This is a genomic window from Burkholderia sp. AU31652 (assembly GCF_002223155.1).
Lineage (GTDB): Bacteria > Pseudomonadota > Gammaproteobacteria > Burkholderiales > Burkholderiaceae > Burkholderia.
Genome location: NZ_NKFG01000003.1, coordinates 227,019 through 284,689 on the forward strand (window position 1 = coordinate 227,019; position 57,671 = coordinate 284,689).

47 protein-coding genes and 3 pseudogenes (2 of these 50 cut by a window edge) are annotated in these 57,671 nt (G+C 63.3%); 17 read left to right on the forward strand and 33 right to left on the reverse strand.

The window, feature by feature from the left end:
* Nucleotides 1-274 carry the 5' portion of an NAD kinase gene (locus tag CFB40_RS03655; protein ID WP_089424551.1) on the reverse strand. Its footprint begins 629 nt before the window's first position, so only the first 274 of its 903 coding nucleotides appear in the window; its start codon is at nucleotides 272-274; the stop codon falls past the left edge of the window.
* A gap of 131 nt (nucleotides 275-405) precedes the next feature.
* Between CFB40_RS03655 and hrcA the strand changes: the two genes are divergently transcribed.
* The 3 genes from hrcA to CFB40_RS03670 all read left to right on the forward strand — a co-directional run bounded on the left by hrcA (nucleotide 406) and on the right by CFB40_RS03670 (nucleotide 3,053).
* The gene (hrcA, locus tag CFB40_RS03660; protein ID WP_031399637.1) at nucleotides 406-1,428 is read left to right on the forward strand and encodes a heat-inducible transcriptional repressor HrcA; all 1,023 of its coding nucleotides are present in this window, start codon (nucleotides 406-408) and stop codon (nucleotides 1,426-1,428) included.
* Nucleotides 1,429-1,575: 147 nt separating this feature from the next.
* Nucleotides 1,576-2,640: a ferrochelatase gene (gene hemH / locus CFB40_RS03665; protein ID WP_089430627.1), complete on the forward strand. Its 1,065-nt coding sequence runs from the start codon at nucleotides 1,576-1,578 to the stop codon at nucleotides 2,638-2,640.
* 5 nt (nucleotides 2,641-2,645) lie between these two features.
* On the forward strand, nucleotides 2,646-3,053 hold the full coding sequence (locus CFB40_RS03670) for an RNA-binding S4 domain-containing protein (RefSeq protein ID WP_011351021.1): 408 nt from the start codon (nucleotides 2,646-2,648) through the stop codon (nucleotides 3,051-3,053).
* Here the strand turns inward: CFB40_RS03670 and CFB40_RS38535 are convergent.
* Nucleotides 3,025-3,186 carry a hypothetical protein gene (locus tag CFB40_RS38535; protein ID WP_006476841.1) on the reverse strand — a complete coding sequence of 54 codons (162 nt, stop codon included), beginning with the start codon at nucleotides 3,184-3,186 and terminating at the stop codon, nucleotides 3,025-3,027. The genes CFB40_RS03670 and CFB40_RS38535 overlap by 29 nt on opposite strands.
* Before the next feature lie 355 nt (nucleotides 3,187-3,541).
* Between CFB40_RS38535 and grpE the strand changes: the two genes are divergently transcribed.
* From grpE to CFB40_RS03700, 5 genes are all read left to right on the forward strand, one after another.
* The gene (gene grpE, locus CFB40_RS03680) at nucleotides 3,542-4,087 is read left to right on the forward strand and encodes a nucleotide exchange factor GrpE (protein WP_089424554.1); all 546 of its coding nucleotides are present in this window, start codon (nucleotides 3,542-3,544) and stop codon (nucleotides 4,085-4,087) included.
* Between the two features lie 10 nt (nucleotides 4,088-4,097).
* Complete coding sequence (locus CFB40_RS03685) at nucleotides 4,098-4,523, forward strand: thioredoxin family protein (protein WP_089424555.1); 426 nt, start codon at nucleotides 4,098-4,100, stop codon at nucleotides 4,521-4,523.
* Between the two features lie 162 nt (nucleotides 4,524-4,685).
* Complete coding sequence (gene dnaK, locus CFB40_RS03690; protein ID WP_089424556.1) at nucleotides 4,686-6,638, forward strand: molecular chaperone DnaK; 1,953 nt, start codon at nucleotides 4,686-4,688, stop codon at nucleotides 6,636-6,638.
* A gap of 267 nt (nucleotides 6,639-6,905) precedes the next feature.
* A complete protein-coding gene (gene dnaJ / locus CFB40_RS03695; protein ID WP_089430628.1) occupies nucleotides 6,906-8,042 on the forward strand; it encodes a molecular chaperone DnaJ in 1,137 nt (378 codons plus the stop codon).
* Nucleotides 8,043-8,055: 13 nt separating this feature from the next.
* Nucleotides 8,056-9,975, forward strand: a complete 1,920-nt coding sequence (locus CFB40_RS03700; protein WP_089430629.1) for a chorismate-binding protein — start codon at nucleotides 8,056-8,058, stop codon at nucleotides 9,973-9,975.
* A 7-nt stretch (nucleotides 9,976-9,982) separates the two neighbouring features.
* Here CFB40_RS03700 and CFB40_RS37745 read toward each other — a convergent pair whose 3' ends face one another.
* From CFB40_RS37745 to hda, 8 genes and pseudogenes are all read right to left on the reverse strand, one after another.
* Nucleotides 9,983-10,429: an STY0301 family protein gene (locus tag CFB40_RS37745; protein ID WP_143329807.1), complete on the reverse strand. Its 447-nt coding sequence runs from the start codon at nucleotides 10,427-10,429 to the stop codon at nucleotides 9,983-9,985.
* Nucleotides 10,429-10,808 (reverse strand): annotated as a pseudogene (locus CFB40_RS39470) (BPSL0067 family protein). Before CFB40_RS39470 ends, CFB40_RS37745 begins: the two are co-directional and overlap by 1 nt.
* A gap of 185 nt (nucleotides 10,809-10,993) precedes the next feature.
* Entirely contained in the window at nucleotides 10,994-11,809 is an 816-nt protein-coding gene (panB, locus tag CFB40_RS03710) for a 3-methyl-2-oxobutanoate hydroxymethyltransferase (RefSeq protein WP_089424560.1), read from the reverse strand.
* Nucleotides 11,810-11,854: 45 nt separating this feature from the next.
* The gene (locus CFB40_RS03715; RefSeq protein WP_089430630.1) at nucleotides 11,855-12,541 is read right to left on the reverse strand and encodes a deoxynucleoside kinase; all 687 of its coding nucleotides are present in this window, start codon (nucleotides 12,539-12,541) and stop codon (nucleotides 11,855-11,857) included.
* Complete coding sequence (gene folK / locus CFB40_RS03720) at nucleotides 12,538-13,080, reverse strand: 2-amino-4-hydroxy-6-hydroxymethyldihydropteridine diphosphokinase (protein ID WP_089424562.1); 543 nt, start codon at nucleotides 13,078-13,080, stop codon at nucleotides 12,538-12,540. Before folK ends, CFB40_RS03715 begins: the two co-directional genes overlap by 4 nt.
* A 35-nt stretch (nucleotides 13,081-13,115) precedes the next feature.
* Nucleotides 13,116-14,654: a polynucleotide adenylyltransferase PcnB gene (gene pcnB / locus CFB40_RS03725; RefSeq protein WP_089424563.1), complete on the reverse strand. Its 1,539-nt coding sequence runs from the start codon at nucleotides 14,652-14,654 to the stop codon at nucleotides 13,116-13,118.
* Nucleotides 14,655-14,659: 5 nt separating this feature from the next.
* On the reverse strand, nucleotides 14,660-15,337 hold the full coding sequence (locus tag CFB40_RS03730; protein ID WP_089424564.1) for an HAD family hydrolase: 678 nt from the start codon (nucleotides 15,335-15,337) through the stop codon (nucleotides 14,660-14,662).
* Nucleotides 15,338-15,348: 11 nt separating this feature from the next.
* Nucleotides 15,349-16,083, reverse strand: coding sequence for a DnaA regulatory inactivator Hda (gene hda / locus CFB40_RS03735; protein WP_006484992.1), 735 nt, complete (start codon nucleotides 16,081-16,083; stop codon nucleotides 15,349-15,351).
* A gap of 250 nt (nucleotides 16,084-16,333) precedes the next feature.
* On the opposite strand from hda, the gene purM reads away from it, so the two are divergent.
* Together purM and CFB40_RS03745 are read left to right on the forward strand one after the other, a co-directional pair.
* A complete protein-coding gene (gene purM, locus CFB40_RS03740; protein ID WP_006484927.1) occupies nucleotides 16,334-17,389 on the forward strand; it encodes a phosphoribosylformylglycinamidine cyclo-ligase in 1,056 nt (351 codons plus the stop codon).
* Nucleotides 17,390-17,500: 111 nt separating this feature from the next.
* Nucleotides 17,501-17,896: a YybH family protein gene (locus tag CFB40_RS03745; protein ID WP_089430631.1), complete on the forward strand. Its 396-nt coding sequence runs from the start codon at nucleotides 17,501-17,503 to the stop codon at nucleotides 17,894-17,896.
* Nucleotides 17,897-17,918: 22 nt separating this feature from the next.
* On the opposite strand, the gene tet is transcribed toward CFB40_RS03745, so the two are convergent.
* On the reverse strand, nucleotides 17,919-19,112 hold the full coding sequence (gene tet / locus CFB40_RS03750; protein ID WP_089430632.1) for a Tet(A)/Tet(B)/Tet(C) family tetracycline efflux MFS transporter: 1,194 nt from the start codon (nucleotides 19,110-19,112) through the stop codon (nucleotides 17,919-17,921).
* Nucleotides 19,113-19,175: 63 nt separating this feature from the next.
* Between tet and tetR the strand changes: the two are divergent.
* Nucleotides 19,176-19,806: pseudogene (gene tetR / locus CFB40_RS03755) on the forward strand (tetracycline resistance transcriptional repressor TetR).
* 5 nt (nucleotides 19,807-19,811) lie between these two features.
* Here tetR and miaA read toward each other — a convergent pair.
* Together miaA and mutL are read right to left on the reverse strand one after the other, a co-directional pair.
* A complete protein-coding gene (gene miaA, locus CFB40_RS03760) occupies nucleotides 19,812-20,792 on the reverse strand; it encodes a tRNA (adenosine(37)-N6)-dimethylallyltransferase MiaA (protein ID WP_089430633.1) in 981 nt (326 codons plus the stop codon).
* Nucleotides 20,789-22,780: a DNA mismatch repair endonuclease MutL gene (gene mutL, locus CFB40_RS03765; RefSeq protein WP_089430634.1), complete on the reverse strand. Its 1,992-nt coding sequence runs from the start codon at nucleotides 22,778-22,780 to the stop codon at nucleotides 20,789-20,791. The genes miaA and mutL overlap by 4 nt, the downstream gene beginning before the upstream one ends.
* 173 nt (nucleotides 22,781-22,953) lie before the next feature.
* Here mutL and CFB40_RS03770 point away from each other — a divergent pair, with 173 nt between their 5' ends.
* The gene (locus tag CFB40_RS03770) at nucleotides 22,954-23,637 is read left to right on the forward strand and encodes a DedA family protein (protein WP_175240430.1); all 684 of its coding nucleotides are present in this window, start codon (nucleotides 22,954-22,956) and stop codon (nucleotides 23,635-23,637) included.
* Nucleotides 23,638-23,717: 80 nt separating this feature from the next.
* On the opposite strand, the gene CFB40_RS03775 is transcribed toward CFB40_RS03770, so the two are convergent.
* The 3 genes from CFB40_RS03775 to CFB40_RS03785 form a co-directional block, all read right to left on the reverse strand.
* Entirely contained in the window at nucleotides 23,718-24,530 is an 813-nt protein-coding gene (locus CFB40_RS03775; RefSeq protein WP_089430636.1) for a mechanosensitive ion channel family protein, read from the reverse strand.
* 269 nt (nucleotides 24,531-24,799) lie between these two features.
* Nucleotides 24,800-26,830 (reverse strand): capsular polysaccharide export protein, LipB/KpsS family, encoded by a 2,031-nt coding sequence (locus CFB40_RS03780; protein ID WP_089430637.1) that lies wholly within the window; start codon nucleotides 26,828-26,830, stop codon nucleotides 24,800-24,802.
* 14 nt (nucleotides 26,831-26,844) lie between these two features.
* Nucleotides 26,845-28,002: a glycosyltransferase family 4 protein gene (locus tag CFB40_RS03785; protein WP_089430638.1), complete on the reverse strand. Its 1,158-nt coding sequence runs from the start codon at nucleotides 28,000-28,002 to the stop codon at nucleotides 26,845-26,847.
* A 375-nt stretch (nucleotides 28,003-28,377) separates the two neighbouring features.
* Here CFB40_RS03785 and rfbC point away from each other — a divergent pair, with 375 nt between their 5' ends.
* Entirely contained in the window at nucleotides 28,378-28,920 is a 543-nt protein-coding gene (rfbC, locus tag CFB40_RS03790; RefSeq protein WP_089430639.1) for a dTDP-4-dehydrorhamnose 3,5-epimerase, read from the forward strand.
* 81 nt (nucleotides 28,921-29,001) lie between these two features.
* Here the strand turns inward: rfbC and CFB40_RS03795 are convergent, their stop codons facing one another.
* From CFB40_RS03795 to CFB40_RS03875, 17 genes are all read right to left on the reverse strand, one after another.
* On the reverse strand, nucleotides 29,002-30,180 hold the full coding sequence (locus tag CFB40_RS03795; RefSeq protein WP_143329808.1) for an SGNH/GDSL hydrolase family protein: 1,179 nt from the start codon (nucleotides 30,178-30,180) through the stop codon (nucleotides 29,002-29,004).
* Between the two features lie 137 nt (nucleotides 30,181-30,317).
* On the reverse strand, nucleotides 30,318-31,199 hold the full coding sequence (rfbA, locus tag CFB40_RS03800; RefSeq protein WP_089430641.1) for a glucose-1-phosphate thymidylyltransferase RfbA: 882 nt from the start codon (nucleotides 31,197-31,199) through the stop codon (nucleotides 30,318-30,320).
* A gap of 21 nt (nucleotides 31,200-31,220) precedes the next feature.
* The gene (rfbD, locus tag CFB40_RS03805) at nucleotides 31,221-32,108 is read right to left on the reverse strand and encodes a dTDP-4-dehydrorhamnose reductase (protein ID WP_089430642.1); all 888 of its coding nucleotides are present in this window, start codon (nucleotides 32,106-32,108) and stop codon (nucleotides 31,221-31,223) included.
* The gene (rfbB, locus tag CFB40_RS03810) at nucleotides 32,093-33,169 is read right to left on the reverse strand and encodes a dTDP-glucose 4,6-dehydratase (protein WP_089430643.1); all 1,077 of its coding nucleotides are present in this window, start codon (nucleotides 33,167-33,169) and stop codon (nucleotides 32,093-32,095) included. Before rfbB ends, rfbD begins: the two co-directional genes overlap by 16 nt.
* Nucleotides 33,170-33,361: 192 nt before the next feature.
* Entirely contained in the window at nucleotides 33,362-34,528 is a 1,167-nt protein-coding gene (locus CFB40_RS03815) for a polysaccharide biosynthesis/export family protein (RefSeq protein ID WP_089430644.1), read from the reverse strand.
* 371 nt (nucleotides 34,529-34,899) lie between these two features.
* Nucleotides 34,900-36,453, reverse strand: a complete 1,554-nt coding sequence (locus CFB40_RS03820) for a glycosyltransferase family 4 protein (protein WP_089430645.1) — start codon at nucleotides 36,451-36,453, stop codon at nucleotides 34,900-34,902.
* 7 nt (nucleotides 36,454-36,460) lie between these two features.
* Entirely contained in the window at nucleotides 36,461-38,779 is a 2,319-nt protein-coding gene (locus CFB40_RS03825; protein ID WP_089430646.1) for a glycosyltransferase family 2 protein, read from the reverse strand.
* Between the two features lie 197 nt (nucleotides 38,780-38,976).
* Nucleotides 38,977-40,083, reverse strand: a complete 1,107-nt coding sequence (locus tag CFB40_RS03830; protein ID WP_179255250.1) for a DegT/DnrJ/EryC1/StrS family aminotransferase — start codon at nucleotides 40,081-40,083, stop codon at nucleotides 38,977-38,979.
* Complete coding sequence (locus tag CFB40_RS03835; RefSeq protein WP_226188527.1) at nucleotides 40,080-40,502, reverse strand: sugar 3,4-ketoisomerase; 423 nt, start codon at nucleotides 40,500-40,502, stop codon at nucleotides 40,080-40,082. Before CFB40_RS03835 ends, CFB40_RS03830 begins: the two co-directional genes overlap by 4 nt.
* A 1-nt stretch (nucleotide 40,503) precedes the next feature.
* Entirely contained in the window at nucleotides 40,504-41,172 is a 669-nt protein-coding gene (locus tag CFB40_RS03840) for an HAD family hydrolase (RefSeq protein WP_089430648.1), read from the reverse strand.
* Complete coding sequence (locus CFB40_RS03845) at nucleotides 41,169-42,188, reverse strand: ATP-grasp domain-containing protein (protein ID WP_143329809.1); 1,020 nt, start codon at nucleotides 42,186-42,188, stop codon at nucleotides 41,169-41,171. Before CFB40_RS03845 ends, CFB40_RS03840 begins: the two co-directional genes overlap by 4 nt.
* A 6-nt stretch (nucleotides 42,189-42,194) precedes the next feature.
* Nucleotides 42,195-43,562, reverse strand: a complete 1,368-nt coding sequence (locus CFB40_RS03850; RefSeq protein ID WP_089430650.1) for a glycosyltransferase family 2 protein — start codon at nucleotides 43,560-43,562, stop codon at nucleotides 42,195-42,197.
* Nucleotides 43,563-43,578: 16 nt separating this feature from the next.
* Nucleotides 43,579-45,183 carry a glycosyltransferase gene (locus tag CFB40_RS03855; RefSeq protein WP_179255251.1) on the reverse strand — a complete coding sequence of 535 codons (1,605 nt, stop codon included), beginning with the start codon at nucleotides 45,181-45,183 and terminating at the stop codon, nucleotides 43,579-43,581.
* Between the two features lie 156 nt (nucleotides 45,184-45,339).
* Nucleotides 45,340-47,058 carry a hypothetical protein gene (locus tag CFB40_RS03860; protein WP_143329810.1) on the reverse strand — a complete coding sequence of 573 codons (1,719 nt, stop codon included), beginning with the start codon at nucleotides 47,056-47,058 and terminating at the stop codon, nucleotides 45,340-45,342.
* Between the two features lie 148 nt (nucleotides 47,059-47,206).
* Nucleotides 47,207-47,860, reverse strand: a complete 654-nt coding sequence (locus CFB40_RS03865) for an ABC transporter ATP-binding protein (RefSeq protein ID WP_059590821.1) — start codon at nucleotides 47,858-47,860, stop codon at nucleotides 47,207-47,209.
* Nucleotides 47,857-48,666: an ABC transporter permease gene (locus tag CFB40_RS03870; protein ID WP_089430653.1), complete on the reverse strand. Its 810-nt coding sequence runs from the start codon at nucleotides 48,664-48,666 to the stop codon at nucleotides 47,857-47,859. The genes CFB40_RS03865 and CFB40_RS03870 overlap by 4 nt, the downstream gene beginning before the upstream one ends.
* Complete coding sequence (locus CFB40_RS03875; RefSeq protein ID WP_226274929.1) at nucleotides 48,659-49,753, reverse strand: hypothetical protein; 1,095 nt, start codon at nucleotides 49,751-49,753, stop codon at nucleotides 48,659-48,661. The genes CFB40_RS03870 and CFB40_RS03875 overlap by 8 nt, the downstream gene beginning before the upstream one ends.
* 486 nt (nucleotides 49,754-50,239) lie before the next feature.
* On the opposite strand from CFB40_RS03875, the gene CFB40_RS03880 reads away from it, so the two are divergent.
* The 4 genes and pseudogenes from CFB40_RS03880 to CFB40_RS03895 all read left to right on the forward strand — a co-directional run.
* Nucleotides 50,240-51,445 carry a capsule biosynthesis protein gene (locus CFB40_RS03880; RefSeq protein ID WP_089430654.1) on the forward strand — a complete coding sequence of 402 codons (1,206 nt, stop codon included), beginning with the start codon at nucleotides 50,240-50,242 and terminating at the stop codon, nucleotides 51,443-51,445.
* A complete protein-coding gene (locus CFB40_RS03885; RefSeq protein ID WP_089430655.1) occupies nucleotides 51,438-52,229 on the forward strand; it encodes an SDR family NAD(P)-dependent oxidoreductase in 792 nt (263 codons plus the stop codon). Before CFB40_RS03880 ends, CFB40_RS03885 begins: the two co-directional genes overlap by 8 nt.
* 17 nt (nucleotides 52,230-52,246) lie before the next feature.
* A complete protein-coding gene (locus CFB40_RS03890) occupies nucleotides 52,247-53,758 on the forward strand; it encodes an LTA synthase family protein (RefSeq protein ID WP_089430656.1) in 1,512 nt (503 codons plus the stop codon).
* Between the two features lie 3 nt (nucleotides 53,759-53,761).
* Nucleotides 53,762-57,671 (forward strand): annotated as a pseudogene (locus CFB40_RS03895) (SDR family NAD(P)-dependent oxidoreductase); it runs 3,726 nt beyond the window's last position.

Sequence of the window (57,671 nt, forward strand, 5' to 3'; positions counted from 1 at the left end):
GCGGTGTCTTGTACGGCGCGAGCTGACGGCCGATGCCGAGCATCGTCCCGTCGCCGCCCAGCACGACCGCCACATCGGCACGCGCCCCGATTTCGGCCGGGGTCAGCGCCGGGTAGCCGGTGATGCCGATCTCGCGCGCGGTCTCGGCTTCGAAGACGACCTCGAAGCCCCGCTTGGCGACGCAGGCGGCCAGCGTGGCGAGCGGCTCGGCGATGTTCGGCGTGTTGCTCCGGCCGACGAGCGCGACAGTGTTGAACTGATTACCGGTTTTCATGCCGGCATTACACCATAGCTCGTTGACGAAAAGAACCGGCTGTGCGCGGTCGGGGCCGGATCGGGCCGGCCCGCGCAACGGTAGCCGACGCCACTCGCCGCGGTCGCGCGGTTGCGCTAAAATTTTCCACCATGCTAGATCCTCGCGCACGAACCCTCCTGAAAACCCTGATCGAACGGTATATCGCCGACGGTCAGCCAGTCGGATCGCGCACGTTGTCCCGTTACTCCGGGCTCGAGCTGAGCCCGGCAACGATCCGCAACGTGATGTCCGACCTGGAGGAGCTCGGCCTCGTGTCGAGCCCGCACACGTCGGCCGGCCGCGTGCCGACGCCGCGCGGCTACCGGCTGTTCGTCGACACGATGCTGACGGTCGAGGCGCCGATCGACGCCGAAGCCGTCGCGCGGCAGGTGCAGAACACGCTGCAGGCGGGCGAGCCGCAGCAGCGGGTCGTGGCGGCCGCCGCGAGCGTGCTGTCGAACCTGTCGCAGTTCGCGGGCGTAGTGCTGACGCCGCGCCGCAGCCACGTGTTCAAGCAGATCGAGTTCATGCGCCTGTCGGACAAGCGCATCCTGCTGATCATCGTCACGCCCGAAGGCGACGTGCAGAACCGGATGCTCGCGACGCCGCGCGATTACTCGCCGTCGCAACTGACGGAGGCGTCCAACTACATCAACGCGCATTTCGCCGGCCTGTCGTTCGACGAGGTGCGCCGCCGCCTGCGCGACGAGATCGACCAGTTGCGCGGCGACATGACCGCGCTGATGCACGCCGCCGTGACGGCCAGCACCGAGGTGCCTGACACCGAGGACACCGTGCTGATTTCCGGCGAGCGCAACCTGCTCGAAGTGGCGGATCTCTCGTCCGACATGGCGCGACTGCGCAAGCTGTTCGACGTATTCGACCAAAAGACGGGCCTCCTGCAACTGCTCGACGTGTCGAGCCACGCCCAGGGCGTGCAGATCTTCATTGGCGGCGAATCGACGCTCGTGCCGATCGAGGAAATGAGCGTCGTTACCGCGCCTTACGAGGTGAACGGGCAGATCGTCGGCACGCTCGGCGTGATCGGCCCGACCCGCATGGCGTACAACCGCGTGATACCGATCGTCGACATCACCGCGCGCCTGCTGTCGCTCACGCTGAGCCAGCAGTAGCCTGCCGTCGCCGGCCCGATCCTGCCCCGTCATCGTGCCGCGGCACCGCGTGTGCCGGCAGTCGGCCGAACGGCCAGCCGACCGGCGCGGAGCGGCCCGCTATAATTGAGAGCCGTCCGGTCCCGTGCCCCGAGCACGTAATTGCCCATGCGTTTCGATCTTGAGCCGCCTTCGAGCACCGCGGCTGCCCATCGCATCGGTGTGCTGCTGATCAATCTCGGCACGCCCGACGCCCCGACACCGCGCGCGGTGCGGCGCTACCTGGCCGAATTCCTGTCGGATCCGCGGGTCGTCGAGATTCCGCAGGCCGTCTGGCAGGTGCTGCTGCGCACGTTGATCCTGCCGCTGCGCGGCCGTGCGTCCGCGAAGAAATACGCGGCGGTCTGGATGCCCGAGGGCTCGCCGCTGCGCGTGTACACCGAGCGCCAGACCGACAGCGTGCGGCACCTGCTCACGTCGAACGGCTATCACGTGATGGTCGACTACGCGATGCGCTACGGCAGCCCGAGCATTTCGCACGCGCTCGCGCAGTTCAAGCGGGCGGGCGTCGAGCGCGTGCTGCTGATGCCGATGTATCCGCAGTACTCGGCGTCGACCACGGCCACGGCGTTCGACGCCGCCTTCGACGCGCTCGCGCGCATGCGCAACCAGCCCGAGGTGCGCACGGTACGGCACTACGCCGACCATCCGGCCTATATCCATGCGCTGGCCGAGCAGGTGCGCCAGTATTGGGCGCAGCACGGCCGGCCCGATTTCGCGGCCGGCGACAAGCTCGTGCTGAGCTTTCACGGCGTGCCGAAGCGCACGCTCGACCTCGGCGATCCCTATCACGACCAGTGCCAGCAGACGGGTGCGCTGCTGATGGCCGCGCTCGGGCTGTCGACGACCGAATGCCGCGTCACGTTCCAGTCGCGTTTCGGCAAGGCCGAATGGCTGCAGCCTTACACCGCGCCGACGCTGCGCGAGTTCGGCGAGGCCGGCGTGCGGCGGGCCGACGTGTTCTGTCCCGGTTTCACGGCCGACTGCCTGGAGACCATCGAGGAGATCGGCATGGAAGTGCGCGACGAGTTCCTCGCCGGCGGCGGCAAGGCGTTCCATCGGATTCCGTGCCTGAATGGCGCGTCCGCGTGGATCGGCGCGCTCGGCGAGATCGTCGCCGAGAATCTGCAGGGCTGGCCGGTCAAGGCCGCGCAGCCCGAAACGGTGAGTTGAGCGCGATGAATTACAAGATTTCGACCGAACCGGGCGCGAAGCTGCGCATCGACAAATGGCTGTGGGCGGCCCGGTTCTTCAAGACGCGCTCGCTCGCGACCGATGCGGTGGACAAGGGGCACGTGAAGATTGGCGGCGCGGCGGTCAAGCCGGCGAAGGAAGTGCGGGTGGGCGACGAGGTCGAGATTGCGATCGACGGCATCGTCTGGCACATTGCCGTGCTCGGCGTGTGCGACGTGCGCGGGCCGGCGAGCGTCGCGCAGACGCTTTACGCGGAGACGGAAGCGGGGCGGGCCGCGCGGCTCGCCGAACTGGAGCGGCGCCGCACGTATCGCGAGCCGGCAGCCGAATTGCACGGCCGGCCGACGAAGCGCGACCGGCGCATCATCGACAGATTTTCTGGTGGGAGCTGAACATCTGGTCGAACGTCGCCCGCGCGCTTCCGTATTCGGTCGTGCGGTCGGTGACGGCTCCCGACAGGCAGATGGTGGTGGTGCCGGCAATGAGTACCAGCGCGACCACCGAGATCGCAAACGTCAGTTTCATGGTACTCCCCTCGAGAAGAAGGGTGAAAACGGCGCCAGGTGGATGTCAGGCGTCAGTCAGCTAGGGGTAAACACGCTTTTCCGACGCTTGAGTGGAGTGTAGTGCAGCGGGCCTGTGCCAAGCTAGTACTTGCCAGGTAAGCGTTGTTACCGGCCGTTTCGCCCGATCTGGCGGACTATGCGGCCGATGCCCCGGCGTGACGCGCGGTTGTTTCGCGGTATTGGAGAATGCCGGCGAATAACCCTCTTGAAATCGTCGTTTTCACCCTTATTTGCACCAGCAATGTGCGGTGCCACCGGATATACGGTCCGGCGGTTGCCGATTTGGCTTCAACCTCTAATCGACTTTCAGCGACATGGAAAACACGCAAGAGAACCCGGCATCCCAATCGGCCGAAGAGATCGGCAGCGAGAAGCAGGCGGCGCAAGGCGCTGCTCCCGCCGCCGAAGCAGCCGACGCGGCGCTCGCGGAGGCTCAAGCCAAGGTCGCCGAGCTGCAGGAGAGCTTCCTGCGGGCGAAGGCCGAAACCGAGAACGTCCGCCGCCGCGCGCAGGACGACGTCTCGAAGGCGCACAAGTTCGCGATCGAGAGCTTTGCGGAGCACCTGCTGCCCGTGCTGGACAGCCTGGAAGCGGCCGTCAACGATACGTCCGGCGACATCGCGAAGGTGCGCGAAGGCGTCGAGCTGACGCTGCGCCAGCTGACGAGCGCGCTCGAGAAGGGCCGCGTCGTCGCGCTGAACCCGGTTGGCGAGAAGTTCGATCCGCACCAGCACCAGGCCATTTCGATGGTGCCGGCCGACCAGGAGCCGAACACCGTCGTCACCGTGCTGCAAAAGGGCTACATGATCGCCGACCGCGTGCTGCGTCCGGCGCTCGTCACCGTCGCGCAGCCGAAGTAAGGCCGTCGCGATGCTGCCAGCCGGCGTCGATCCGGCCGCGTTCGACGCGTTCGACATGCAGGCGCTGGACGCCGGCACGTTCGACGCGGCGATCGACGGCGCGGGCGATGCGCTCGCGGTGGTGTTCTTCTGGGGCGTCGACTGCTTCAACTGCGAGATCGCGAAGAAGGCGATGCTCGCCCAGCCCGACGCGATCCGCGCGCTGGACCTGAAGTGGTTCCATTGCAACGTGTACGAACACCACCAGCTGGGGCGCCGCTTCGGGCTGCACGGCGTGCCGACGTGGTTCTTCTTCCACCGCGGCAAGCGGCTCGGCCGCGCGACGGGCTGGCATGGCCTCGCGCAGTTCCAGGCAGCGGTGTCGGCGGCACGCGCGAAAATCGCCGCGGCGGGCGGCAATCCGCTGGGCGGCAATCCGTCGGGGGCGATCCGCTAGCCGGCAGCGATTGAAAAAATTTAATATCCGCATCGCACGTCGGGTCTTGAAAACGAACCGGACGGACGCATTTCGGGAACAGAGTTGAATTCTGGCGCGCGAAACCGCCCCAAAGCGCGGGATTTTGCGCAGCAAACAAGCATTTCTGGAGATTAGGAAAAAATGGGAAAGATCATCGGTATTGACCTCGGCACCACGAACTCGTGCGTCGCCATCATGGAAGGCAACCAGGTCAAGGTCATCGAGAACTCGGAAGGCACGCGCACCACGCCGTCGATCATCGCCTACATGGACGACAACGAAGTGCTGGTCGGCGCGCCGGCCAAGCGCCAGTCGGTGACCAACCCGAAGAACACGCTGTTCGCCGTGAAGCGCCTGATCGGCCGCCGCTTCGAAGAGAAGGAAGTCCAGAAGGACATCGGCCTGATGCCGTACGCCATCATCAAGGCCGACAACGGCGATGCATGGGTCGAGGCACACGGCGAGAAGCTCGCGCCGCCGCAAGTGTCGGCGGAAGTGCTGCGCAAGATGAAGAAGACGGCCGAAGACTACCTCGGCGAGCCGGTCACGGAAGCCGTGATCACGGTGCCGGCGTACTTCAACGACAGCCAGCGCCAGGCAACCAAGGACGCCGGCCGCATCGCGGGCCTCGAAGTCAAGCGGATCATCAACGAGCCGACCGCGGCTGCGCTCGCGTTCGGCCTCGACAAGGCCGAGAAGGGCGACCGCAAGATCGCCGTGTATGACCTCGGCGGCGGTACGTTCGACGTGTCGATCATCGAAATCGCGGACGTCGACGGCGAAATGCAGTTCGAAGTGCTGTCGACCAACGGCGACACGTTCCTCGGCGGTGAAGACTTCGACCAGCGCATCATCGATTACATCATCGGCGAGTTCAAGAAGGAGCAGGGCGTCGACCTGTCGAAGGACGTGCTCGCGCTGCAGCGCCTGAAGGAAGCCGCTGAAAAGGCGAAGATCGAGCTGTCGTCGAGCCAGCAGACCGAAATCAACCTGCCGTACATCACGGCTGACGCGTCGGGCCCGAAGCACTTGAACCTGAAGATCACCCGCGCGAAGCTGGAAGCGCTGGTGGAAGACCTCGTCGAGCGCACGATCGAACCGTGCCGCATCGCGATCAAGGACGCAGGCGTCAAGGTGTCGGACATCGACGACGTGATCCTGGTCGGCGGCCAGACGCGCATGCCGAAGGTGCTGGAGAAGGTGAAGGAATTCTTCGGCAAGGATCCGCGCCGTGACGTGAACCCGGACGAAGCCGTCGCAGTCGGCGCGGCGATCCAGGGCCAGGTCCTGTCGGGCGACCGCAAGGACGTGCTGCTGCTCGACGTGACCCCGCTGTCGCTCGGCATCGAGACGCTCGGCGGCGTGATGACGAAGATGATCAGCAAGAACACGACGATCCCGACGAAGCACGCCCAGGTGTACTCGACGGCGGACGACAACCAGGGCGCCGTGACGATCAAGGTGTTCCAGGGCGAACGCGAAATGGCAGCCGGCAACAAGCTGCTCGGCGAGTTCAACCTCGAAGGCATCCCGCCGGCACCGCGCGGCGTGCCGCAGATCGAGGTGACCTTCGACATCGACGCGAACGGCATCCTGCACGTCGGCGCGAAGGACAAGGCGACCGGCAAGGAAAACAAGATCACGATCAAGGCGAATTCGGGTCTGTCCGAGGCTGAAATCGACCAGATGATCAAGGACGCGGAAGCGAACGCAGCGGAAGATCACAAGCTGCGCGAGCTGGCTGATTCGCGCAACCAGGGCGACGCGCTGGTCCACAGCACGAAGAAGGCGCTGACCGAGTACGGCGACAAGCTGGACGCGGGCGAGAAGGAAGCCATCGAAGCGTCGCTGAAGTCGCTCGAGGAAGTGCTGAAGGACTCGTCGGCCGACAAGGCTGCGATCGACGCGAAGGTCGAGGAGCTCGGCAAGGTGTCGCAGAAGCTCGGCGAAAAGATGTACGCCGACATGCAGGCCCAGCAAGCAGGTGCGGCCGGTGCAGCGGGCGCAGCGGAAGGCGCGGCCCACGCGGGCGGTGCGCAACAGGCTGCCGACGATGTCGTCGACGCCGAGTTCAAGGAAGTGAAGAAGGACTAAGCCGGGTTGCCCCGGTGCCGCACGCCGCGCGCCACCCGCGCGCGGCGTGCGGCTGACGGGTTGGCTGACAAGCGGTCTGTCTTTCCTTCCGGATGGCCGGATCGACTCCACGCCTGGCGGGCTTCGCGGCCCTCCGGGCACATTTGTTTTTTGGCGGGTGCTGCACGCGCCGTCCGCGGCGGGCGCAGCGCCAGACGAGTCGAGAGACTTTACTGCAGGCGAAAGGAGCCACCGCGTGCGCGATGCGTGGCGGCACAGTGAATCGATATGGCGAAACGGGATTACTACGAGGTTCTGGGCGTCGCGAAGAATGCGAGCGACGACGAAATCAAGAAGGCGTATCGCAAGCTTGCGATGAAGTATCACCCTGACCGCAATCCGGACAGCAAGGATGCGGAAGAGCATTTCAAGGAGGTGAAGGAAGCCTATGAAATGCTGTCGGACGGCCAGAAGCGGGCAGCGTACGACCAGTACGGCCACGCGGGCGTCGATCCGAACATGGGCGGTGCGGGCGCACAGGGCTTCGGCGGCTTCGCGGACGCGTTCGGCGACATCTTCGGCGACATCTTTGGCCAGGCGGCGGGCGGCGCCGCGCGCGGCGGCCGTGGCGGCCCGCAGGTGTATCGCGGCGCCGACCTGCGCTACAGCATGGAAATCACGCTCGAGCAGGCCGCACACGGCTACGACACGCAGATCCGCGTGCCGAGCTGGGTGTCGTGCGAGGTCTGCCACGGGTCGGGTGCGAAGCCCGGCACGAAGCCGGAAACCTGCCCGACCTGTCACGGCCAGGGCACGGTGCGCATGTCGCAGGGCTTCTTCAGCATCCAGCAGACCTGCCCGAAGTGCCACGGCACGGGCACCTACATCCCCGAGCCGTGCGTGCATTGCCACGGGTCGGGCAAGGTGAAGGAAACCAAGACGCTCGAAGTGAAGATCCCGGCCGGGATCGACGACGGGATGCGGATCCGCTCGGCCGGCAACGGCGAGCCGGGCATCAACGGCGGGCCGCCGGGCGACCTGTACGTCGAGATCCACATCAAGCCGCATTCGGTGTTCGAGCGCGACGGCGACGATCTCCACTGCCAGATGCCGATCCCGTTCACGACCGCCGCGCTCGGCGGCGAGATCGAGGTGCCGACGCTGGCCGGCCGTGCGTCGTTCCCGGTGCCGGAAGGCACGCAGTCGGGCAAGACGTTCCGCCTGCGCGGCAAGGGCATCAAGGGGCTGCGTTCGAGCATCGCGGGCGATCTGTACGTCCACGTGCAGGTCGAGACGCCGGTGAAGCTGACCGACAACCAGCGCGACCTGCTCAAGCAGTTCGAGAAATCGCTGGCCGAGGGCGGCGCGCGTCACAGCCCGCAGAGCAAGAGCTGGTTCGACCGTGTGAAGAGCTTCTTCGAGTAACTCGAGTAACAGCATGACTGAAGGCAACGAGAGCGCGTCGTTCGCGCTCTTGGACGATTGCGACTCGACCGCGTTCGCGCGGTCGAGTCGTTTGTATTCGGGGTTCGTGCGCGAACGCGTGTGCACGGATCCGGCTCGGCTCGACGAGGTCGACGCGGCGGTGGCGCAGGATCTGCGCGACGGGCTGCATGCGGTCGTCGTCGGCGATTACGAATTCGGACGAGATTTGCAACGAGCGCAGCCGGGCCATGCCCCGCTGCGCTTTTTGCTGTTTGCGCGCTGCGAGCGCCTGTCGCGCGACGAAGTCGACGCGTGGCTCGCGCAGCAGGATGGCGGCGGCGCGCCGTCGATCGCGGGCGTCGCGCATGTCGAAAAGAGCGTGTCGCGCGATGCGTTCGATGCAGCGATCGCCGCGGTGCACGACGCGCTGCGCGCGGGCGATTCGTATCAGGTCAACTACACGTACCGGCTGAACTTCGACGTGTTCGGCACGCCGCTCGCGCTGTACCGGCGGCTGCGCGCGCGCCAGCCCGTGCGCTACGGCGCGCTGATCGCGTTGCCCGACGGACCGTGGGTCGTGTCGTGCTCGCCCGAGCTGTTCGTCGAGAAGCACGGCGACGTGCTGCGCGCGCGGCCGATGAAGGGCACGGCACCGCGTTCGGCCGACCCTCGCGACGATGCGGCGGCGGCCACGTTCCTCGCGAACGATCCGAAGAACCGCGCGGAAAACGTGATGATCGTCGACCTGCTGCGCAACGACGTGTCGCGGATCGCGCGCACCGGCACGGTCCGCGTGCCGGCGCTGTTCTCCGTCGAGCCGTATGCGTCGGTGTGGCAGATGACGTCGACGGTCGAGGCCGGCTGGCGCGACGGGACGACGTTCGCGCAGATGCTGCGTGCGCTGTTTCCGTGCGGATCGATCACGGGCGCGCCGAAGCACAAGACGATGGAACTGATCGACGCGATCGAGTCGACGCCGCGCGGGCTCTATACGGGCGCGATCGGCTGGCTCGATGCGCCGAATGAAGTCGCGGGCGATGCGTCGCACGGCGGCACGGCCGGCTGCGGCGATTTCTGCCTGTCGGTGGCGATCCGGACGCTGACGCTCGATGCGGCCGGCGTTGGCAACGACGCGGACGGCACGGTCACTGCCGCAGCCGGCCGGCGCTGCGGCACGATGGGCGTCGGCGCGGGCATCGTGCTCGACAGCGTCGCGGCCGACGAATATGCGGAGTGCGAATTGAAAGCGCGATTCATGACGGACGCCGATCCCGGCTTCCAGCTGTTCGAAACGACGGCCGCCACGCGTGCGGACGGCATCCGGCATCTCGATCGCCATCTCGCGCGGCTGCAGCGTAGCGCGGATGCATTCGGCTTCCGCTTCGACGCCGACGCATTGTGTCGCGAGATCGATGCGCGCTGCGCGGCGTTCGACGGCGACGGCGCTTACCGGATGAAGCTCGCGCTCGCGAAGGACGGCACGATCGAGATCATCACGGCGCCGCTCAAGCCGCAGCCGGTGGGGCCGGTCGGCGTGCTGCTGGCGCCCGCGCACGGCTTCGCGCCGACCCGTGCGGGCGATGCGCTGCTGCTGCACAAGACCACACGCCGCGCCGAATACGATCGCGCGTGGCAGGCGGCGGAGGCGCTCGGCGGCTTCGACATGCTGTTCGTCAACGAGCGCGGCGAGGTGACGGAAGGCGGGCGCTCGAACCTGTTCGTGAAGCTCGATGGCCAGTGGGTGACGCCGCCGCTCGAGTCCGGCGTGCTGCCGGGCGTGATGCGCGGCGTGCTGCTCGACGATCCGGTACTCGGCGCAAAAGAGCGTGCGCTGACGCTCGACGATGTGCTGAACGCGGATGAGTTGATGATTTGCAATGCGCTGCGCGGGCCGGTGGCGGCGCGGCTGATTCACGGCTGCACATCGGCCTGAACGCAGATTACTTCTGCGGTGTACATTGCCAGCTTTGTACGATGGCGTGCCCACGTCTGTAGCGCGCGACGCAAGTCTGTGCCTGCTTGCCCAGTGGCCGTGCGATTACAACGCTCGTATTGCCGTAGTCGCACGAAATCCAGTAGTCTTCACGGCTTTCGGCGAGCGACCAGATATAAATGTCGCCTTTGGACTCGGAGCGCGAGCGGTTCGGCAACAACGACGCCATCCGATCCGGCGGCCCTGACCAGAAGGTGACGCTGGCAAGCGGATAGGAGCTTTGCGTGTCGAAGCTTTTCCAACCATCGGGCGGTTGACCGTCGAGCTGCTGGGTAACGGCGAGTCGCGTAGGACAATCCGTTGTCGCGGCGGACGCGGGTGATGCGACGAGCGAAACGTATGCGAGCGCAGCGACGGCGAGCAATCGATACGGATTTTGGCGGATGAGCATCATCATTTCACGACAGAAAATGCATCGGCGTTATTGCTCGGGTCGATGTAACGGCCATTTTTGTCTTTGCCTTTGAACGGAATGCATCTCCTCTGAATTGCCTTGAGTGAGCGCCATTGTTCAACGACGTGGATACCGCGCACATCCTGGCCCAGATAGAACGCCGCATGATTGCCATGCGATCGGCTTGGGTAGCGATCATTCTCGAAAGTTGCAATCACGGTTCCGGCGCGAATACTCCAGTCGCCGCTTGCTTTTTTTCCGGGCGCCAGATGGCGGTGGGGCCGACGGAAGTATAAATTTTGACCAGCGCGACGCATTCGCCGTCGCCCGCCAGCTTTTGCCCGACGAGTTCGGCCGCCTTCTCATACACATGAGCCATCTTTTACCACTCCTTCGGTTGACGAAGGTTTGATGGTCGCAGCGGCGAAGATGAGCGGAAATAGGACGAGTTAGAAAGTACGCGTTGTCCGGCGATGCTGTACGAGAAACGGCATACCGTATTGCTGGCCGCGTCAGCGAGTGTGTTATGCGGTCGTCGGCAGCGCCCCGGCGCTGCCGGCCCGATCAGAACGAGTGTTCCGGGCCCGGGAACGAACCATCCTTCACCGCGCGCACGTACGCTTCGACGGCCGCCTGGATGTTCGGCTCGCCCTGCATGAAATCCTTCACGAAGCGCGGCCGCTTGCCGGGGAACACGCCGAGCATGTCGTGCAGCACGAGCACCTGGCCCGAGCAGTCGGCGCCTGCACCGATGCCGATCGTCGGCACGCGCAGCATCTGCGTGACCTCGGACCCGATCAGCGTCGGCACGGCTTCGAGCAGGACGACCTGCGCCCCGGCCGCTTCGACCGCACGCGCGTCGCGCAGCAGTTGCGCGGCGCCGGCTTCGGTCTTGCCTTGCACCTTGAAGCCGCCGAACGCGTGCACCGACTGCGGCGTGAGGCCCACGTGCGCACACACGGGCACCGCGCGCTCGACGAGGAAGCGGACCGTCTCGGCGAGCCATTCGCCGCCTTCGAGCTTGACCATCTGCGCACCAGCGCGCATCAGCTTGACGCTGCTTGCGAATGCCTCGGCCGGCGTGCCGTACGTGCCGAACGGCAGGTCGGCCATGATCAGCGCGCGCGGCTGCGCGCGGGCGACGCAGGCGGTGTGATACGCGATGTCGTCGAGCGACACGGGCAGCGTGGTCGTGTGGCCCTGCAGCACGTTGCCGAGCGAATCGCCGATCAGCAGCACGTCGACGCCCGAACGGTCGAGCAGTGCGGCAAAGCTCGCGTCGTAGCAGGTGAGCATCGCGATCTTCTCGCCGGCGTCGCGCATTGCCTGCAGCTTGGGCACCGTGACGGCAGGCCGGCTCGATTCCTGGAGATAGGTCATGGGAAATCCGGTTCGAATAGGTGAGGAACGACAGGCGAGGACGCGTCAGCGCGTCGTCTCGCCCTTGACGAAGAATTCCTTGCGGCCGCGCATCGTCTCGATGCGCTCGACCAGCAGGGCGAGATCTTCGGGGGAATCCAGCGGATTCAGGTGTTCCGCGGCGACCGTCAGCACTGGCGTGCGGTCGTAGTGGTAGAAGAATTCGTTGTACGCGTCGACGAGCGAGCGCAGGTACGCATCGCTGATCTGCAGCTCCATCGGCAGCCCGCGCTTCTGGATGCGCGAGAACAGCACTTCGGGGCTCGCCTGCAGGTAGACGACGAGATCGGGCGACGGCGCCTGCGGCACGTCCACGTGCGTCGCGACCGAGCGGTAGAGCTGCCACTCGTCTTCCGGCAGGTTCAGCCGCGCGAAGATGTCGTTCTTCTGCGGCATGAAATCGGCGATGACCGGGCGGCCCGTTTCGAGCGCACTGATCAGCTCGCGCGCCTGCTGCGCGCGCTGCAGCGCGAACGACAGCTGCACGGGCAGCGCGTAGCGCGCGGTATCGCGATAGAAGCGTTCGAGGAACGGGTTGTCCTGCGGGCGCTCGAGCAGCGTCTGCATCGACCAGCGTTCGCCGAGCAGGCGCGCGAGCGTCGTCTTGCCGACGCCGATCGGGCCTTCGATCACGAGATAGCGGTGCGGGGCGCGCAGGTCGGGCGCGGTGACGGTGAGGGGAGTCGGGGTCATCGGCAGCGGTTCTTGTCGGCGTCTTCGCTGGCAGCGAGCGCCTTCTGCATCAGGCACTGGCAGGTCTGCACCTTCTCGACGCGCTGGTCCGCGACGGCGGCGAGGAAGGTGTCGGCCCGGCCGCGCGCGGGGATGTCGAGTGCCGGCTCGATCTCGACGAGCGGCACGAGCGCGAACGCACGGTCGGTGAGGCGCGGATGCGGGACGATCAGGTCGGGCTCGTCGATCGAATCGTCGCCGAACAGCAGGATATCGAGATCGAGCGTGCGCGGCGCATTGCGATACGGGCGCTCGCGGCCGAAGTGATGTTCGATCTTCTGGCACAGCGCGAGCAGCTCGCGGGCCGACAGCGTCGTGTCGAGCTTGACGACGCAGTTGTAGTAGTCGTCGCCGCCCGCTTCGAAGGGCGCCGTGCGATACAGGCTCGATTTGCCGAGGATCGAGATGGTGCGCTGCTGCGCAAGGCACACCACCGCGTCCTTCAGGGTCTGGCGCGCATCGCCGAGATTCGCCCCCAGTCCGATATATGCAACCGTCATGGCATCACTTCCTACGTCGTTCGCCGGCGAGCGCGTCAGTCGTCGGAACCGCCCGAGGCGTCCGGTGCCGGCTCGGCGGCACCTTCACCCGGCTTGCGGTTTCGCACGCCGCCGCGGCGGCGCCGCTTGCGGGGCGATTTTTCCTTCGTGCCGCCCTGCGTGAGCAATGCCTCGCGAGCGGCCGCGTCGCCTTCGATGAAATCCGTCCACCACTGTCCGACTTCCATATCGAGCTCGCCGGATTCGCAGCGTAACAGGAGGAAATCATACCCCGCTCTAAACCTTTGGTGTTCCAGCAGCCGCATCGCGCTGCGGCCCGAGCGTTTCTCGAGACGCAGCTGCAGGCCCCAGATCTCGCGCATGTCGGCCGAGTAACGCTTGTGGATCGCGAGTTTCTCGGTCTGCATGTCGAGCACGTCGTCCATCGCGCGATGGAGCGCCGGCACCGGGATTTCGCCTTCGGCCGTGTATTGCTCGAAGCGCTGGCGCATGTCGTGCCACAGCAGCGTCGCGAACAGGAAGCCCGGCGAGACCGGCTTGCCGGCGCGCACGCGTGCATCGGTGTTGTTCAGCGCGAGCGTGATGAACTTCTCGCCCTGCGGCTGTTCGAGCACGACGTCGAGCAGCGGCAGCAGCCCGTGGTGCAGGCCCTCCTTGCGCAGCCGCTGCAGGCACGCGAGCGCGTGGCCCGACAGCAGCAGCTTCAGCATTTCGTCGAACAGGCGCGCGGCCGGCACGTTGTTGATCAGGTCGGCGAGCGCGTTGATCGGTTCGCGCGTATGCGGCTCGATCTCGAAACCGAGCTTGGCTGCAAAGCGCACGACGCGCAGCATCCGCACCGGATCCTCGCGGAAGCGCGTGGCCGGATCGCCGATCATCCGCAACAGGCGGGCGCGCACGTCGGCCATCCCGTCGTGGTAGTCGAGCACCGTCTGCGTCGACGGGTCGTAGTACATCGCGTTGATCGTGAAGTCGCGGCGCGCGGCGTCTTCGTGCTGCTCGCCCCACACGTTGTCGCGCAGCACGCGGCCGCTCGCGTCCACCGCGTGCGTGCGGCGATCGAGTTCGTCGCGCTTCAGGCGCTTCGGCGGCTCGGCAGCGGCCGCCTCGGGCGGCGCATCGACCAGCGCGCGGAACGTCGAGACCTCGATCAGCTCCTGGCCGAACTGCACGTGCACGATCTGGAAGCGGCGGCCGATCAGGCGTGCGCGGCGGAACAGGCGCTGCACCTCGGTCGGCGTGGCGTCGGTCGCGACGTCGAAGTCCTTCGGCGCGATGCCGAGCAGCAGGTCGCGTACCGCACCGCCGACGATGAAGGCACGGAAGCCCGCCTGCTGCAGCGTGTCGGTCACGCGCACGGCATTCTTCGAGATCAGCGCCGGGTTGATGCCGTGCACGCTGGCCGGCACGACGGTCGGTTCATGGTTGCTGCGCGGTTTCTTCGCGCCGCCACCGCGGGCGCCCTTCGGGGCGCGCGGGGTAGCCGGGGCCGCTTCGTCGGCCGGGGCCGTTGCGGGAGACGTTTGCTCGGTTTCGTCCTGGCCGAGCAGCTTGCGGATGAATTTTTTGATCACGACGTTCAGAAGAGATCGAGGATGCGCCAGCCGCGGTTGCTTGCATGCGCACGCAGCGTGTCGTCAGGGTTGGTCGCGATCGGGTCGGTGACTTTCTCGAGCAACGGGATGTCGTTGTGCGAGTCGCTGTAGAAATAGGTGTGCGGGAAGTCGCTCCATTGCTTGCCGAGCGACGCGAGCCACGCTTCGGTCCGCACGATCTTGCCTTCGCGATAGCTCGGCGTGCCGGTCGGCCGGCCCGTGTACGGCGAATCGGGATGCCCGTCGGTCGTTTCGACCTCGCAGGCGATCAGCGTGTCGACGCCGAACGCGGACGCGATCGGGCGCGTGATGAATTCGTTGGTCGCCGTCACGACGCAGCACAGGTCGCCCGCATCGAGGTGCTTGCGCACGAGCTCGAGCGCGGCGGGTGTCATGGCGGGCCGGATCACCTCGTGCATGTACTGATCGTGCCATTCGGCCAGCTGCGCGCGCGAATATTTCGCGAGCGGCGTGATCATCGCCGTGAGGTACGCGTGGATGTCGAGCTTGCCGGCCTTGTAGTCGGCGAAGAACTGATCGTTCTGACGCGAGAAGCTTTCCGCGTCGACGATGCCGAGCTTCACCATGAAGCGGCCCCATTCGTGGTCGCTATCGGTCGGGATCAGCGTGTGATCGAGGTCAAAGAGTGCCAGATTAGTCATGGAAGCGCATTTTACTCGAAGCGGTTCGGGCCCGTGCCCGGTGGTGTGATGTCGTCGCCGGGACGCGCCAGCATGCGGCGCAGCAACGGCAGCGTGACGGCGCGTTTCTGCTCGAGCGAGAAGCGGTCGAGCGCGTCGAGCAGCGCCATCAGGCTCGGCATGTCGCGGCGGAAATGGGTCAGCAGGTAGGCGGCGATGTCGTCGGTGAGCGCGATTCCGCGCTCCTTCGCCGCGAGCTTGAGCACGGCGATCTTGCCGGCGTCGGACGGCGGCGACAGGTGGAACACGAGCCCCCAGCCGAGGCGCGTGCGGAGATCCTCGCGCACGTCGAGCGCGAGCGGTGCCGCGGGGCCCGCCGCGACGAACGCGCTCGACGGGTGCGCGCGCACTTCGTTGAACAGGTTGAACAGCGCGACCTGCTGCGTGTCGCTCATCCGGTCGCAGTCGTCGATCGCGTAGATGCCGATGCGCGGGTCGAACGTGAACGCGCCGAGCGGGCTCTGCGGCGTCAGGTAGCGCGCATAGCCGTACGACGCGTCGCTCACGAGCGCCTGCAGCAGATGGGTGCGGCCGCAGCCGGGCTCGCCCCAGATGTAGAACGACCGGTCCGGCACGGGGCCCGCCGCGAGCGCGAGGTCGAGCTTCTGCAGGCGCGAGATGAGCTCGTCGTTCTCCTCGTTCATGATGAAGTTGTCGAACGTGGCGGGCGGCGGCGTGCCGAGATCGAGCGTCAGTTGACGAGACACAACAGTCACAATGCGGGTCGGTTGAAAATACGCGCGCCGTACGCCGGGCACGCGCCGGGGCTTGCGTCTTCACGGGCTTCACGCGCGGCCGCACGCACGGCGCCACGCCGGTTTCGGCGCGGTTCGCTCGGCGATGAAAACGGGGACGTGTTGACCAAGATGCAATCCCTGACGATTCGGTGCTGGGAATTCCGGCCAACGGGCCGGCTTCGGGTAAAATCGCATTTTACCGACCTTCTCGCATTCCCCCATGAATCCTCCGAAATCCGCTCCCGACGCTCAGGGTCTGTCCTATCGCGACGCAGGTGTCGACATCGACGCGGGCGACGCACTCATCGACAAGATCAAGCCTTTTGCGAAGAAAACCCTGCGCGACGGCGTGCTCGGCGGCATCGGCGGGTTCGGCGCGCTGTTCGAGGTGCCGAAGAAGTACAAGGAGCCCGTGCTCGTATCGGGCACCGACGGCGTGGGCACCAAGCTCAAGCTGGCGTTTCATCTGAACAAACACGACACCGTCGGCCAGGATCTCGTCGCGATGAGCGTGAACGACATCCTCGTGCAGGGCGCCGAGCCGCTGTTCTTCCTCGACTACTTCGCGTGCGGCAAGCTCGACGTCGACACCGCCGCAACGGTCGTCAAGGGCATCGCGCAGGGTTGCGAACTGTCGGGCTGCGCGCTGATCGGCGGTGAGACGGCCGAAATGCCGGGCATGTACCCGGACGGCGAATACGACCTGGCCGGCTTCGCGGTCGGCGCGGTCGAGAAGAGCAAGATCATCGACGGCAGCACGATCGCCGAAGGCGACGTGGTGCTGGGCCTCGCATCGAGCGGCATCCACTCGAACGGCTTCTCGCTCGTGCGCAAGATCATCGAGCGCGCGAACCCCGACCTGTCGGCCGATTTCCACGGCCGCTCGCTGGCCGACGCGCTGATGGCCCCCACGCGCATCTACGTGAAGCCGCTGCTCGCACTGATGCAGAAGCTGTCGGTGAAGGGCATGGCGCACATCACGGGCGGCGGTCTCGTCGAGAACATTCCGCGCGTGCTGCGCGAAGGCCTCACCGCCGAGCTCGACCAGAACGCATGGCCGCTGCCGCCGCTGTTCAAGTGGCTGCAGGAGCACGGCGGTGTCGCCGATGCCGAAATGCACCGCGTGTTCAACTGCGGCATCGGCATGGCCGTGATCGTGTCGGCGGCCGATGCCGACGCAGCGATCGCCGACCTGACCGCCGCCGGCGAACAGGTGTGGAAGATCGGTACCGTGCGTGCGACCCGCGAAGGCGAGGCGCAGACGGTCGTGGTCTGACGCACTGCCCGCAGCAGATGCAGCAAGGAAAGCCGCCCGGAGTCGATCCGGGCGGTTTTTTTTCGGGCGTTGCGTGGCGTACGGGCGCGCGCCGATGAAGGAGGGACGACGATGACCGAAGACGAACGCGCGATCCGCGAGCTCGTGGACAACTGGTTCGTGTCGAGCCGGCGTGGCGACCTGGCGACGGTGCTCGACCTGATCGCCGACGACGCGATCTTCATGGTGGCCGGCAAGCCGCCGTTCGACAAGGCGGCGTTTGCGGCCGCGTCGCGCGACGCGAACGCCGGGGGCGGCAACGCGCCGACGATCGACGGCCGTTACCGGATCGACGAACTGCGCGTGCTGGGCGACTGGGCGTACATGCGCAATTTCATCGAGATCGAGGCGACCCCGCCGGGCGGTGAGACGATCCGCCGGTCGGGCCATACGCTGACGATCTTCCGCAAGGCCGATGGCCGCTGGCAGCTCGTGCGCGACGCGAATCTGGTGACGCTCGCGCAGTGAGCGCGGCGGTGCGCGCCGACGCTCATGCGGACGGCCGTGCCGCGCCCGCCGGCCGCGCACCGGCCAGCAACGGCGGGACCAGCAGATAAAGCAGCGCGGCCGCGGCCCAGACGAGCCCCGGCCACGTCGCACGTGTCGCCGCATAGGTCGCGGTGACGACCAGCGGCCCCGCGACGCCGATCAGGCTCGCCACGCTCGCGAGCGCGCCCTGCAGTTCGCCCTGGCGCGCATCGTCGACCTGCCGCGCGAGCATCGCCTGCAGGGCCGGCAGCGTCATTCCGCCTGCCGCGAACAGCGGCAGCAGCGCGAACGGCACCCACGCGGCGGTCGCGAACGCGATCGCCGCGAGCCCGAGCGCGTCGCCCGCGAGGCCCAGAGCCAGCGCGCGGCGCTCGCCGAGCCGCGCGATCAGCGGCCCGATCGCGAAGGCCTGCGCGAGTGCGTGACACGCGCCGTACCCCGCCAGCGACAGCCCCGCGATCGGCGTCGACCAGCCGAAATGCTCCTGGCCGTACAGGATCCACAGTGTTGCGGGCGCCTGCGACACCAGCGCCACGATCACGTAAATGCCGATCAGCGGTGCGAGCGCGGGCGTGCCGGTCAGCCGGCGCAGGCTGGCGAACGGATTGAGCGCGCCAACCGCATGGCCTTCGCGGACTGAACGCGGCCGCGATTCCGGCAGCGCACGCCAGACGAGCGCGAGATTGAGCGCGTTGAGCACGGCGGCTGCGACGAACGGTGCGCGCAGGTGCAGCGCGCCGAGCAGGCCGCCGATCAGCGGGCCGGCGATGAAGCCGATGCCCATCATCGCGCCGAGCTGGCCGAAGCGTCGTGCGCGGTCGGGTTCGGCGGTGACGTCGGTGACATAGGCAGTCGCGACCGCGACGTTCGCGCCGGTGATGCCCGCGATCAGCCGCCCGACGTAAAGCCAGGCGAGCGTCGGCGCGAGCGCCATCAGCAGGTAGTCGAGCGCGGCGCCCGCGAGCGACGCGAGCAGGACGGGCCGGCGGCCGAAGCGGTCGCTCAGCGCGCCGAGCAGCGGGGCGCACAGGAACTGCGCGAACGCGTACAGCGCGAGCAGGATCCCGTAATGGGTGTCGGTGGTGCCTGCGTCGGCGAGCGAGCGCAGCAGCCCGGGCAGGATCGGCATCACGATCCCGACGCCGATCGCGTCGAGCAGGACCGTGGCCAGGATGGCAATCAGGGATGGATTCAAGAGCGTGACTCTATCGGTGATAGAGTGGCGATTATTCCACAGCTTTCCCTATCGGTGATAGAGATGAAGGACACAGGGGCGCGGCTGACGCGCGACACGGTATTGCGCGCGGCGCTTGACCTGCTCGACGAAGTCGGTATCGACGGGCTGTCGACGCGGAAACTCGCCGAGCGGCTCGGCGTGCAGTCGCCGACGCTTTACTGGCATTTCAAGAACAAGGGCGAACTGCTCGACGCGATGGCCGAGGCGATCATGCTCGAGCGTCACGATGCGTCGCTGCCGCGGCCGGGCGAAGCGTGGGATGCGTGGCTTTTGGACAACGCGCGCAGTTTCCGTCGCGCGCTGCTGGCTTATCGCGACGGCGCGCGCCTGCATGCCGGGACGCGGCCGCGCGCGCTGCATTTCGGCTCGATCGAACGCAAGGTCGCGCTGCTCGGCGACGCGGGTTTCGCGCCGGACGAGGCGGTCGACGTGATGTATGCGCTGGGCCGCTTCGTGGTCGGATGGGTGCTGGAAGAGCAGGCGGAACCGGACGGCGACGCCGATGCGCCGCTGCCGGACGCGGCCGAGTATCCGCTGCTCGCGAAGGGCTGGGCCGCGCTGCGCGCGCAGCGGCGACGAGGCGTTCGAGCGTGGCGTTGCGTTGATCGTCGACGGCGCCCGTGCGCGCCTGGCAGCGCGCAAGCGCGGCTGACGCGGTCAGCCCGGCGTGCGGCCGTCGAGCACGCGTTCGAGCGCGTCGAGTGCGCGGGCCGTCGAGTCCGGCGCGATGCAGTCGACGACGATCCGCTCCGGCATCGCGCGCAGCCAGGTGATCTGGCGCTTGCAGAGTTGGCGCGTTGCGAAGATGCCCTTGTCGCGCATCGTCCGGTAGTCGGTATCGCCGTCGAGGAATTCCCACGCTTGCCGGTAGCCGACGCAGCGCATCGACGGCAGATCGGGATGGAGGTCCTCGCGACGACGCAGCCGTTCGACTTCGTCGATGAAGCCCGCGTCGAGCATCGCATCGAAGCGCTGTTCGATCCGTTTGTGCAGTACTGCGCGATCCGACGGTTCGAGCGCGACCGGCACGAAGCGGTAAGCGGCGGCCGCATCGTCGGTGCGCCGCGGCGCGGCAAGCAGCACCGACATCGGCTGCCCGCTCAGCATGAACACTTCGAGCGCACGCTGGATCCGCTGCGAATCGTTCGGTGCGAGCCGCGCGGCCGTGTCGGGATCGACCTGCGCGAGCCGCGCATGCAGCGCGGGCCAGCCATCGCGCTCGGCTTCGGCATCGAGTGTCGCGCGTACGTCCGGATCGGCGCCCGGCAGGTCGTTGAGCCCCTGCGTCAGCGCCTTGTAGTACAGCATCGTGCCGCCCGCGAGCAGCGGCGTGCGGCCGCGCGCGGCGATCTCGCCGATCAGGCGCAACGTGTCCGCGCGGAAACTCGCGGCCGAATACGCGTCGGCCGGATCGATGATGTCGATCAGGTGATGCGGCACGCTCGCGCGCTCGTCGCGCGAAGGCTTCGCGGTACCGATATCCATGTCGCGGTAGACGAGCGCCGAATCGACGCTGACGATCTCGATCGGGCGGCGCGCGGCGAGCGCCAGCGCCGCGGCCGTCTTGCCCGATGCGGTGGGGCCGAGCAGGCAGGCGATCGTCGTCGGGCTGGGGTTGGCGTGCTGTGCTGCGCTCATTGTCCGCGCATGAAGAGGCGGTCGAGATCGTTCAGCGTGAGCTGATACCACGTCGGCCGGCCGTGATTGCACTGGTCCGCGCGTTCGGTCGCTTCCATCTGCCGCAGCAGCCCGTTCATCTCGTCGAGCGTCAGGCGCCGGTTCGCGCGCACCGCGTGGTGACACGCGAGCGTGCCGAGCAGTTCGTGCTGACGCTCGGTGAGCACGCGCGAGCCGCCGAACGCGTGCAGGTCGGCGAGCACCGCGCGCGCGAGCGATTGCAGGTCGGCATCCTTCAGCAGCGCCGGGACCGCGCGGATCGCGAGCGTCGTCGGCGACAGCACCGCCAGGTCGAAGCCGAGCGATTCGAGCGTGTCGCGCTCTTCCTCGACCGTACCGATCTCGACCGGCGTGGCCGTCATCGAGATCGGCAGCAGCAGCGCCTGCACGGCGACCGAGCGGTCGGCAAGCGCGTTCTTGAACTGTTCGTACAGGATCCGCTCGTGCGCCGCGTGCATGTCGACGATCACGAGGCCGTGCGCATTTTGCGCGAGCACGTAAATGCCGTGGATCTGGCCCAGCGCGAAGCCGAGCGGCTGCTCGTCGTGCGTGGTCGCGGCGATCGGCGACGCGGTGAAGCCCGACAGCGGTGCGATCGGCGCGTCGGCCGAATCGCGTGCGAGGGTCGTCGTGCCGTCCGGCGTGCCCGCGCCCGTGTCCTTGCGGCCGAACAGCGCGTCATAGAGCGCGAGCGGCTGCGCAACGGGCAGCGTGCCCTGGGTCATCCGCGCCTGGCGCATCCACGTGTTGCCCGACGACGAGGACGACGACGGCGACGAGAAGCCGCTACCGCCGCTGCCGGTTGCGTGGCCCTGGCTCTGCCCGAGCGGTGTGTCCAGGAACGAAGCGGGCCCGCGCGGTGCCGGTGAGAGTTGCGCGGCATGGCCGCCCGCCGTGGTTTCCGGCGACGCGCCCGCGTGGCGCGCCAGCGCGCGCTGGACCGCATGGAAAACATATTGGTGGATCGAGCGCGAATCGCGGAAGCGCACCTCGATCTTCGACGGGTGCACGTTCACGTCGACGGCTTCAGGAGGAAGGTCAAGAAACAGCACATACGACGGGTAGCGGTCGCCGTGCAGCACGTCCTCGTAGGCCGCGCGCACTGCGTGCGTCAGCAGCTTGTCGCGCACGAAGCGGCCGTTGACGAAGAAGTATTGCTGGTCGGCGCGACCGCGGCTTGCGGTCGGCAGGCCGGCGCAGCCGTAGACCGCGAGCGGGCCGGCCTGCTCGTCGAGCGGCAGGTGCGCGGTCGCGAAGCTGTCGCCGAGGATCTTCGCGACGCGCTGCGCCGGCTCGGTCGCATTCCAGTGCTCGACCGCCTTGCCATTGTGCAGCACCGAGATCGCGACGTCCGGCCGCGCGAGCGCCGCGCGGCGAATCATTTCCAGGCAGTGGCCGAACTCCGTCTGCTCGCTCTTCAGGAACTTGCGCCGCGCGGGCGTGTTGAAGTACAGCTCGCGGACCTCGATCGTCGTGCCGGTCGCGCCGGCGGCGGGCGACAGCACGCCCGTCTGCGCGTCGATCTTCATCGCGTGCGCGGCCTCGGCCGTCCGGCTCGTGATCGACATCTCGGCGACCGACGCGATCGACGCGAGCGCTTCGCCGCGGAACCCGAGCGTCGCGACCGCCTCGAGCTCCTCGAGCGAGCGGATCTTGCTGGTCGCATGGCGCATCAGCGCGAGCGCCAGCTCGTCCGGCGGAATCCCGCAACCATCGTCGGTGATCGAGATGCGCTTGACGCCGCCTTCTTCCAGCACGATGCGCAGCGTGCTGGCGCCGGCGTCCATCGCGTTTTCGAGCAGTTCCTTGACGACCGACGCCGGGCGTTCGACGACCTCGCCGGCGGCGATCTGGCTGATCAGCTGGTCGGGCAGGGGCTGGATCGCGCGCAGCGGGCGCGGAGCAGGGGCGGGCGCGGCGCCCGCGGCCGTTTCGGTGATATCGGACATGGCCGAATTATAGCGAGGCGGCGAATGCGTGCCGGGGCGACCGGCGGTTACGTTTTTTCACGGAGCCTTAAGGTAGTTTCGGTATCATGGGTCCGTAACACGCCCGGCCTTGACCGGTGGGCGCTTCAGCCTTTTTCGGCCGTTCCGGCCCTATCGCCTTCGAGGAATCGCATTTGGATACGCTGCTTCATTTCGTCAACCTTGTCCTGCATATCGACGCTTTCCTCGGCGATTTCATCCGGCAGTACGGCGCGTGGGTCTATCTCGTGCTGTTCCTGATCGTGTTCTGCGAGACGGGGCTCGTCGTGTTCCCGTTCCTGCCCGGCGATTCGCTGCTGTTCATCGGCGGTGCGTTCGCGGCGACCGGCGAGATGAATGTCGGCCTGCTGATCGTGCTGCTGCTCGTCGCGGCGATTTCCGGCAACACGGTGAACTACATGATCGGCCGCTGGATCGGCCCGAAGGTGTTCAATACGCATATCCCGGTGCTCGAGCGCTTCCTCGATCGCGCCGCGCTGCAGAAGACCCACTCGTTCTACGACAAGCACGGCGGCAAGACGATCGTGCTCGCACGCTTCATTCCGGTCGTGCGGACGTTCGCGCCGTTCGTCGCGGGTGCGTCGTCGATGAGCGCCGCGCGCTTCCAGCTCTTCAACGTGATCGGTGCGCTGGTGTGGGTGCTGCTGCTCGTGCTGCTCGGCTATTTCTTCGGCAACATCCCGTTCATCCGCCAGTACCTGAACGTGATCGTGCTGGTCGGGATCGGGGCGGCGGTCGTGCCGGTCGCGCTTGGCGCGGTGTGGAAGCTGGTGCGGGGGAAGCAGTCGGATAATGCGCCGAAGGCGGGTGGGCGCTGAGCAGGAGCGTTTCGTTCTCGTCTCGGTGCAGTAAAAAAAGCGTGGCGGCTGCCACGCTTTTTTTTCGTCCGGTGCTTCCGTTACGCGTTGCGATGCGAGATCGGGGTTTCGGGCGTCGGGTATTGCGCGTCGCGGAACGTCTCGATGATCACGCGGTTGGTGTCGCAATACACCTGCCAGTAGTTCTCGGGTGCCGTGGACGGGCGCACGAACAGCAGCGGGCCTTCCGGCGTGAACTGCAGCACGCCGACGTCCGGCGCCGGGGTGGTCAGCACGTTCGGGATCTGCTGGATCGACGTCTTCAGGCGGTTGATCGCGTCGACCGCATCGACGCTGTTCGCGATCTTCGCGGTCAGGTCGACGCGGCGATGCGGCGTGGCACTGTAGTTCGCGATGTTGTCCGAGAAGATCTTGTTGTTGCCGACGATCGTCACGATGTTGTCGGCGGTGACGATCGTCGTGCCGAACAGGCCGAGCTCCTTCACCGTACCCGTGACGCCGCCTGCGCTGATCACGTCGCCGATCTTGAACGGGCGCAGCACCTGCATGAACACGCCTGCGGCGAAATGCGCGAGCAGGCCGCCCCAGGCGGTACCGATCGCGAGGCCGAGGCCGGCGAGCAACGCGGCGAACGAGGTCGTCTGCACGCCGAAGATCTGCAGGATCGCGAGGATCAGCAGGATCGTCAGCAGCACGCCGACGACGGAGGTCAGGTAGTCGGTCAGTGTCGGGTCGACCTTGCCGCTGCGGCGCACGACCTTGCCGAGCAGGCGGGTACCGATGCGGATCGCCCAGCGGCCGGCGAACCACAATACGATCGCGGCGAGGAGGTTGAGGCCGAAGTCGAGACCGCGGGTCATCAGGAATTGCTGGGCTGTGGCGAGATCGATCATGCGTTCTCCGGGGGGAGGGGAAAGGGGGGGGCGGCTGGCGAGCCGCGGTTGGTTCGTTTTTTATATCTGACTGGAGCGGAAGGAGCAACTGTCCGGCAGACAGGTGTTCGCAACGCGGCATTCCCGAGATCGTACATTGCCAGGCCGGGCGCGCGACGCTACCGTGCGATGCTCGTTCGTCGACGTGTCCTGCCTATCGCGATCGCCTCCTCTTGCGAGAATGATTCCATGCATGGCGATTGCCGAGCGAAGGCCGGACGGTCGTCGCCCTACATGCGCTGGAAATGCTGTCGACAGCGCCAGTGGAAATGAATCAGTGCATTGCGGGTCCAGCGAATCGCCTTCAGTAACGGGCGTACGCGGTTGCCTCGAACCTGTTCCAGCGGGCGGCCCGCGGCTTTGGCGATCTGTCTGCAAATGGCTTCCGGAGTCGTGAAGCGTCGCAGATGCCAATCCCAATACAGCGGATAGCGCAACAGCGCGCCGGCCGTCAGCATGTCGAGAGACAAGGTGCGCTCGCGCCACGGCAGCGGCGCGAGCGCGTCATGCGTGAGCCCCCAGCCGGCGTAGAACGGCAGACCGTAAGTAAATACCGCCTTGCCGCGCAAGAGTGCTTCGAAGCCGGACAGGGACGACAACGTATGGACTTCGTCGGCGTGTTCGATCAGCGAAATCAGATCGGCATCGGCGTCGACGATGTCGGCGAATCGTGCCGCGTCGATGAGGCCGTTACGATTGCCTGACAGGACATCGGGGTGCGGCTTGTATACGACGAACGCATCGGGCCGAAGCCGCCGAACTTCCTGCAGCAGCATCTCGACCGTGTTGATCGCCCGGGTACCGAGGCGGATGGATGCGTCGTCAGCCACTTGACCCGGCACGAGGACGACTCGTTTGCCGCCCGGAGCCTGCCATGCCGGTGCGCGCCGGCCAAGGTTGTACTTCGTGAGGCCGAGTTCCGCAATGAGGGTGCGCAACGCGGTCGCGCGCGTGAGTTCGGCTGCGTCAAACGTCGTGTCGTTCAGTATGGCCGTCAGATCGTTTGGACGACTTGCATCGAAATACAGGCCTTGATGATCGATGACCTGACTGCACGGCGCCATCATGTCGGACCCGAGACCGATCGAATGGAGAAAGCCGTCCTCGATCCTGACGACTTGAACACCGGACGGAACCTGTGTTGCGTCGCGCCCTCCCCATACGACGGCCTGTTCGTCCGGTCGCAGTTGCCGGGGGAGATCGGTCCAGCGCAACGAGCCGCCACCTGCTGTCAGATAGGGGGTGGCGAATGGCCGTTTCCACCATTGGAAACGCAGGGCAGCAACGCATTTGAGCCGCGAAAAGCGCGAGGCCACGGATCGTTGCAGCTCAACGCTTTCCAGTACGGACGCCAGTGTCCCGGGCTGGTGCGTTGCGGGATCCAGATACCGGACGTGGCGAAGGAACGCTACGTCAAAAAATGCAGGGAGTGACGGGCGAGCCGTTCGTTCCGGAAATTCGAGCGCGTCGTGCGTGAGGCCCCATCCTGCGTAGTACGGCTTGCCGAACACATGCGTAGGGACATCGGCCAATAGTCCGCCGACACCTTCCGACGCACCAACGACGTACAGATGATCGGCTGCACTGAGCACTTCTCTGAGTGAATATGGTTCGTGAAGCCGGCGAATGTCGCTGGGTAGCGCCGTATCGGACGACAGCCAGGCACCGCTCCCGGGGTCGCTGGAGCGTGCGAGCCAGAACTCGGCGTCGGGATGGGCCGACCGTGCATTTTGTAGCATGGCGCGAAATGCGCGACGTCGAGCACGTTCGGGTGAACCGGGATTGGTTGCGGAATGCGATCGTTCGTCGACGAGGACGATACGTGAACGAGGCGAGCGAGATTCGAAGATCCGTTGCGGGACCGTCAATCGGTTCGCCGGGTGCAATGCATCGGTTTCGAGTACCCGTTGCATCAGCGACAGGATGTCGGGCGTCTGGCAACCGGATTGCGCGGTCAACAGCATGTTGTTCATGCTGTCGGTCAGCGAGCGCATTGCATCGTGCGTGGTGAGCGGCACGGCAAACCACGAGAGGGGTGGAATGCCCCAGTCTCGACAGGATGCAACCGGGCCCGGCCATGCGGCCAGGGTTTTCGGGGAGGATGTGCGAGCCAGTCGCTGCACCAGCGTCCCGGCCATCCTGCGGTCGACCCAATGATAGGGCGATTTGCCGAGCAACCAGCTCAGCGTGCGTCGCCCTGGAGTGATTTCGTGCAGCTTCAAGGACCAAGTGTGCCCGAATTCTCGAGGTGAATCGCTCATGGTGGCGCGGACATTCAATCCAGTTCTTCCAGGAAACGGTCGACCCGGGCGAAATGCTCGGTCCACGTGGGCGGGCCAAACTGCGCGATTCGAACCAGCTGGCTGTCACGTTCGGGGCTCGGTGCCTGCGAATAGGCGCGGATCCGGGCCATCCAGCCTGGGCCATCGAGCGGGTCCAGGTAGTCGGGAACGTCACCCGCCACCTCCCGGAATACGCCCAGGTCGCTGGCGATGACGGGGACCTGCATCGTCAGTGCTTCGACGAGCGGCATACCGTAGCCCTCCACGAACGAAGGAAACAGAAGGGCGCGCGCGTGTTGCAGCCACACCTGCAGATCGCGATCGGAGCAGTTGGACTGTTCCACCACGGCGCCCTTCAGGCTCTCGCACCGCTCAAGCATGTCGATGACGTTCTCGCATTCCCAGCCGCGCCGACCGATGACGACGAGCTTCGGCGCATTGCCGCCTGATTCCTCCACTATTCGACGCCACACATGCAACATGAACCAATGGTTCTTGCGCGGTTCTATGGTGCCAAGCATGACGAAATAAGGCGTATCGAGCGGGGCGCGAGAGTCCGTAGCCGGTCGATCGATTCCGGGCGCTAGCCGGGCGACGACGCTGCGTGGCAGTGTCATCTTGGCACGATGCGCCTCGTCGGTGAGGGAATCCAGCGTGAAGCTTGAATTGGCTATGACACCTGCCGCATGTTCGAGAACGGTATGAATGCGTCGTCGATGCGTTTCACGAACACCTTCGCGACAATATTCGGCATGAGTCAGCGGAATCAGGTCATGCACCATGAAGACGATGCGGACGCCCAGTTTGCGCATTGCCCGCGGGTATCGCGCGAACTCCATTCCTGAGTGACTGGTGTGCAACAGGACGCCGCCCGGAACCGACGTTTTTTTCCATGCAGCCAGGAGCGCCTTGGCACCGAGCATCCGCATCGCGGCGACTCTACTGAAATCCTGCTCCAGCAACGTCCGGAACACGAGGGCGGAATCCCTTTCCGACAACACGGCGTGAAAACCCTGTTCGCTCAGCACGGCACGAGCTCGTGGCGCGTAGTGGCGAATGTATTCGATGCCGACGCGGTCCACTCCGGTTGGGAGCATGCGTTTGCAAAGGCGGGTCTGCAAACGCGTCACGTCTAATAAAATTCTTTGCACAGGTCAGCCGGATGATGGGGAATATTCGCTGGAAGCCCGTGGCGGGGCAGCTTCATATTCTAACCGTTACATGTGATAATCGACGCCGCGAATTCGCCGGCGCGGCGGAGTGTCGAATGTGCGGGTGTCATTGAACGGTATGGACGCACGTTGGTTGTAGTCTTCGGGCGACGCGCAGGGGGCTCCACGACCGTCTTCAGATGGGCGCAACGATTCCCGCCACGGCTTCGTTGCTGCACTACGCGACGAGGCAAGTGCCCACTGGGCGACGTCGATGCACGGTCGACCATACTGCGGCGCCGCGCCCGGGCGGAGGAATCTACATCCGGTGATGGGCCGCGATGGTGATCTTTGAATTTGAGTTGGGGAGAACGAGTGAATATCGTTGACACGAATATTCCGGACTTGAAGATTATCGAACCGAAAGTTTTCGGTGATGAGCGCGGTTTTTTCTTTGAGAGTTTCAATCAGAAAAAATTTGTCGAGGCAATTGGTCGCGACGTGGTATTCGTGCAAGACAACCATTCCAAATCGGCGAAGAATGTGTTGCGCGGCCTTCACTACCAGATACAACATACTCAGGCCAAACTCGTTCGCGTGGTTTCCGGTGAGGTATACGACGTCGCAGTCGATTTGCGGCGCTCATCACCTACGTTCGGTCAATGGGTGGGGGTGACGCTCTCTGCCGAAAATAATCGGCAGTTCTGGATTCCGGAGGGGTTTGCCCACGGATTCGTGGTGACCTCCGGTTCGGCGGAATTCCTGTACAAGACGACGGACTACTGGTATCCCGAGTACGAAAAAACGATCCTCTGGAATGATCCGCAATTGAATATCGACTGGCCGCTGGGCGACGCGCCCATCGTTTCCGCCAAGGATCAGCAAGGCGTTCCGTTCGCAACGGCCGATCTGTTCTGAAGACCGATCATGCCCCGGTCTTCCGCGGCAACGGAGCAGCGACAACGATCGTGTGCCGCTCCGTTTTTGTGCCGCGCGCGGTTATCGAATAGTTTCCAGAACCAGAATACCGGCAAGATCGAGCTGGTTTTCACGGCGTGATTCGCGCGACGCATCATGGAATCCGTCGAACGTGAACATCTGCCCCGACGGCGGCGCCAGCCTGGTGTGTAGCGCAATGGTTCCCGTTTCGGGTATTGCAGCCAGCCGGCTGGGATTGTTCTCCATGAGAAGCGGAATGCTCGAGTAGATGAACTTTCCTTCCGGAATGTCTTGATATCGGGTCGAGAGTGCGACGAGTCTCGCATCGTGCTCCAGTTCGGCGTACCAATGAGCATTGGTCGATGCGAGTGACACGGCGATCGGAATGCCGGAAACAGGGATGGCAAGCCGTTCACCGGTCATCAGCGTCAGGCAATCCGCTTTTACATGCCGATTTTCGATTCGGCCGAGCTTGCTTTCCGTACCGGTTTTCGCCGCGATTTCTTTCGCGGAAACAAAGCGGGGCTTCAGGCGTGCCTGCGTGCCGGGGACGGAAATGGGGCGAGCCAGTTCGCCGAGCTTCGGGCCCCGTTGCCATAGCGCGTTGACGCGTTCTGCCAGCAACGTGCCGATCATCGCGACCGTGCAGCCCCGGTGGTAGTGTGCTTCATCCGAGTAGACGAAAGACGGAATCGGCCAGCCGAACGTATCGAAGAACCACGAGCGCGTGTCGACGAACGAAATCCCGCGATCCCGATACCATGCAATTTCGGCATCGTAGATCTGGTTATGAATGTCGGTCCTGTAGAACGGCTGGGCGGACAGGATGAGCGGTACGATGGTCGCGCCCGGGAAGCGCTCCGCAGCGGCGTTGAAGAGAATCTCCAGGAACAGGCGTTTCAGCTCCGCTCCGTCGGGGCGATGATTGAGGTGCCCCGTATCGTTCAGCGAATATTCGAGGACGACGACATCAGGTACCTCGGTAATTTCCTGAAGGCGGCCGATGGAGGTGAGCGAGGTGGTGCCACCTACAGAAATGTTGTCTAGCGTTACCTCGTGGCCCGAAATGGCAGCAAGGTGGCTGGCGAACTTGCCGATGTATCCGTTGGCTATGACTGAGTTGGATCCGCCAATGATGGCTACGCGCATATTGCCTCGAAGAGTGAGCCGGTCGTTATCAGCGATCGAGGCCTCTGCAGCACGATCGCCATTGTGTGCAATCTGCCGGATTCCACGCATGCTGCAACGATCGGCACCCGGCGACAATGTTGGTATCTTAGCTGGATCGGCTGCCGCGCAATCGAAAGAAAAACGCGATGTATACCCCGGCTGGCACAAATGTGGTGCATGGCCACCGGGGTTGCGGGGGATCCTGGTTAGCGGATTTGCTCTTTCAGGATGTTTTTCAGGTACTGGCCGTAGCCGTTCTTGCTGAGCGGTGCGGCAAGGCGGAGCAACTGCTCGGAATCGATGTAGCCGAGGCGATAGGCGATTTCTTCAATGCACGCCACTTTCAGTCCCTGCCGGTGTTCCATCGTGGCGATAAAGTGGCTGGCCTCGAGCATCGAGTCGTGCGTACCTGTGTCGAGCCACGCGTAGCCGCGCCCCATCGTCTTGACGTCGAGCAGGCCTTCGCGCAGGTAGGTCGCATTGACATCGGTAATCTCAAGTTCGCCACGAGCCGACGGTTTGATCGATTTGGCGATGTCGACGACCTTGCTGTCGTAGAAATACAGACCGGTAACGGCGTAGTGCGATTTCGGTTGAGCCGGCTTTTCCTCGATGCTGATTGCGCGACCGTCCTGGTCGAATTCGACCACCCCATATCGCTCAGGATCGTTGACGCGATAGGCAAACACGCTGGCGCCGGTTTCCTTGCGCGCGGCCTCGTGCAGGAGCGGCACAAATTCGTGGCCGTGGAAAATGTTGTCGCCGAGCACGAGTGCGGAGCGATCTCCCGCGAGGAACGATTCGGCAAGGATGAACGCTTGCGCCAGTCCGTCGGGGCTCTGTTGAACCGTGTATTGAAGATTGAGCCCCCACTGATGACCGTCACCGAGCAGTTGCTCGAAGCGCGGCGTATCCTGAGGCGTCGAGATGATCAGAATGTCGCGGATGCCTGCCAACATCAATGTGCTGAGCGGGTAGTAGATCATCGGCTTGTCGTAGATCGGCAGCAATTGCTTGCTCACCGCCTGCGTTGCAGGATACAGACGGGTTCCCGAACCACCCGCGAGGATAATGCCCTTTCGTTTCATGATGTTGGTCTGCTCTCGGTTTCAATGTTGTAGTTGGGCGAATACATGATCGATGCCGTATTGCCAGGGTTGCATGTGCAAGTCGAATGTATTGGCGAGCTTGCTGCAATTCAGCCGTGAATTCGCGGGGCGTGTCGCGGCTGTCGGATAGGCACTGGTGGGGACGGCCTGAATCGCGTCCTGCTTCAGTTTCAATGCGATGCCGGATTCTTCGGCAAGCTGAACGATACGGCGCGCGTAGTCATGCCACGTCGTTTCGCCGGCGGCGGCCAGGTGGTACGTTCCCCAATCGCTGAACGACGGGGACAGCGCGCGGGCGAGCATGTGGGCGGTCACGTCGGCGATGAAGGAAGCCGTGGTCGGCGCACCGACTTGATCGGCGACGACGTTGAGTTGCTCGCGCTCTTGTGCCAGCCTGAGAATCGTCTTGAGAAAATTCTTCCCGTGTGCGCCGACAACCCAGCTCGTACGCAAGATCAGATGACGGCTGCAGGCTGCGCGAACTGCCGTTTCACCTGCCAGCTTGCTCTGCCCGTAGACCGACAAAGGATGCGTGATGTCGTCTTCGAGATACGGTTCGGCCTTCGTGCCGTCGAATACGTAATCCGTCGAATAGTGAATGAACGGAACCTTCCTGCTTGCCGCCCATGACGCCATAACGCCGGGCGCATCGGCGTTGATCGCATGCGCCAGTGCGGACTGGCTTTCCGCAAGGTCCACTGCCGTATAGGCGGCCGGATTGACGATGACGTCCGGTTGCAATGCGGTGAGCCGCTCGGCGAGCGTGCCGACGTCGGAAAGATCTAGGTCTTTTCGTTTCGGCACCAGCAGCTCGCCGAGCGGCGCCAATGCACGCGCGAGTTCGAAACCGACCTGACCGCTGGAGCCCGTGATCAGGATGCGCGGCATGCATCCGCTCCATATTGCAGGTCGATCCAGTCGCGATAGCTGCCGGACGTAACGTTCTGCACCCACGCCTGGTTGTCGAGGTACCAGCGCACCGTTTTCCGGATGCCGCCTTCGAATGTCTCCTTGGGTTTCCAGTTCAGCTCCTGCTCCAGCTTGCGGGCATCGATTGCGTATCGGCGATCATGCCCGGGGCGATCCTGAACGAAACTGATCTGGCTTGCGTACGACTGCTTGTCGCTGCGAGGCTGAAGCTCGTCAAGAATCGAGCAGATCGTTCGGACAACGTCGAGATTCGTGCATTCGTTCCAGCCGCCCACGTTATAGGTTTCGCCGACGCTCCCTTGTTGCAGGACACGCCGGATGGCCGAGCAGTGATCCTTCACGTAGAGCCAGTCGCGGATCTGCTGGCCGTCGCCGTAGATCGGCAGTGGCTTGCCGGCCAGCGCGTTCAGAATGACGAGCGGAATGAGCTTTTCCGGGAAATGGTAGGGACCGTAGTTGTTGGAGCAGTTGGTGGTCAGTACCGGCATGCCGTAGGTGTGGTGCCATGCGCGGACGAGATGATCCGACGCGGCCTTGCTTGCGGAATAGGGGCTGTTGGGCTCGTAGCGGTTCGTTTCCGCGAAGGCCGGATCGTTGGGGCCGAGCGTGCCGTAGACTTCGTCGGTCGACACGTGAAGAAAGCGGAACGCCTCACGCTCTGCGTCCGGAAGCTCGCTCCAGTAGCCTCGCACCGATTCGAGCAGGTTGAAGGTGCCGACCACGTTGGTTTGAATGAAATCGCCCGGGCCGGAAATGGACCGGTCAACATGGGATTCAGCCGCGAAGTTGATGACCGCACGCGGGCGATGCTGTTTCAGAAGGTCTGCGACCAGTTCCCGGTCACCGATGTCGCCGCGGACGAACGTGTGTCGAGGGTTGTCGGCAAGCGATGCAAGCGTGTCGAGATTGCCTGCATAGGTCAGTTTGTCCAGATTGATGACGGACTCGTCGGAGCCGGCAATCCAGTCCAGAACGAAGTTGGCGCCAATGAAACCTGCACCGCCGGTGATTAGCAACATAATGGTCTCGACAATAAATATGAATAAATTGGGTTGCGTGCTTCGATGAGATCGGGTATTCGAAATCCATATGCGCTTTCGTAAATCGGAAAAGCATCGGCGCGCATACTCGTCTTCCGCTTTGCCGCGGCGGAGCACATCGAAGGATTTGCCGCACGAATCGAATCGTGCGGCGGGAATTTTACGTATGGATTACCGGAAAGTCGTAACCGTCGTCATGACGGGGTAAGCCACGGAGAAGATCACATTGAGGAATTTCTGCAGTTCCGCAATTGGCGCATTGGATACGTAGACAACATCCTTGTTGTCCATCATGAAGCTTTGCGCCACGAAGAAACTGTTGGGATCCTTCAAGTTGACTCGATAAACGACCGGAACCAGGCCGTTGGGTGCCGTCTTGACCGGCTGGAGCGGCCATTGGAGCGCATTCGCCTTCTCGAACCGGAAGATGAAGACGCCCTGGGCGTCGGAGCGCGAGTCGTTCAGACCGCCCATGCGGCCGAGCGCCTGGGCCAGCGTAATGCCCTGCGCTTCGAAGTTGATTTCCTCGTTCTTGCCGGTCGCGCCGAGCGCCGTGAAGCTGTTCGGCTGATACAGCGCCGTCACGACGTCGCCGGGCTGAAGCGGAACGTTCTGGCGCGGATCCCGGATGATCGTCTCCAGCGGCAGCGATTGCACGGTTTTGCCGCGCGTAACCTGCAGCGTCATTTTTTCGATCGGCTGCCGCACGCCGCCCGCGCTGGCGAGCGCGTCGAGGATGCGCTCGCCGCTAGGCGTCAGCGGCATGCGTTTGCTGGAATTGACGTCGCCGACGATCGTGACGTAGGAAGTCGTGTTTTGTACCAGCCTGACCAGCGTCTGGGGCTGATTGGCCTTGCCCTTCAGTCTCTCGGTGATCGCCATCCCGAGTTCCTCGGGCGTGCGTCCGGCGGCCCTGATCGGCCCGACGAATGGGATACGCACATTGCCGTTGCTGTCGATCGTCTGATCCGGCAGCGCCGTTACGCGCGCATTGGAGGTGGTGTTGGGGCGCCCGTCCGTCGACGACGTGCCGAACAGCAAAGCAGGCGGAGCCTCCCAGATCGACACCTCGATGACGTCGCCGGCGCCCAACTGCTGTGACGTCGTCGCGTGTTCGCCGAGCGTTTTCGAAAAATCGCCGGCCAGTTGCAGGGAGAGCAGGCGCCGGGCCACGTCGTCGTTGACGTCGACCACCTGAATGCCGATCGAGCTCGGATTGGCCGGTGCTTGCGTGACGGCCGACGTACTCGGTCCGGACGTAGGGATGGACGAGCAGGCCGTGAGGGCCATTCCGCACAGGAGCGGCAACGTATAGGTCAGAGAGTGTATGCGACGCATGTTACGGGTATCTAAAATTTTAGGCTGAGCGTTTGAGATCGCTGCTTCTGAATAAACCTGCAGCGGTCCCGGAAAAGGGGGCGATGTGTTTCGGTCAAGCGGCTCGTATCCAATCGATCGTCGTCGGATGAGGAGCGGGGGCCGGGTACATGCCGCATGGCCTCCGCCGGCCACAAAACATCCGAGCTCGGCGGGAGGGCGGCCGGTTTTGCGTTGCTCGTGAATTGCGACATGTAGCAGGTTGAGCCATTCAAATATGCCCGGTTTGGTTCGAAAAACACCAGTGCTTGCCGGAAATTCAACAGGCACCATTTTAAACAATACCGTACTCGGAAATGCGTATTGATCCGGTGCGGTCGGAGCGACCGGATCTATCTCCCGATTCCTGCCTTCCCGGCTGATATCGCACCGAGAAAACGTTCCCATTGCGGCAGGATATGCTTTGGCCGATACCGGGGTGCCATTTGGCGTCCCAGTGCCTTCAATTCGGAACGTCGCAATTCAGCGCCGTCGTCATAGGCGACGCGACCAATCGCATCCGCCAGGCTCCGCGTGCAGTGCGGATCAAAATATTCGGTTGCGTCACCGTAGACCTCGCGGTGGACCGCGATGTCGGATGACACCACGACCCCGCCGCTGGCCATGGATTCCAGGCCGGAATAGTCGAAACCCTCCGCGAGGCTCGGGCAGACTGTCGCTACGGCGTGCCGATACAACGTACACAGATCTTCGGCGGGGACCCCGGACAAGACGAACAGGGCGCCTGTATCGATCCACGCGCGCATTTCCTGGGTCAGCACTTCGCTCCCCCAGCCAGCGTTTCCGACAAAAACGAGCTTGATCGATGGATCGCGATCGGCCACAAGCGTCGACCACGCTGCCAAGAGCCGAGCGTGATTCTTGCGCGGTTCGATCGTCGAAACCATCAGTAGATACTTGAACGGTTGCCGATCCAGTGCGTCGGCGTAAAAGCGCTCTCTCGATTCGGTCGTGGAAAAGGTCGGATTCAGCGGGCCGACCGGGGTAATGCGAAGCCTTACGATCTGCTTGACCCGTCCGGCCGGTGCGTTGGTTTCGCGGAAATCGGCCGAGATCATGTTGTGAATCGTGACCGACCGATCGCGAACCTCGGGAAGCAACGCGATCAGGCCCTGTCGGGTCGTTTCGGACACGCAGGCGAAATACGCGCCGGATTTTGCATTGCTGACCAACGCATGCATGTGCGTGGCTTGATGGCGGACCTTGTTGGCGATCGTGTCGGGCATCATGATCGGGAAGGCGTCGTGATAACGCACGACGAACGCCACATCGTCGGGAATTCTGCCGGGATACGGCGTCTGTGCAATGAAGACGCCGGCCCGATCAAGCGCGAGGCGCGGATAGATTGCCTCACGCCGGAACTTCAAGGTTAGAAGTCCTGCACTCTGTAACACGTTCCAGGGTACCGTGCAGACACGTAGATCGCGTGCGGTGACGATCTTGAAATCGTCTGCCGGCAGGGTCTTCTCGAACAGGCGGCGCCAGACGAATTCCTCGAAGCCGCGGGGCGCGAAGCGAGTGAGTCGCACGTGAGCACGCGCGGGACGCAACAGCGCGGACAGGGCCAGCCCGTACGCGGTTCGGCGGGAGCGGACATAGGTACGAACCGTCGCCCAAATGCCTTTGGGTCGCGGTTTGTCCATCGATACGACAACCCGCGTGCGTTCACGCACCGCGGCGAGCGTCATGTCCGGTTCACGAGCCGGCTCGTCTGCGGCGCCCGGCGCAAGAAACGCGAGCGAGGTCTGGAGCAGCCCTTCGACCTCGATCGACGGGCACTCGCACAAGCCTCGAAACAGTAATCTCGTTTCCTGCGGAATGCCGGCGTGGCCGTCGAGGGCGGGCCGCATTTCCAGAAGAACGCTGAAAGTTCGGTTGTTTGTCATAACGGGATCAGGTTTCTTCCCTGTTCGAGTAGCCAACCGGATCGGCAGACGGTCGATCTTCGAATGTCGCGCGCGGATGTGCCAGCGCGGAGCCGGCCTTCCTGATAACACCCAGACCCGCTCTCGGCGGCCACGCGATCTGGCACTGGGCCCGATCCAGCGTTAGATTCCGGCTATAGGCCGGATCGTCCGCCATGAAGTCGGCCCAATGTTGCCGCATGTACGCAACCTCGCCATCCGAGCGCCGCTTTTTTTCCGGCGTATTGTCTTCACCTCGGGTTGCCGATTCGTGATGATAGAGTTCGGCAAACGGCGTCCAGATGATTCGATATCCTGCGCTCCTGATGCGCAAGCAAAAATCGATGTCGTTGAAAGCGACGGGCAGAGACGCTTCGTTGAGGCCGCCGATTTCGATATAGAGCGATTTTCTGACGACGAGGCAGGCAGCCGTGACGGCAGAAAGGGATTGGACGACTGCTGCTCGAGCCTGATAGCCCGGATCGTGCCTTTGCAGCCCGCGGTGGATATGATCCGCGGCGCCGCTGAGGCCGAGGATGACACCGGCGTGCTGAACGGTGTCGTCCGAATACAGAAGTTTTGCACCGACTGCACCGACTTCGGGGCGCGTTGCCTGTCCCAGCATTTCTTCCAGCCAGTCCGGGCTGATGACCTCGATGTCGTTGTTGACGAGGGCAATATAGTCTCCGCGCGCGCGCGCGCAAGCGCGGTTGTTGAGCGCGGAATAGTTGAACGGCCGGTCGTCGCGAACGATCTCGATGCGTTCATGCGTCGACAGCGCGGCGAGGTAATCCAGCGTTTCGCGCTCGTCGGAGCCGTTGTCGACGACGATGATCTCGTAGTTCGAGTAGGTCGTCCGCCGCAGAATGGACTCGATGCATTGGCGCAGCAGCGACAGCCCATTTCTGGTGGGAATGATGATGCTGACCATCGGGCACGGCTCGGGCAGCCGATAACGAACCCTGTAGCCGTGAGCCGTAATGCGCGCATCCGCTGCGATTCCGCTGCGCTGCAGATAGTTCGCGAGTGCCAGGTATCCGGCTTGCTTGTCAGCATCGGTGGCTGTGTCGAACTGATCCTGGGTACTGTCGCGAGCGTGGTAGAGGATGCTCGGAATATGTACGATGCCATCCGGTCGGGCTGTTTCGATGCACCGCAGCGCGAGATCGTAGCCGGACGCGAAGCCCGGGCGCGGATCCCAGCCGCCCACGGCCTCGAACAGGCGAGCATGGCAGGCGCTCAAATGCGAGATCGTGCCGCGAGAAAGGCACAGATCTTCGTTCCAGTCGCATTTGAAGTGCGGATCCTTGCGTGATCCGTCTTCGTCAATCCGATCCTCGTCGGAATAGATCAACTCCGCATGCGGCGCTGCATCGACGGTTTCGCAAATGGCAAACAGCGCGTGCCGGGGCAGCAGATCGTGCTGGCCGAGCATGGCGATCCACGATCCGGATCGAAGCAACGCGCGGGTCAGTTCGCCCTGGAGGGTCGCGTGATTGCCTGGCTGCAGGATTTTCACGCGGCTGTCGCTTAGTGCGTGATGTTCGAGCAAGTGCAGAATCTCTGGATCCACCGTGGCGGGAGCGACGATATGAAGCGCCCAGTACGGGTAGATCTGCGCCTTCACGTGCTGAATGGTTGTGTTCAGCCAGGCAGCATTCGGCCCGGATAACGCCATCGCCAGCGCAACGGTGGGGCGATCACGGAATGAATCGATGCGACGGCTCATCCGGGCAAGTGCGTCGCCGCTCGGCGTGTCGAAGCACTCGACCCAGTCCAAATATTCGACGAGCGCATCTGGGTTTTCGAAGAGCTGGCAGTAGTCGTGCCATATGTCTCGCTCAGGTCCGGCGTTCGCCTGCCGGGTCGAAGACGAGCCGAACGCGTCGAGTTTGTACATCGGGTGCAGCGCGCTCAGCTTTCGATGCATGCGCGAGCGTGCGAACCGGCCCGTTACGCGAGCCAACTTGAATTGCGTGACTTCGTCGTCCGGGTGCGCGGATTCCATGTGCAAACTGACGCTCCCGCGCGACGACAGGCGAATGAGCCGTTTGCTGACGTGTCTCGTGCTCGTCGTTACCGAGAACGATTCGGTTTCGCCGCCTTCCGGGACGGTGACGACACGCACCTTGACGCTGGGGGCGGCGGCATGAGCCCGGAGCTCCAGCATGTACCACCCGGCCTTCACGCGAGCGCATACTGCATAGGACTTGCATGGCCGCGAGTTCATCGGCTGATCGGTGTCGTCCGGAAGACGTCGCAGATGCGACATGTTCCAGCTCAAGCGAAAGAACTCCAGATCGATCATAGATGACACGGTAATGCGCTACGTCATGACGGGAGGCAGATTGCCGAACCGACGACAGACTCGTATTTCGGGACCTGCATTCACATGACGGGAACGATACGTCCCCGTCATGGCGCGGCAGGCGCGGGTCGATCTCGCGAGGAGAGCGGAAGATCGAATCGCGTCCTGTAATGCCGGTAGCGTCGATGAAACTTCGGTTACGCCAGTTTCCGCAGCGCGCCGCAGACGTGATCGACTTCGGCGTCGCTCAGGTATTCACCCATCGGCAAGCTCAGAACGGATTGACTGAGGCGGTGCGCGACCGGCGTTGCCTGGCTGTAGTGCTGCATGTCGGCGTAGCAGGTTTGCTCGGTAGGAATCGTAGGGTAGTGGATGCCGACGCCGACCCCAGCCTCCGTCAGCTGTCGCTGAACGGTATCGCGATCCCGGCAGACGATGACGTAGTTGTGCCAGACCGATTGCAGACCGAAGTCGAGCAATCGGAAGACCGGAGCGGACTCGTCGGCGTTGCCGATGGCCTGATCGTAGCGTGCGGCAATAGCCCGTCGCTTCTCGATGATGCGATCGAGGTCCTTGATCTTCAGGGACAGGAAACCGGCCTGGATCGGATCGAGGCGGCTGTTGAAACCGATGGAATCGTGACGATACTTGACCGAGCTGCCGTAGTTGCCAAGCTCACGCACGCGCTGTGCGAGGGCGCTCGAGTTGGTGACCACGCATCCGGCATCACCGACCGCACCGAGGTTCTTAGACGGGTAGAAGCTGAACGTCGCGATATCACCGAACGTGCCGACCTTGCGGTCGAAGCGGATATCGCCGTGAGCCTGGGCGGCATCCTCGATGACGTATAGGCCGTGACGTTTGGCGATCTCGTTGATGCGCGCCATGTCCGCGGTCGCGCCATACAGATGGACGACGATGATCGCCTTGGTACGCGGCGTAATCGCGGCTTCGATCAGGTCCGGATCGAGGTTGGCTGTTCGCGGCTCGACGTCGACCGGGACATTGACCGCGCCGACGTGCGTCACGGCAAGCCAGGTCGCAACGAACGTCTGCGCCGGAACGATGACTTCGTCACCCGGGGCGATGCCGAGCGCCTTCAGGGCGAGAGTGATGGCGTCGAGCCCGTTGCCGACACCGACGCAATGCTCGGTGCCGCAATATTCAGCGAATTCGCGTTCGAATTGGCTAACGAGTCCACCGCCGATGAACGTGCCGTCGTCGAAAAGCTTCGACGCGACGCCGAGAAATTCCGCCTTGTAAGGCGCATTCAGGCGACCAAGGTCCAAAAAAGGTACATTCACAGCACGTTCTCCCGCGGCGATTTTACTGTTTTGAGATATTGATGAAAGTCGTCATAGTTCCTCAGATAGTCCGACTCGCTATATTGCTCACTTGCGAGCACGGCACATACGGCGCCGGACGTGAAACTGTCGACGACGCGCCAGATGTGAGGGCAGACGTAGAATGGCTTGTTCGGTTGATTGATCAACACCGTCCGCTTGTTCGTGCCGTCGTCGAGGTGCAGCTCATAACAGCCGGCGAACGCGAAAAATACTTGATGCAGATTCTTGTGCGCGTGCCCCGCGCGTTCGACGCCGAACGGCACGTCGTACAGAAAGTAGAATCGCTTGACGTCGAATGGCAGCGCGCCTCCATTTTCAATGAACGACAGGTTCCCGCGGCGATCCGAGAACTGCGGAAGGTCGATGAATCGACACATGTCAACTGAGTATGTCATGTTTGATGGCGTCGGCGACGTGTTGAAAATTGCCGTAGATGACCGGCGGTGCATTCTCAAGATTTAGAAAATGCGTCTCAAAAAAAGAATTGCTGCGCTGCCCGGTAGAAAGCAGGTAAAACGGAAGTGCCGCTGCTACGGATGCCGACCAGTCACTCTCGGTGTCGCCGACGTAGCAGCAAGCGCCGTGATGTACGAGGCGCTGTGCTTTTGAATTGCTGACCCCGCCCAGCGGCGAGACCGTTTCCCAGATCGGAAAGAACTTCAATAGATCCAGCGACACGAGTTGCCGTTCGAGCAGCGCGGCATTGCGGCGCGCGGACAGCAGCATCAGGTCGGCCGATGCGGCCAAACCGCGAAGCGCGTCGGCAACGTCCGGCAGCAGTCTGTCGTGCTCGCTGGCCTGTTCGCTCTCGACGATGTCGATCCAAGCCGCCGCGACCTTGCTCGCCTGCACCGCATCCATACCCGTCGCCGTCAGCGCCTTGAGCGTGGAAGATCCATTGCGTTTCAGGTCCCAGAACGTGTCGTGGGCATCGTAGGCGACGTGATGCAGCTTTGACGCTTCATCGAGCGCATACAGTTGCTTCTCTTTGCACGAAACGAGCGTGCCGTCGAAATCGAGGGCGACTAGCGGGCGATGTGGCTTCATGATGAGAAGGTCACAATTTCTTCGTAATGGCGGCAGACGATCGCTTCACCCCCCTGGGCCAGCCGGAGCTCGCATGCGCTTTTGAATTCCGATGTTTCTTGGAGATCCAGAAGCGCGGCGAAATGCCATTGAAGCAGCGGAAATCCTGCTGCGACGGAAAGTGCCGTACCGCCGCCGCAACGGGGATTGATGTCGATGATCTTCAGGTCGCCGCTTTCGATGTCGCCGATGACCTGGAAACAGAACAGGCCCTGGAGTTCGAACACGTCCGCAATGCGGCGAGCGAGCGCGTCGGTGTTCGGGTGTACGGAGACGCGCGCCTTCGTGCATACCCCGGCCTTGGTTTCGAGACGCTCGCGTGTGACGGAAATCAGATCGGAGCCGACACGAAGGACATCGATCGTATATTCGTCGCCGGCGCAGGGCTGTTGATACACGATGGAATCGGTCAAGTCCGCCTGGCAGTCCAGCTCGTCGAAGTTTGTCACCCGGCGAACGCCGACGCTTCCTACGCCGGATCGCGGCTTGCGAATCAATGCCTTATAGCGTTCGATATCGCTCGACTGCAGCTTCGATCCCGGAATCGTATCGGGAACGGGGAGGCCTGCCTCGCGGCAGATATCGAAATTCAGCAGCTTGTCGTTCGAATTTCGCACGCTGTCGGGCGACAGGGCCGGCAGCCGCACGTGCGCAGGAAATCGGGTTCGATGGGCGGTGACCGCAAGAATTTCAGCATCGTGGATCGGATAGATCGCATCGACGCCTTCCTTTTCGCAGATTGCCGTCAATGCCGAGACGAAGGCATCGGTATTGCTCGCGAGCGGTACCTGATAGTGCGTGGTGTCCCAGCGAGCGGGAGCCGCAATCATGTGGCGCACGTTGCTGTCCGTCGTCACGATCCTGACGCCGGGAATCTGCGACAGGCTCTTGATGACATTGACGGCCGTGGCAGTACCGGCGGCAGTGACAAGGACGCACTTCTGAATATTGGTTGGCATATCGACTTTTGCGCTCACAACGCTTCACCCAATCATCGGACGTGCTTGATAGAACGACCGATGTCTTTCTTCCATGAACTTGAACAATTTGTCCATCAGGCCATGATCCAGCTGCTGATCGGCTGCAATTCCGAATCCGCATGGATGGTCGCCGGTCTTTTCCGTGTCGAATACCACGACGCGATGTTCGTGAGTCGCAGACAGGAATGAATCATAGGACTTCAATTGTTCAACTTGAGTTTCCGAGCATGCATACAGGTAGGGCAAATCGACGGACGAGAAGTCGATATGCGCACCGTCCTGGAAGCAGCCTTCTTCGATTAGCGCCGTGACGAGGGGCGACAGTGCGTCATGAGCCGGAACGAGATACGGCACGCCGCTGTTGTCTCGCAGCAGATGGGCCGAACTGACCTTTCTCAACGCAAGTGCCTTGCGCAGCAGGCCGAGCGCCCGTACGCTCCTGATCCGCATGGCGTTGACTTCCTGCAAACGTTCCGTCTCCCACATGCTGATGCGTTCGAGGACTGCAGCGTGCAGCATGGCGATGCCGGAGCAGTAATCGGTGACCATCGTCAGGCTGCGGTCGAGCGCGCGAACGAACTCGATTCGCCGGTCCGAATCGTTGTTCAGGCCTGCATAGAAATGCTCGAATCGGCTGCTCATCAGTACCCGCATCAGCGTCATGAGCAACTCGTACTCGCTCTGCAGCCGCATTTGCGAGCCAGAGCTCAGATTGTTGTTGTGCAACCGGTACGAGCATGTGATCTGCTTGGTGAACACGAAACGGCCGTGCAGCAGCAAATTGAGCCACAGCTCGTAATCCTGCAGACGCTCGTTCGACGCGCCCCAGTACGAGATGTCGAAGAACTCGCGGCGGAACATGGACGCGGGTGCGCAGAGGAAATTTCCTGCCGTCAGTTTGGCGAGCAGCGTCTCATGACCATCTTCGTCGATGCGGCCGTGATTGAACACGGTAGCGACCATCGGCTTGCTTTGCGCATCGATATAGGTGACGCCGGCGAATGCCGCGCTCGCGTCCGGATTGTTGTCCAGCGCGGCGCAGAGCGCCGACAAGTGATCGGGCGCCCATACGTCGTCCTGGCCGATCTGCGCGATATAGCGTCCACGTGCGAGCCGCGATGCGTCAACGAGTGCCGCGCATACGCCCAAATTGACCGGCTTGCGCAATCTCCGGACGGAGAGGGCGTGACCGCTCATCCACGACGTCAATAGATCCCAGCTGCCATCGGTCGACCCGTCGTCGACGACGATCAGTTCGAAATCGGTCAGGTTCTGCGAAGCAATGGACTCCAGCATTTCCTGCAGGTAGGCCTGTCCGTTGTAGACCGGCAAGAGGATGCTGACTGTCGGATTGGAACTGTTCTTGTTCATTTGTAGCGTGCTTCCATCAAACGACTAGCAGATGTGATGCCGTGCGGCTCTTGTCCATTTTCGGTGCTCGCTTGGAGCTCAGGATGCCGATGTTCTGCGCCGTCAGCTTGGCGAAATCGGCAGGACTGAGTCTGTCGTCGATCGTTTCCAGCACCGGAACGTTGTTCAGGTGACGCGAGACGCTGTCGTGGATCCGGCTGTCCCGCGGAAGCTTTTGTCGCGGCACGATGAGGCATTTTCCGGTGATGAAGTCGTCGAGGTAAGCCAGCGGGACGTTGGACAGCGCGACGAGTAGCGGATGGTCTCCCCGGCCCATCTGATGTTCCGAAATGGCGGTCATGCGGTGCGTATAGACGTCGAAGCGCGAGCAAATCAGCTTTGCCAGCTGCTTCCGGTCCTGCGCCGACGCAGTAGGATATCGATATCGAACGAGATAGCGTGCTTCTTCGTCGAGCTCGATGTTCGCCAACGGATCCAGATCGCGGTAGAGGGCCTTGGCGATCTCGATCCGTTCACCGTCGGCAAGTGGCTTCTGGCCTAGGCTCTTGGCCGTACTGTCGTCATGAACCCGCCAGCCGTAGCTGGGGTAGGGCATGTATTTGCTGGAAATCGGTTGTGAGCCGAAGTGCCGGATATAGCCGAGGGCCAGCCAGATGTCGAAGCAACTGCGATACTTTTTGACGGCATCGGGTTCCTTGTCGATCAGTTCCTTGCAAATCGACGTGCGGAACAGCGTGATGTGATGCATGTAGAAGTAATGCATCGAACTCAGCGGATCGAATGTCGGCTTGGAAAAGTGGACATTCACCCCCTGCCCGAATCGCACTTCGTCGGTATAGATGAGGTCGTGACGCTCCCCGACCTCGTTCAAGTACGCGACGATCGGCGCGAGATCCACCTCGTCGTCATGGTCGAGAATGGCGACGTACGGCGTGGTGGCGGCGTTGATGCCGCTGGTGTAGGAGGTAAAGATTCCCTGGTTGACGTCGTGCCTGACGTACCTGACGTTCGGGAAGCACGATTGCATCCTGTCGATGAACGACTCGACATGCGGTACGCCAGGGGAGTCGTTGACGACGACCCATTCGATCGAGTCACGCACGGCCCAGAGTGACGTCGCCAACCGTTCCAGGTAATAGAGCGACGTCTTGTAGAGCGGCGTGATCACGGAAATGAGCGGGGCATCCGCCCTTGCCGGCCCACGCATGACGGGGTGGTGATGGTCGCCGAGGGCATGAGGCAGCCTGGTCAGCGACGCGTATAGGCTCGAGACTTGCTCGTTGGTCGCCGTCGCGACGCGCGCAAGTGCATGCAGCGAATTCTCCAGATCATTCAGTTTCCGGTCCCGATCCTTGCGATGTCTCGTCCAAGGTGCCGTGAAGCTGAAAATTTGCTTGAGCTTGGTCGCACGAATGGCGCGGTCCAGTCCGCTCATGTCGATCGAGCGTGCGCGGGCTTCCTTCGAATTCCTCAGCTGACCGAGAATATGAAGCTTTCCGATCCCGTTGCGGATACGGCGCAAATAGTATGCATGACCCTCCTGATCGGCTTCCCTGCCCAATACCGTCCGATATGCAGCAAGCACGAATGCTTCGTCATCCAGGCCGAGCAACTCGTCCAATGTAGCAGGAGGAGCCGTGTGCGAATAAGGGGGTGAACTGACAGTCATTGGTAAACCTACCTCAATTTTTCTTGCGATGTATTTTGCTTCGGTGGTGTGGCAGGGAATCTTGGCGCTCTCCCGCCGCCTGCCATTCAGTCAATTCATCCTGCCTCGCTATCTGGCAGGGATAATCCAGCGTCCTATTCGTCGTAAGGGCGAAGTGAATTTCCACGAGGCGCTTGCCTTGATCCGCCCCAGTTCGTCGCGGGTTGCCCGCAGGTCCTGTTCGAGCATGTGGATCCGCGCGTCGGTTGCACTGCACTGCGCCTGGTATTCCGTCGCTTCCGCCTGATGCTGCCGATCGCGAGCCTGCAGTTCGCGTCGCGCCTCTTCGACATCCGCTTGAAGCGCTTTCACTTCATCGTGAAACTGCGCTTCGCGCGCGATGCGCTTGTCGTCGGCGCCGCGCAGTGCTGTTTGCGATTCGTGCAGCTGGCCAGTGAGCGTCTGGGTTTTCAGCAGGGCCGCGGCCAGGGCGGCTTCCGATTTTTCTTGGAGAAAGGTCAATTGCAGGCGATGCCCGTCGCGTTGTTCGTCAAGCGCTTGTTGCCACTGAAGTTCTCGACGCGCGTCAGCTTCGACGGAGATGCGTTTCTCGGCGACCAGGCTACTGAGATTTTGCTGAGCGGTTTCGACCGCAGCGATCAATGATTCCCGCTCACGGGAAAATTCTATCTCGAGTGCGCGGATCCGCTGATTGTGAGTGGTTTCTCGAACCAGTGCTTCCTGGTTCCAGGTCAATTCGCTTGCGGCATGCTCCGCAGTGACGCGGCTCACGGCAGCTTCGCTCAATTGGAGCGCCTGCGACAATGCGTCGATTCGAAGCGTTGCATTATGCGCGTCCGCCCTCGACTGTCGTTCGAGCTCCGTAATTTTGTCTTCGAGCAAGCGGCACAGATCCCTTTGTCGAGCGAACTCTCCGCCATTCTGCATCGCAGTCTGGTAATAGAGGTCGACCTGAGCCGATAGCGCGTCAATCAACCGAAGGGTGGGCTGCATGCCCGTGAGAGCGTGGCTCCAGGCGATGCATCGCTGCCGCAATTCGGGATCGTCCAGATCGTGCTCCTGGAGAGCGCATGCCCTGAGTGCCATGTAAGCATCCCGAACCATGGTCGGACACATGGGTTCGAGATCGAAGTCTGCGTTCGAGAAAACCGTGTGCCGCAGCGAATGGTCCAGAAACTCGGTTTCGTATGCTGCCAGACGTTGCGGGTCGATCGTCAGGCCGAAACGCATTGCGCACAAATCGATATAGGGCTGAGGCGCTTCAAGAAAGGCGTCGTAATCCACAATGCATCTGGATGCGCCGTTGGTCTGAATGAGCCCCGGCAGGACGTGCTGAAGCCACAGAAGGTAACTTTTTCCTGGAATGAAGCCGTTGCGTTCCTTGAGTGAACGAGCGACGCTCACCGGATTGCGCAAGGTGATCAGATAGTGCGTCTCGACCTGGCAATGCGCGAAGACTTGTTGCCAGAAGGGGAGCAATTTGGATACCCGCGGATCCTTGAATCCGAATACATCCGTATCGCGGATTTTCTTTTGCAGCAGATCGACTGCTTGTCCGAAAAAGCCCTTGCGGCGCAACGTGTCAAAATCGGTTTCTTCGAGCGACGTCAGATGATGCCAGTCGTTTTCCACGGCACCGAGCATAGCGATGTTGAGCGCATTGAGGTCGCTATCTTCGAAGAACCCTTTTGCGTTGTTTCCTTCAATGCCAGGAAGTAATGCGTCACCAAGCTGCACGCCCAGTACGGGGAGCATATTGGTGATTGCACTCGAGCCGCTGCGATGCATCGCAAGAACGACGATCAGTTTCTGACGGTAAGTTGCCACTCAAATACCCTTGCGCTCGCGCGCGTCGCCCTATTCGATATCTGTTGATAATCGACCAGTAGAATTGAACGGTCGATTGAATTCCGGCCTGATTTTCCGGAATGTCTTTACATCAGACTAATTGCCCGCGTCGTACGGCGATGCGGGCTCAAGCGGTGCTGGCCTGATAAAAATCGTACGCCTGGCCGACGTCCGCGAAATTGTGAAGCTTTCCCTGCACCAGTACGGCTGCGCGGTCACAGTGCTGTCGAACATAGGCGACATCGTGACTGACGATAATGAGTGCTCGATCCCGTCGCTTTTCGAACAGCTCGTGATGGCATTTCGCGTGAAAGCGACTGTCGCCAACCGCGATAATCTCGTCGATCAGGAAGCAATCAAATTCGATCGCCATCGAAATTGCGAATGCCAAGCGCGCCCGCATGCCGGAAGAATACGTCTTCACCGGTTCTCGAAGGTAGCTGCCCAGCTCCGAAAATTCTTGCACGAACGGCTCTGCGCGCTTCGCATCCGCACCGTACACCCGGCATACGAAACGCAGGTTATCCATTCCGGTCAGGCTGCCCTGGAAGGCGCCGCCGAAGGCGAGTGGCCAAGAGACGCTCATGTCGCGCGTAATACGCCCGGCCGTCGGAGGTTCTGCGCCGCTGATCATCCGGATCAACGTCGACTTCCCGGCACCGTTGCGTCCGAGAATGCCGACACGTTCGCCTTTGTTTACGGTCAGCGAAATGTCATCGAGTACCGTACGTCGGCCGGTCCGGGTGTGATAAGCCTTGCTCAGGCCTTTGAGTGCAATCATTCCGGCTCCACGTGCTTGCTGGCTTCGCGGACGAGGCACAGACCGATGAGTAGAAGAACCAGGTCGAAGGTCACCATATAACCGATGTCGTAATGTGCCTTGACGAGAGGGCCGAAATAACCAGACCGGATCATTTCTACCCCATGCACCATTGGCAGAAGCAAAACGAATTTCTGCGCATACTGAGGCATCCAGTCCACCATGAATACAGCGCCCGACAACGGAAACAACAGGTAGGCGATCGTGTGCCAGACCCGCTCGACGGTTTCGCTGCGCTCGCTCAGTGCGCCAAGCGTGAACCCGAGGCCGCAAGCGAGCGTCGCAATATGAATCCATCCGCCGAGGATCAGGGCGATGTTGTGCGGCGGCGCCATCATGCCGATCCCGATGAAGAGCACGCTCAGTACGAAAAACGACATCGTCGCGCCGGATATCTCGAGCACCAGGCGGGCCATCAGTAGATCGATCACCCTGACGTTGCGATGGTAGAGCAGGCTCTGATTCGGCTGGATCGCGAGCGAGCAGCGGCCTGCGCAATTGCGCCATAACAGCACCGTCGAATATCCGGTGACGGCAAATGCCGTGATCGGCAACGTCGAACCGTGAGTCGCCTTGGTGACGGTCCACAGGGCGGTGACGCCGAGCGTAAACATCATCGGTTCGCACATGATCCACAGGAAGCCCACGTTGTGGCGACCATAGCGCGTGATGATTTCACGCATCAGCAGCGCGCCGACGACGCGGAACTGGATGTGCAACGAGCGAAAGAAGGGCGTGTCGTGATGCACGGCGTGCCGATTAGTCATAGTGCTCTCGGACGCCGGCCAGCAACAGGCTCAAGATGCCCCAGACGATCATGCTCAACGCGAAAGTCTCGAAGATCGACTTCAGGCGTCGCGGCTCGATTGCGATGTCCGGGGTGTTGGGCTCGACAAGCCGCTCGAGATAGAGCTGCTTGCGCTGCAATTCGGCACGCGCGTTTTCCATGCCCGTCATCGCGGAAGCCAACTGCTTGTCCGCAAACTGCGACTCCAGTTGCAGGCGTGCGTATTGTGCGGCCTTGTCCGACAGGGAGCCGGTTCGGCCGGCGACACCGCTGGTGGCTGCCTCGATTTGACGCTGAAGCGTCGAAATGTTCGTTTTCAGCGTCGCGACCTGCGGGTTTGCCGGCGCGGTGGACTGCAGCTGGATCAGTTGGCTCTGTGCCGTCAGCAACTGCGATTGCAGGCTGCTGACTTGCTGCAGTTCCAGCGCGGATTGCTTGTCGGGATCGAAAACCGTGTGTGTATTCCGGTATGAGGCCAGCGCTGCGGCTGCATCCTTGGCCTTTGCGGTTGCCTGGTCGACCTGCTTCTGCGCGAATCGCACGGTATCGTTCGCGGCGCGATCATTCATGCGATTGACGAGGCCTTCGCTCAGCTCCAGCAGAGATTCGTTGATCTTTTCAGCATCCTGCGCAGTGTAGGCGCGGATCTGAAGGGTCGTAATGGCGGAGGCGGAGTCGAAGTCAACCGAGACGACATGCTTGCGATAGTATTTCAGCAAGGCTTCAAAGCTGTTGTCGAACGACTTCGAGAACCGGCTGACGAAGTCGCCGTGGTCGCCGTATGCGTTGGCAATATAGTCCGCCTTGTTCAGCTCACGTAGCGCATCGCGGGACTGGATATAGTCGACCACCGCGTAGGTGTCGTCCTGCGCGCGCGAGAAGCCGGAGCCTTGCAGCAATGCGCCCACGAAGCTCGTTTGCATTTGCCGCTGTGGGCTGCGTACAACGAAGCGCGATTCCGAGACGTAGACGTCGGATGCGATGAGACCGAAGTAGGCGACCGCGATCGCGGTCGGGACGATGACGGTGCATGCGAAGAGGCGGTTGATTCCCTTGATGCGCTCCATCAGGGGCTTCTTGCCGTTGTTGGGTGGTACAGTCGCTTCGTTGCTAGATGTGGTTTCCAACGCAATTCCCAGACTAAATATTTTTCCCATCCCGTGGCAACGGGCTTGCGAATTCCGACGAGCGGGGGCAGGGAAGCGCAACGACCGGTGCGGCGGTGCATCCCCTCTCGGCTGACAAACGTCGGAGGCGTTGCCTGCCGCATCTGGCATGCGCCGCCCATGCCAGCTTTCGCGTGAGCGAGGCGGCGAACGCAGTAGGTTTTTAAAACGAGCCGCCGATTATAGCTACGTGGAGTGACTAGCGCTATCGCTCGCTGTGACAGCGTGCAGTTGCGATATCGCTGATGTTTATATTTTCACAAAGGTACTGTATTCTCTGCCGGTTCTGGAGCACCGGTTTGCTTATTAAAACTACTGCTTAAAACTGCTGCTGGCCTGGCCGTGGGGGGGTCCTTCGGCGGGATCGTGCAGCCTTGATGCTTTCACATGCAACGCTCCTTTCTTGTCCTGCAGGGTACGGCTTCCCCTTTTTTTGGCAGGCTAGCTGCCGCGCTGCGTGAGCGCGGACACTGGGTTCGTAGGGTCAATTTTTGTGGTGGGGATCTGATTTATTCGGGTTCGAAGGGAAGCTGGAACTACTCGGACCCGGTCGAGCATTTGCTGGAATGGTACGGCGACATTGTAAAGTCGGGTAATTTTACTGATATCGTCATGTTCGGCGATTGTAGGGAAATTCATCGCCCCATCCATCCAATCGCCGAGGCGAGCGGCCTCCGGGTCCATGTGTTCGAGGAGGGATACGTCCGTCCTCATTGGCTGACGCTCGAGTGCGGCGGCGTGAATGGCCGGTCCTCGTTGCCGAAGGATCCGGCCGTTTACTACGCGGCGCGCGGCTCGATGCCCTCGGCCGGGGTCGGCCGCCCAACGGGGTACAACCTGTATGAGCGCGCGTTTCATGACATCCGCTACCGTGCCGCCAATGCGTTCCTCAGCGCCCGATTCCCTCACTATCGGAGTCACCGGCCGAAGAACGGCCTGTTTGAATACGCGGGACTGGCGTCGCGGGCGCTACTGCAGCGGCTTCACCAAGGCGAGGCCGAGCGTGTGACCGCCGAGCTTCTGGCGAAAGGCCGGGGTTTTTATCTTTTCCCGCTGCAATTGAATTCGGACGCGCAAATTATTGTCCATTCACCATTTGATGGGGTCCGAGACGCGATCGACCGTGTAATGCAATCGTTTGCGGCATACTCTGAACCGGATTCATTGCTGGTAATTAAGAATCATCCTCTTGATACGGGATTGATCGAATATCGGCGGTATACCGAAAGGCTGGCTCACGAGTTGCGCGTGGCCGACCGGGTTCGCTTTATCGACGCCGGGCATTTGCCGACGCTTCTCGATCATGCGAAGGGCGTGGTCGTGGTGAACAGCACGGTGGGCTTGTCGGCGCTGCATCATCGGCGGCCGCTGATCACGCTGGGCGACGCCATCTACTCAATTCCCGGGTTGACCTGGCAGGGAACGCTGGATGAATTCTGGGGGCAAGGGAGCGAGCCGGACATGGATCTTTATCAAGCTTTCCTAGACTACATCATGCATTACACGCAGATCAACGGCGATTTCTACACGCGTACCGGCATCGAGATGGCGGTAAAGGGATCGGTCGACCGCCTGGATCGCGCGCATGCGTAGTCAAGGGCCGGCCCACGTCGTCGTTACCGGAGCCAGCGCCGGCCTCGGTCGAGCCATTGCATTTGCCTATGCACGGCCCGGGGCTGCGCTGGGTCTGATTGGTCGCGATCGCGAGCGGATCGATGCGACCGCTGCGATCTGCCGTGCGCGCGGGGCCACGGTTGAAACAGGCGTCATCGACGTGCGTGAGGCGACGGCCGTGGCTGCGTGGCTCGACGATTTCGACACCCGGCATCCGATCGACCTGTTGATCGCGAATGCCGGTGTAGCAAGCACGATCGCATCGGCTTCGGATTGGGAGGGGTTGGAGCGCACCGCGCACGTTATCGATACCAACCTTTACGGCATGCTTAACACGGTCCTGCCCGTCGTCGAGCGGATGGGCTCGCGCGGGCGTGGCCGCGTTGCAATGGTCAGCTCGCTCGCCGCGCTGCGCGGCATGGCGATCTCGCCTGCCTATTGCGCGAGCAAATCTGCGATCAAGGCCTATGGAGACTCGGTGCGGCCGCTGCTGGCCCGCCGCGGGGTGAGGGTCACGGTGATCCTTCCCGGGTTCGTAGAGACGGCGATGAGCGACGTGTTCCCCGGCGACAAGCCATTTCTGTGGAGCGCCGAGCGTGCTGCGGCCTATATTCGCCGCCAGCTCGATGCGGGGCGCAGCGAGATCGCGTTCCCGGGCGTGCTCGCGCTGGGCATGCGCCTGCTGTCGGTTTTGCCCGCTGCGCTGGCCGATGCGATTCTCGGCCGCTTGTCGTATCTGCCGTCGAAGGACCGGGTCAATTGAGCGGGGGCCATACGTGGGTGCTTACGGCCACCGTTGCGTTGTCGTTCGCGTTCGATGCGGTCGCCGTTCCGCGCGCGCCGTTGCGGCGACCGTTGCTGTCGTCAGCACTTCACATTCTTTCTGTACTCTTTTTATTTGATCTGCTGGTCGCCGTCACGTTGCGGCCGCTCTTTTCGGCCTGCGCGACGCTCGCGCTCGTTGGTCTTGTCGCTGCAGTCAGCAATGCCAAGTACGAGTCGTTGCGCGAGCCGTTCGTATTTACCGATCTCAGTCTCTTCAGCCAGTTGTTTTCGCATCCCCGTCTCTACCTGCCGTTCCTGAGCGTGGGCAAAGTCGCCGCGATTGGGGCAGGCATCGTACTGGTGATCGCGGGCTTCGTCGTCGAGCGGCCCGTATCTTCAGGTTCACCCGCAGCGACCTGGCTTGCGGTGGCATTGCCGTTCGCGCTTGCCGTATCCGTCGCCGCTCGCCTGCTGCTCACGCTTGATCCGAACGTCGACCAGAGGCGCCATGGCTTCTTTGCCGTGTTTGTCGCCTATCTGCTCAACGGCCTGCGTCCCGCGACATTCCGGAAGTTCCGTGAAGTGATGGCGGCCGGACCATTCGCCATTGGCGAGCCGCGACGGCACCCCGATGTGATCGTGATCCAGAGTGAATCGTTCTTCGACGTGCGCCGGCTTGGCGACACGATCGCGCCCGGGCTTTTCAGGTGCTTCGACGACGCGCGCCGTGAGGCCGTCTGGCGCGGCGAGATGACCGTTCCTGCCTGGGGCGCGAATACCATGCGTACGGAGTTTGCTGTGCTGACCGGCACGGAATCCTTTGCGCTTGGCTATGCACGCTTTTATCCGTACGCCTTTGTCAGGCGTCGAATCGCGTCACTCGCATCCTGGCTGGGATGTGGCGGTTACGAGACAGCTGCAATACACCCCTATTACGCGGATTTCTTCGGGCGGAACCGTGTATTTCCGCTCCTCGGCTTTGCCCGTTTCCTCGATATCGATCATTTTGCGTCCGCTTCGCGTGCCGGTCCGTACGTGGCGGATGCAGCCGTTGCCGACGCAATCGTTTCGACGCTGGAGGCGGCGGACCGTGACCGCCCACAGTTCATCTTCGCCATGACAATGGAGAACCACGGTCCGTTGCACCTCGAGCACGTTTTGCCCGGCGAATCGTCTTCAAGGCATACTCTCGGCGAAGACCCATCCTGGCGCGACCTGACAGCCTACTTGCGGCACATTGAAAACGCCGACGCTATGATCGGCCGCTTGCTCGATCATTTGCGCGCCAGCGATCGTGAAACAGTCGTTTGTTTTTACGGCGACCATGTTCCCGCGTTACCTCACGTATTCGAAAAGCTGGGCGTTTCTCCACAAACCAGCGACTACTTTATTTGGCGAAATTACGGCACAGATGCTCCCGAATGCCGGAATTTGGCGGCCGAAGAGCTTGGGGCGGCGCTGCTGCATGTGGTACAAGATGACGGAAATCGCGCGGAACAGCCGCACGCATCCGAGAAAGCGACATAAAAGATGAACAGTAAGATTGCAATAATTGGGGTGGCTTGTCGGTTTCCCGGGAGCGCTAACAATCTTGGCGACTTCTGGCAACTGCTGCGCGACGAACGCGACGCAGTCACCGAAATCCCCGCCGACCGCTTCGGCACCGATTTCTACCAGCACCCGTCCAAGCGCGAGCCGGGCAAGAGCTACACGTTCTCGGCCGGCGTCGTCGACAACGTCGCCGGCTTCGATGCCGCGTTCTTCGGCATTTCCCCGCGCGAAGCGGCCCAGATGGATCCCCAGCAGCGCCTGCTGCTCGAACTCGCATGGGAAGCGTTCGAGGACGCGGGCGTGCGCCCGGCCGACATGCGCGGCAGCAACTGCGGCGTCTTCGTCGGCGCCGCCAGCATGGATTACGGCAACCGCAACATGGACGATCTGAACGTGATCGATCCATATTCGGCGACCGGCAACACCCTGAGCATCGCGTCGAACCGCGTGTCCTATCTGTTCGACCTGCGCGGCCCGAGCATGTCCGTCGACACGGCTTGCTCGTCGTCGCTCGTCGCACTCCACCAGGCCGTCAAGGCGCTGCAGTCCGGCGAAGCCGACGTGGCGCTCGCGGGCGGCGTCAACCTGCTGCTGCACCCGTTCGGCTTCGTCAGCTTCTCCAAGGCGTCGATGCTGTCGCCGCGCGGCCGTTGCCGCACGTTCGATGCAACCGGCGACGGCTATGTCCGCTCGGAAGGCGGCGCGTTCGTGCTGCTCAAGCCGCTCGATCGCGCGCTCGCCGACGGCGACACGATTCACGCGGTGATCGCCGGCTCCGGCGTGAACTCGGTCGGCCACTCGCCGGGCGGCATCAGCGTGCCGGGCGCGGCCGCGCAGGCGTCGCTGCTGCGCAGCGTGTACGCGCGCGCGGGCATCGATCCGCAGTCGCTGGCGTATCTCGAAGCGCACGGCACCGGCACGGCGGTCGGCGATCCGATCGAAGCGCGTGCGCTGATCGACGTCGTGTCGGGCGAGCGCCCGGCGGACCGTCCGCTGCTCATCGGTTCGGTCAAGACCAACATCGGCCATCTCGAGACCGCATCCGGCATGGCCGGGCTGCTGAAGGCCGTGCTGTGCCTGAAGCATCGCGCGGTACCGCGCTCGCTGCATTTCGTCACGCCCAATCCTGGGATCGATTTCGACGGCGGGCGTCTGCGCGTCGTCGATCGCTACATGCCGCTCGACGCGGGCGACGCGCCGCTGACGGTCGGCGTCAACTCGTTCGGCTTCGGCGGAACGAACGCACACGTCGTGCTGACGGAGGCGCCGGCTGCAAACGAGGCGTCGGCGGCCGCGCGTGAGCCCGAGCCGACACAAGCGAAACTGTCTCCGCTCGTCCTGACCGCGCGCAGCGCGAATGCGCTCGGCGCGCTCGCGGGCCGCTATCTGACGATGCTCGACAACGGCGGCGACTGGCAGGCGCTGGCCGCCGCGGCCGCACGTCGTCGCCAGTGGCTCGAACATCGCGCGATCGTCGCGCCGGCCGACCAAGCCGAAGGCTGCACGGCGCTTGCGGCACTGGCCCAGCCGGCAGCGGAAGGCCTGCCGGCCTGCGTGGCAACCGGCCAGGCCCCGGCCGACGCGGTCCGCACCGCGCTCGTCTTCTCGGGCAACGGCTGCCAGTGGGTCGGGATGGGCAACGAACTCTATGCGGAGAACGCCGTGTTCCGCGCGGCGCTCGACGAAGTCGACGCGCTGTGGTGCGCCGATGGCAGCCCGTCGCTCGTCGACGTGATGCGCGGCGGCCCGAGCGCGGAATGGTTGGCCGGCGCGGGCGCCGAATGGCTCGCCGCGACGGAGAACGCGCAGCCGCTGCTGTTCGCGATCCAGGTCGGCATGATTCGCGTGATCGACGCGCGCGGGATGCGTTACGACGCGGCGATCGGCCATAGCGTCGGCGAGATTGCCGCGGCGTGGGTGACGGGCGCGCTGTCGCTCGCCGACGCGGTTCGCGTGATCAAGATCCGCAGCCGCGCGCAAGCGATGACGCGCGGCAGCGGCCGGATGGCGGCGGTCGGCATCGGCGACGCGGCGGCGCGCGAACTGATCGCGCGCCACGGGCTGGCGCGGCGCGTCGAGATCGCGGGCATCAACAGCCCCGACGCGGTGACGCTCGCGGGCGAGCTGCAGGGCCTGCAGGCATTGGAGGCCGCGTTGCGCGGCAGCGGCAAGTTCTTCCAGATGCTGGATCTCGACTACGCGTTCCACAGCAGCCACATGGACCGCATCGAGCCGGTCGTGCTGGCCGAGGGCGAGCCTGCGGCCGCAGCCGGGCAACGGCACGTTCGTGTCGACCGTGACCGGTGGCGCGCTGGCCGGCACCGAGCTCGATGCTCGTTACTGGTGGCGCAACATTCGCGAGCCGGTGCGCTTCGGCGACGGCATCGCGCATCTGATCGAGCAGGGCGTCCGGCTGTTCGTCGAGGTCTCGCCGCATTCGATCCTGCGCACGTACGTGAAGCAGGCATTCGCGGCCGCCGGCGCGACCGGCGTGGCGCTGCCGACGCTCAAGCGCGATCACGGCAGCGCTGCGACGCTGCGGCAAGCGATTCTCGCGGCGATCGCGCACGGTGCGAGCGTCGATCCCGACCGCTTCGCGCCGGGCGAAGCGCGTGCTGCATTGCCGTCCTATCCATGGCAGCGCGACCATTTCTGGCTGACGCCGACCGTCGAAGGCTATGGCCTCGTCAATCGTCGCCGCGAGCATCCGCTGCTCGGCTATCGTCTCCACGAGCACGCATTCGCGTGGGAAAACCAGCTCGATCCGGCGAAGCTGCCGATGCTGGCCGATCACGTCGTCGACGGCGGCGTGGCGTTCCCGGGAGCAGGGTACGTGGAGATGGCGCTCGCCGCGGCACGCACCTTCTTCGATACGCCGGATGCGGCGCTCGAAAACGTCGAGATCCGCACGCCGGTGGTATTCCAGCCGCAGCAGGCGAAGCTGTTCCGGCTCGTGATCGAGCCGCGTACCGCGACCTTCACGATCGAGACGCGCGACCGGATGTCCGACGGAGCATGGACGCTGAACGTGACGGGGCGGATGCTGGAAAGCGGCAACACGCTCGGCGATGCGAGCGTCGTGCCGTCCGACGCGCTCGATCGTCTGCTCGCGTTGCCCGCGGCCGACGGCGACACGCTGTATGCAAACACGGCGGCCATCGGCCTCAGCTACGGGCCGGCATTCCGCTGGGTCCGCACCGTGCGGGTCTCCGCGGATGACGGCGCGGCGCTGGCCGACGTTGCGGTGCCGGCAGCATGCGGTGACGCGCGGGCATTGTCTGCCTATCTGCTGCATCCGGCGCTGATGGACAGCGGGTTTCATCCGCTGTTCGCACTGCTTGCCGCGCACGCGCGCGAAGGCGAGCATCCGGCTTACGTGCCGGTGCAGATCGGCCGGGTCGACTATCTGCGCGGCGACACGGTCGAACGGGTACTGGTGCGGATCGACCGGCACAGCCCGCATTCGATCGTCGCGCATTTCGAATTCCTCGACGCGCGCGGCGCGATCGTCGCGCGGCTCGGCGCATGCCGGTTCCGGCGTGTCGATCTGGTCGGCCGTCGGCAGAACCTGCCCGCGCGCTTCGTCTACCGCCTTGAAGAAGTGCCGCTGCCGGGTGACGTCAATGCAGCCGGTTTGCCGGCCCCCGACGCGTTGCTCGCGCTTGCTGCCGCACGGCTCGATGCAGCCGGGCACGACGGCCGCCGGACGCAGCATCTGACCGAAATCCTGCCGCTGCTCGACGTGCTGGCGAGCCTCTACGCGCTCCGCGCGTTCGATGCGCTCGGCGCGTTCGGCGGGGCATGGCAGCCGGCGGCCGGGCGTGAGGCATTGGCCGCACGTCTTGCCGATATGCTGGTCGAAGACGGTCTCGCTCATCGCGATGGCGCG

What these genes read in the sequence shown, in the direction of transcription:
- grpE (WP_089424554.1), top strand. Translation starts at nt 3,542, where the DNA reads ATGGAAAACACGCAAGAGAACCCGGCATCCCAATCGGCCGAAGAGATC.
- CFB40_RS03825 (WP_089430646.1), bottom strand. Translation starts at nt 38,779, where the DNA reads ATGATCGATCTGGAGTTCTTTCGCTTGAGCTGGAACATGTCGCATCTG.
- CFB40_RS03820 (WP_089430645.1), bottom strand. Translation starts at nt 36,453, where the DNA reads ATGACAAACAACCGAACTTTCAGCGTTCTTCTGGAAATGCGGCCCGCC.
- CFB40_RS03795 (WP_143329808.1), bottom strand. Translation starts at nt 30,180, where the DNA reads ATGCGTGGAATCCGGCAGATTGCACACAATGGCGATCGTGCTGCAGAG.
- CFB40_RS03880 (WP_089430654.1), top strand. Translation starts at nt 50,240, where the DNA reads ATGCAACGCTCCTTTCTTGTCCTGCAGGGTACGGCTTCCCCTTTTTTT.
- folK (WP_089424562.1), bottom strand. Translation starts at nt 13,080, where the DNA reads ATGACGGTTGCATATATCGGACTGGGGGCGAATCTCGGCGATGCGCGC.
- CFB40_RS37745 (WP_143329807.1), bottom strand. Translation starts at nt 10,429, where the DNA reads ATGATGCTCATCCGCCAAAATCCGTATCGATTGCTCGCCGTCGCTGCG.
- purM (WP_006484927.1), top strand. Translation starts at nt 16,334, where the DNA reads ATGAATCCTCCGAAATCCGCTCCCGACGCTCAGGGTCTGTCCTATCGC.
- CFB40_RS03885 (WP_089430655.1), top strand. Translation starts at nt 51,438, where the DNA reads ATGCGTAGTCAAGGGCCGGCCCACGTCGTCGTTACCGGAGCCAGCGCC.
- CFB40_RS03700 (WP_089430629.1), top strand. Translation starts at nt 8,056, where the DNA reads ATGACTGAAGGCAACGAGAGCGCGTCGTTCGCGCTCTTGGACGATTGC.
- dnaK (WP_089424556.1), top strand. Translation starts at nt 4,686, where the DNA reads ATGGGAAAGATCATCGGTATTGACCTCGGCACCACGAACTCGTGCGTC.
- panB (WP_089424560.1), bottom strand. Translation starts at nt 11,809, where the DNA reads ATGACCTATCTCCAGGAATCGAGCCGGCCTGCCGTCACGGTGCCCAAG.
- dnaJ (WP_089430628.1), top strand. Translation starts at nt 6,906, where the DNA reads ATGGCGAAACGGGATTACTACGAGGTTCTGGGCGTCGCGAAGAATGCG.
- CFB40_RS03715 (WP_089430630.1), bottom strand. Translation starts at nt 12,541, where the DNA reads ATGACCCCGACTCCCCTCACCGTCACCGCGCCCGACCTGCGCGCCCCG.
- rfbD (WP_089430642.1), bottom strand. Translation starts at nt 32,108, where the DNA reads ATGCCGCGCATCCTGATCACGGGCTCCAGCGGTCAGGTCGGTTTCGAA.
- CFB40_RS03815 (WP_089430644.1), bottom strand. Translation starts at nt 34,528, where the DNA reads ATGCGTCGCATACACTCTCTGACCTATACGTTGCCGCTCCTGTGCGGA.
- CFB40_RS03780 (WP_089430637.1), bottom strand. Translation starts at nt 26,830, where the DNA reads ATGAGCGATTCACCTCGAGAATTCGGGCACACTTGGTCCTTGAAGCTG.
- hemH (WP_089430627.1), top strand. Translation starts at nt 1,576, where the DNA reads ATGCGTTTCGATCTTGAGCCGCCTTCGAGCACCGCGGCTGCCCATCGC.
- CFB40_RS03840 (WP_089430648.1), bottom strand. Translation starts at nt 41,172, where the DNA reads ATGAAGCCACATCGCCCGCTAGTCGCCCTCGATTTCGACGGCACGCTC.
- CFB40_RS03870 (WP_089430653.1), bottom strand. Translation starts at nt 48,666, where the DNA reads ATGACTAATCGGCACGCCGTGCATCACGACACGCCCTTCTTTCGCTCG.
- CFB40_RS03875 (WP_226274929.1), bottom strand. Translation starts at nt 49,753, where the DNA reads ATGGAGCGCATCAAGGGAATCAACCGCCTCTTCGCATGCACCGTCATC.
- mutL (WP_089430634.1), bottom strand. Translation starts at nt 22,780, where the DNA reads ATGTCCGATATCACCGAAACGGCCGCGGGCGCCGCGCCCGCCCCTGCT.
- hrcA (WP_031399637.1), top strand. Translation starts at nt 406, where the DNA reads ATGCTAGATCCTCGCGCACGAACCCTCCTGAAAACCCTGATCGAACGG.
- CFB40_RS03835 (WP_226188527.1), bottom strand. Translation starts at nt 40,502, where the DNA reads ATGTGTCGATTCATCGACCTTCCGCAGTTCTCGGATCGCCGCGGGAAC.
- CFB40_RS03745 (WP_089430631.1), top strand. Translation starts at nt 17,501, where the DNA reads ATGACCGAAGACGAACGCGCGATCCGCGAGCTCGTGGACAACTGGTTC.
- CFB40_RS03775 (WP_089430636.1), bottom strand. Translation starts at nt 24,530, where the DNA reads ATGATCGATCTCGCCACAGCCCAGCAATTCCTGATGACCCGCGGTCTC.
- rfbA (WP_089430641.1), bottom strand. Translation starts at nt 31,199, where the DNA reads ATGAAACGAAAGGGCATTATCCTCGCGGGTGGTTCGGGAACCCGTCTG.
- CFB40_RS03865 (WP_059590821.1), bottom strand. Translation starts at nt 47,860, where the DNA reads ATGATTGCACTCAAAGGCCTGAGCAAGGCTTATCACACCCGGACCGGC.
- CFB40_RS38535 (WP_006476841.1), bottom strand. Translation starts at nt 3,186, where the DNA reads ATGAAACTGACGTTTGCGATCTCGGTGGTCGCGCTGGTACTCATTGCC.
- CFB40_RS03730 (WP_089424564.1), bottom strand. Translation starts at nt 15,337, where the DNA reads ATGACTAATCTGGCACTCTTTGACCTCGATCACACGCTGATCCCGACC.
- CFB40_RS03850 (WP_089430650.1), bottom strand. Translation starts at nt 43,562, where the DNA reads ATGAACAAGAACAGTTCCAATCCGACAGTCAGCATCCTCTTGCCGGTC.
- CFB40_RS03685 (WP_089424555.1), top strand. Translation starts at nt 4,098, where the DNA reads ATGCTGCCAGCCGGCGTCGATCCGGCCGCGTTCGACGCGTTCGACATG.
- CFB40_RS03670 (WP_011351021.1), top strand. Translation starts at nt 2,646, where the DNA reads ATGAATTACAAGATTTCGACCGAACCGGGCGCGAAGCTGCGCATCGAC.
- rfbB (WP_089430643.1), bottom strand. Translation starts at nt 33,169, where the DNA reads ATGTTGCTAATCACCGGCGGTGCAGGTTTCATTGGCGCCAACTTCGTT.
- miaA (WP_089430633.1), bottom strand. Translation starts at nt 20,792, where the DNA reads ATGAGCGCAGCACAGCACGCCAACCCCAGCCCGACGACGATCGCCTGC.